Genomic DNA, 57,671 nt, shown 5'->3' with positions numbered 1-57,671 from the left:
CATCCGGGCCACCTTCGCCGCCCTGTCCGACGAGACCGGCGTGGCCGTCGACGCCGATCTGGTCGTCTCCCGGCTCGGACCGCCGCTGGAGAGCGAGCTCGCCCACTGGTTCCCCGCTGCGGACGTGTCCGCCATCGCCGCCCGCTACCGGGAGCTGTCCGCTGTGCACGCGGTCCCCGCGTCGGTCCCGATGCCGGACGCGCGCGCCGCGGTGGACGCGGTACGCCGGCTCGCCGGTCGCGTCGTCGTCGTCACCGCCAAGAGCACCCCGCTCGCCCGGGCGAGTCTGAAACGTATCGGCATCGCCGCCGACGCGGTCGAGGGCGCCCTGTTCGCCCGGACGAAGGGGGCCGCCCTGCTCACCCATCGGGTGGACGTCTTCGTCGGGGATCACGTCGGCGACATGATCGGCGCGCGGGAGGGCGGCGCGCTCGCGGTGGGCGTGGCCACGGGCCCCTGCTCGGCGGAGGAGCTGCGCACGGCCGGTGCGGACGTCGTCCTGGCCCGGCTCGGCGAGTTCCCACCCTGGCTGCTGGGCGAGGACACCCGGCGACGTTGACCGCCGCTCAGCCGCTCAGTCGATCGGGAGGTGCGGGTTGGTCCGGTAGAGGTCCGGATCGGCCTCCTCGGGGATCCGGGAGCGGACGGCGACGAGCACCCCGGCCAGCGCGACGGCGAACCCGATGGTCAGCCCGCCGCCGGCCACGGCGTTCAGCCACGTCGGCAGGTTCCTGACCCCGAAGAAGAACGGGATCACCGCGACCGCCGTGGCGAGCAGGCCGATCCCGAACAGCACGCACCCGGCCGCGACGAGCCGGTCCGCGCGGCCCGCCGCCGGCTCGTCCCGGGGTCCGACCTGCTCGGTCGGTGGCGACGTCAGCGGCACAGCCGCCAGCCTACGGGGCGCCGCCGGCGGGAGCCGCCCACGGCGGCGGCCACGGGAACCCGCGAGGGCTCCTCGGGGTGCCCGGCTCCGGGGCGGGCACCCCGCGGGCGGCGCTCAGACGACCGGCGCGCCCTCGCCCTGCTGGTGTGCGCCCCGCTCGACGTGCTCGCGGTAGTTCGCGGCTTCCTGGTCGGAAACCTCCAGACCCTCGGCCGCGCGGTTCGCCTCGGGATCGTCCGGGCCGCCGTCCGCGCCGAGCACGGCCTCGTCCCGAGCCCGGCTCCGCTCGGCCTCCTCGAAGTCCTCCGGGGTACGGAAGTCCTCGCGATCGGGATTCGCCATCGAAACGCCTCCTGCCATCGGGGGCCGGCCGTCCAGCTCGGACGGTCGGCCCAGGGTCAGGACCTGGCATGCCCGGGGTGCACCCCGGATAACACCGGGAAGGGGATCGTCACTGGTGAGGTCCGGCCGACAGCCGATCGCGACCGAAGACCCCGCGCGTGGTGCGGTCGGCGGATAGCCTGGGATTCCCTCAGCTTTCGTCGCGTTGTCCTGTCGTTACACAGAACGAGGTCGCCCGTGCCCACCGGCAAAGTCAAGTGGTTCGACGTTGACAAGGGCTTCGGCTTTCTCAGCCGTGACGACGGCGGCGACGTCTTCGTCCACAAGGCCGCGCTACCGGCAGGGGTGGAGCGGCTCAAGCCGGGCGATCGGGTGGAGTTCGGCGTCGCGGCCGGGCGGCGCGGGGACCAGGCGCTGTCGGTCCGGCTGCTGGCCGCGCCCCCGTCGGTGGCGAAGGCGGCCGCGCAGGCGGCCCGCCGCAGCCCCGACGAGCTGCACAGCATGGTCGAAGACATGATCAAGGTGTTGGACGACGTCCAGCGCGATCTGCGCCGCGGTCGCTACCCGGACCGCCGGATCGCGCAGCGGGTGGCCAAGGTCGTGCACGCCGTCGCCAATGAGCTGGAGGCGTAGGAGGCGGCGGGGCGTCAGTCCTCACGGCTCCGTCGGCGGCAGGAAGCTCACCCGGCGGCCGCAACCGGTGCACACCGCCACCTGGGCGCCGGGTTCGTCGTCGGAGGCGACGAGATGGGTCAACGGGACCGGCCCCGCGCACCAGGGGCACAGCAGCCACGGTCCGTCGACGCCGGGCGGGCCACCGGTATCCATTCGCCCACGATGCCTCATCCCGCCGCGGGCGCGGGCCACTATCGCCACATCCACTATCCGCAAACGCCCGGAGTCCGCAAACATCCACAATCGCAACACATTGTCGGCCAACCGACCCGAACGACCGCCCGGGAGCCCGCGCGTGCCGAAGACGGCCCGCGGTGCGGCAGACTGCGAACGGAGACGACGCGACCCAGAAACACCGGCGAACCCCGACCGCCGCGTGCCGCCGGACGGGAACGAGCTGGTAGCGGGTCGGGTCCGGGCCGTGCGTGGGATCGGGAGCTGAGAGGCATTCGCGTGACAAGCAGTGGGCAGCGGTCGTGATCACATCCGTAGGGTGCTGACCGTGGTCGACGACGCCGGGGGCCCGAACCCCCGCCGCACCGATCCGGGCGACCCGCTCAACCCCCACGAGCCGCGGTCCATCGGTCCCTACGCCCTCATCAGCCGCCTGGGCGTCGGCGGGATGGGCACGGTCTACCTGGCCCGCAACACCACCGGGCGGCGGGTCGCCGTCAAGGTGATCCGGCCCGACCTCGCGGCCGACGAGGAGTTCCGCCGCCGGTTCCGGGCCGAGGTGGAGGCCGCCCGGCGGGTCGCCCCCTTCTGTACCGCCGAGGTGCTCGACGCCGATCCGAACGCGCCGGCACCCTACCTGGTCACCGAGTTCATCGACGGCGTCCGGCTGGACGAGCAGGTCGAGTCCGGTCCGCTGGCCTCCTCGACCCTGACCGGCCTGGCTGTCGGGGTGGCGACCGCCCTGACCGCCATCCACAGCGCGGGGCTCGTGCACCGTGACCTCAAACCGAGCAACGTCATGCTCTCGCTGTCCGGTCCCCGGGTGATCGACTTCGGCATCGCCCAGGCGTTGGAGGGCGCGAAGGCCAAGCCGACGGCGTGGGGGTTCGGCTCGGCCGGCTGGATGGCGCCCGAGCAGGTGCACGGCCAGCCGATCGGACCCGAGGCGGACGTGTTCGCGTGGGGCATCCTCATCGCCTACGCCGGCACCGGCCGGCACCCCTTCGGCGACGGCTCGGATATCGACCTCGGCATGCGCATCGTGGGCTCCGCCCCGGATCTGCGTGGCCTGCGGGAGCCGCTGGTCGGGCTGGTCAGCGCCGCCCTGGCGAAGCATCCCGACGACCGGCCGAGCGCCCGGGAGCTGCTGCTGCGGCTCGTCGCGCAGCCGCCGGCCCGCGGTGGCCCCGCCATCGGGCCGGCGATAGGCCAGGTCGAGGAGCTGCTCAACCGCACCGGCGAGGTGCCCCGCCCGGCGCCGACGCGGGTGGGCCCGGTGACCTCGGCCCCCGCCCGCCGCCCGCCCCGGGACGGCGCCCCCGCGGTGAGGCCCGACGTGGCCGGCCCACCGGGCCGCGCGCCCGCCGCAGACCGGGCCCCGGGCGCCCACGGGCCCAGCCCGACGCCGGCGATGGGTGGCCCGCCGAACGGCGGCCGGCCGCGGGGCGCCCCCTACCCGGCGACCGCCGGCCCCCCCGGTGGTCGCGGGCCGGGAGCCGCGCCAGGCGCTCCACCGGACGGGCGCCAGCCGGGCGGGCGGCCGCGCGGGTCGGCGCCGGGCACGCCCGCGGCCCGGTGGGCCGGTCCTGGCGGTCAGCGAGCACCCGGTCAGGCCCCGGGACCCGGGCCGCAGCCGGCGCGGATGGCCGAGCCGAGCCGCACGCCGGAGCCGACCCGGACGCCCGGCCCGCCGCGAATGTCGGAAACGCCGCGAATGTCGGAACCACCCCGGTCCTCGGAGTCGGCACGGATGGCGGGGCCGGCCCGGATCGCGGGGCCGGCACGGATGTCGGAGCCGGCACGGATGTCGGAGCCGGCACGGATGTCGGAGCCGGCACGAGTGCCGGGTCCCACGCCGATGCCCGGCGCCGCAGACACCCCCTATCCGCCCTATCCGCAGTCCCGGCCCCGGCGCGGACCGGACCGCCGGCAGCTCGCACTGATCATCGGAATCGTCGTGGCGGCGCTGATCGCCATCGTGGTCGTGGTCAGCCTGCCGAGCCGCAACGGCGGCAGGACTGACTCTGGCCGGCCGCCTGGCTCCGCCGGGACGGTGGCGGGCGGTGCGTCGGTCACCCCGAGTCCCACCGCGGGGCTTGGCCTGCCGGCGACGGACGGCCGGCTGGAGTTCGTCGTGGCGGGCGTCGACTGCTCGAAGACCCGGCTAGGCGACGGGATCCTCGCACTGCGCGCGGACGGCAGGTTCTGCCTGGCCCGGGTGACGGTGCGCAACACCGGTGACACCTCCGCGGCGTTGGACAACACCACCGAGCTGCTCTGGGACGATCACGGCGACCGTCACGAGGCGAACTTCCTCGCCCGCTTCAAGCTGGACGAGAACCTGTGGGACTCCATCAACCCCGGCGAGACCAAGCGCGGCACCCTGGTCTTCGACGTCCCCCGCGATGCGCAGCCGCAGGAACTCGAGCTCCACGAGAGTTCGCAGAGCGCCGGGGCCCACATCCCGGTCCGCTGACGGCGGCCGGCCGCCGTCAGTCGACGCTCGGCGGCGTCTCCCCGGCGCCCGCCAGCGCCGCGTAGGCCGGCACCGGCACCGGCAGCTCGCCGTTGCGGGAATCCGGCCTGAAGCCGGCCAGGATGATCTCCAGGGAGCGCCGCCAGGACCCCGGCGCGACTCGCTCGGTGAGGTCCACGACCAGCCGTAGCGACCGCATCAGGACCAGCAGGTCCGCCAGCACCACGTCGCTGCGGACCGTGCCCGCCCGCTGGGCCGCGGCGAGCATCGCCGCCACCGACGGGACGACCTCGGCGATCATGCGCTCCGCGGTGCGCCCGCTCCACAGCCGCTGCGCCAGGAAGGCTCCATGGCAGGGGTCGGCCGCCAGCACCCGTACCACGAAGCAATGCAGCGCGCTTGCCGGTGGTTCCGTCGCGGCCACCTCCACGGCGAGTTCGCGGATGTCGTCGACGGTCGACCGCAGAATCGCCTCGATGAGCGCGTCCTTGTTCGGAAAACGTCGGTAGAGGGTGCCCATGCCGACTCCGGCGCGGCGGGCGATCTCCTCGACGCCGACGTCGTTTCCGCGCTCGACGAACAGCTCCCGGGCGGCGGTGAGGATGCGGGCACGGTTCAGTTCGGCGTCGCGGCGTAAGGGCCGGGATGGCACAGCCGAGGATCGCGGCGACGCGGACGGGACGGCAACCACGTGCTACCCGCGGGGATGGGACGGCATCGGGGCGGCGACCTGCGCCAGCAGTCTGAGCATGGCAGCACACTGTAGGGGATTGACTGGCTACGTTGCGATGTTTCGCGCTAAGAACTGCCCTTTCCGGGTTGTACCAACCACCAGGACACCACGATCGACCGCTAACGTGACTCTCTGCCCGGACGGGCGTCAAGCGGGCGGAGGCGTTCTTCCCGCGGACCCGGGGCGTCGAGGTGGGCGGGGCGTCGAGGTGGGGAGTCAGGTGCGGACAAGCGCTGTCGGTGCGGTCCCGCGCCGCCGGGTCGGGCGGGCGGCATCGGTTGGACGGGCAGGATCGGTTGGACGGGCAGGATCGGCCGGGCGGATCAGGTACGGCGGGCTCGTGTTGCTGCTCGCGGTGGCCACCGCGCTGGTCGCCTGCGACAGCCGCGGCGACCAGACCGGCGCGGCGGATCCGGGCGCGGCGAGCGCGGCAGGCGCCGCAGGCGCGACCTCCCGGGGCGCCGCGGGCTCGGCGCTCGCGCTGCTCGCCACCCTGCCGGTCCGCGCCGAGGACAACTCGCCGAAGTACCAGCGCGACGAGTTCGGCACCCCCTGGTCCGACGTCGACCACAACGGCTGCGACACCCGCAACGACATCCTGCGCCGAGACCTGCGCAGCACCACCGTGCGGCGGTCCGACGGCTGCACGGTGCTGACCGGCGAGCTCACCGATCCGTACACGACCCGGATCATCCGTTTCGACCGCTCCCGCAACGCCTCCGCCGTGCAGATCGACCATGTCGTGCCGCTGGCCGACGCCTGGCGGACCGGCGCACTGAACTGGACCGATGCACAGCGCCTGCAGTTCGCGAACGACCCGGAGAACCTGCTCGCGGTGGACGGCCCGACGAACCAGCGCAAGAGCGACCACGATGCGGCCGAATGGCTGCCGCCCAGCCCTGGCGAGCAGTGCCCGTACATCGCCCGCCAGGTGGGGCTGAAGTCCCGCTATCACCTGTGGGTGGTGGCGGCGGAGGCCCAGGCGATGCGGGCGGTGCTCCAGAAGTGCTCCGCCCAGCCGGCGCTCGGCACCACCGCGGCGCACTGACCGCCACGATCAGCCGTCCACTTCACGACAGTCGCCCGCCTGACCCCACCCCCCGAGGGTGCACTCAGTGGTGTGGCCGCAGGGGCGTCCCAGGGGCGTGAGTGGTTGCTGTGCGACTGGGAATGGCTGCTTTGGGCCAGTTTCTCGGTGCCGGGGCAGCCTGGACGGGGTGGTCGCCTCGGGGTGGCAAAGTTCGCCCCCCACCCCGCCCCCCTCACCCACCCACCCACCCGACAGGCCACCGTGGGGGGCTCGGGGGGGCTCGGCCCCCCCGGCAAAATAAAGGAAGCCCCTACCGGCGCAGCATGCTCCGGTAGGGGCTGACGTGGGCGAGGGGGGAGTTGAACCCCCACGTCCGCTAGGACACACGGACCTGAACCGTGCGCGTCTGCCATTCCGCCACTCGCCCGAGTGGGACTATCTCTTAACCAGGGGACACGCTATCACGCCGGAGATGTCCACTGCGCCGGGGGGTCGCCCACCGCGGTGGACCTGTCAAGCGGCCGAGCCGTGGGGCGTCCGCGCCCGGGGGCATACGATCTCACAGACCGGGAGAAGGGAGGTCGAGCATGGGCGTGCTACAACGCTTCGAACGGCGCCTGGGCGGCCTCGTCGAGGGTGCGTTCGCCAAGGTGTTCAAGGGCGGGGTCGAGCCCGTGGAGATCGCCAGCGCGCTGGCCCGGGAGACCGACGACCGGCGGGCGGTCAGTTCCAACCGCGTGCTGGTGCCCAACGAGTTCGCGGTGGAGCTCGCCACCGGCGACTTCGCCCGGCTCTCCCCATATGACCGGGCGCTGTGCGACGAGCTGGCCGAGATGGTCCGCGAGCATGCGGCCGAGCAGCGGTACACCTTCGTCGGCCCGGTCTCCGTCCGGATGTCCGAGGCGGCCGACCTCGACGTCGGCGTCTTCCGGATCCGCAGCAGCGTGGCGGCGGCGGACCCGGGGGTCGTCAGCGGGCGCCGCGGCCGTCCGCGCCCGAGTGCGCCCGGCACCCCCCATCTACTGATCACGACGAAGGCCCCGGGTGGGACGGGTGGCGGCGGGGAGCGGGAGTACCCGCTGGACGCCGAGACCACCGTCATCGGGCGCAGCGTCGAGTGCGACATCCGGCTGAACGACACCGGGGTGTCCCGGCGGCACGGGGAGATCCGCCGGCTGCCGGACGGGCAGTTCCTTTACGTCGACGCCGGCTCGACGAACGGCAGCCTCGTCAACGGCCGCGCGGCCACCCAGGTCAAGCTCGTCAGCGGGGATCGGATCGAGCTCGGCACCGCGACCATCGTCTTCCACCGTGAGGACGGCCGGGGCAGCGCCGCGGGCCGGTCGCCCTCCCGGGCCACCCCTCCGCCGGAGCGGGTCGGGCATCGGACGACGGCCCCGCCGGACCGGCGCTCCACGCCCCCGCCGGACGACCCGTACCGGCGTGGCTCGCCCCCGCGCGGCGGCCAGCCCTACCCGACGGATCCCTACCGGGAGCGCCCCGCCCGGGCAGGCAGCGACCCCGGCTACCGCGGCCACGGCCCGGGCTCGGATGTCGGCCGGGCCCGTGACCAGGCTCGTCCGGCCCGCCGCGAACCCGGCCCCCGGGACCCGGGCCGCGACGCCGGGCCGGAGCGCGCGGTGCCGGAGCGCGCGGTGCCGGAGCGCGGCGGGCGCGACCCGTATCGCCGCGATCCGCGGGACCGCCGCGACGACGGTCCCCGCCGGCCGGACCCTTACGGGGAGGACGCCACCGACCGCTACCGCGAGCCGGCCCGACCCGCCCGCGGCGCGGCGGGGCCCGACAGCGGCCTCGAACCGCTGGACGACGTGTACGACGCGCAGACGTACCTGCCGGGCCAGCTCGACCCCCCGGCGGGCGGCGACGGTGGGCGCGGGCGGTCGCGGTCGGATCGGGGCTGGTAGCGGCCGATGGATCCGACCGAGCCCAGCGAACTCGTCCTGCTGATCGTCAAGATCGGCTTTCTTGCCCTGCTGTGGGGATTCGTCCTGGTCGCCGTGCGCGCCGTCCGGCTGGACATGTTCGGCCCGACGAAGCGCCAGCAGCGGCGCGAGCCACCCCCGATGGCACGGCCGACACCCCCCCGGACTCCACCTCAACCAGCACGCAAGCCACAGTCTCCGAGCAAACTCGTGGTAACCAAGGGGCACTTGGCAGGCACAACGATTCCCCTAGGATCGTCACCTGTCACCATCGGACGGGCACAGGACTCGACTCTGGTCCTCGAGGATGACTTCGCATCAGGTCGGCATGCGAGACTCGTGCCCCACGACGGACAGTGGTTCGTCGAGGACCTCGGCTCGACCAATGGCACATTCCTCAACCGTTCGAAGGTGACCAGTCCCATGCCGGTACCTCTCGGCGCGCCGGTCAGGATCGGGAAGACGGTCCTGGAGCTCCACCGGTGAGCCTCAGGCTTCACTTCGCCGTTCGCTCGGATGTCGGGCACGTACGGGAAGGAAACGAAGACTCCGCCTACGCCGGGCAGCGCCTGCTGGCGGTGGCCGACGGCATGGGCGGGCACGCCGCGGGCGAGGTCGCCAGCTCCATGGTGATCTCCCGGCTGGCCGACCTCGACGACGACATCGACAGCGACGACCTCGTGACAGAGCTGAACGAGGCCGTCCGCGACGCCAACCGTCAGTTGCGCGAGATGTCGCTGGAGAACAGCGCCCTGGACGGCATGGGCACCACGGTGACCGCGGTGCTCTCCTCCGGAGACATGCTCGGGGTGCTGCATGTCGGGGACTCGCGGGCCTACCTGCTGCGCGAGGGCATCCTCAGCCAGGTCACCCACGATCACACGCTGGTACAGGACCTCGTCGACCAGGGCCGGATCACCCCCGAGCAGGCGAACACGCACCCCCAGCGCTCCCTGCTGATGCGTGCGCTGGACGGCCGCGAGGTCGAGCCCGATCTGTCGGTGCGCCAGGCTCGGGACGGGGATCGCTACCTGCTGTGCACCGACGGCCTGTCGGGGGTGGTCAGCGAGGAGACGATCCTGGAGACGCTGCTGCTGCCCACCCCGCAGGACGCGGTGGACCAGCTCGTCGATCTGGCGCTCAAGGGCGGCGGTCCGGACAACATCACGGTCGTCGTCGCCGACATCTCCGAGGACCGTGGAGAGAGCCGGCCCTACCCGCTGGTCGCCGGTGCCGCGGCGGAGAAGCGGGTGGTGCCCGGGGCCGCGTCCGCGCGCAGCGGGCCCGACCCGCGCTACCCGGACGCCGAATCCGCGGCGGCCAAGGCGGCCCGGATCGGCCGGTCGGGTTTCCACCGCCGGGACCGCCAGGAGCAGGCCAGCGACCGCGGCGACGGCGAGAGCGACGATGCGGACGGGGAGGGGGACGCCCGACGCCGCTCGGGTCGGCGGATCCTGTTCGTCTCCACCGTCGTGTTCGTCCTCGTCGTCGCGGGGGCCGCGGCGGGGTGGACCTACGTGCGCGGCCAGTACTACGTCGGCGTCGACGAGAACGGGCGGGTGGCCCTGTTCCAGGGGGTGAAGGGCAGCATCGCCGGCGTCCATCTCTCGTCGAAGGTCTCGCACGGCCCGCTGCTGTCCGAGTTCACCCCGGCCGATCAGGACGATGTGCGCCGCGGCATCCCGGCCAACAGCCGGGACGAGGGGAAGCAGATCATCGCCCGGCTGCACACGCCGAGCCCGACGCGGCCGGCGGTCACCGCGGCGCCCAGTCCGTCCCCGACCAACCGTCCCAAGTCCCCGTCGCTGGACCCCGCCGGTCTGGTGCCTGCGGCGTGCCAAACCGCGATCCCCGTCGGCGTCGCCGTTCCAGGCTGCCCGAGCACGCCCGTACCCACCACGTCACCGTGACCTCAGGCCAGCGATGACCCGCCCGCCGATACCCCTTCCTCCGCTGCGCAGGCCGAGGTCGGCGGACCTCACCGCGACGTTCGCCGGCCTGCCGCTGCCACAGGGCACCGACCTGCCGCCGTACCGCCGCCGTGAGCTCGTCCTGCTGGTCTTCGCCGGGGTGCTGGCGACCAGCGCGCTGGCCGCACTGACCTTCGCCGACATCGGCGAGCTCTCGCTCGGCATCTTCTCGATCGGCCTGGGCTTCTTCTGCCTGTGGGCGCTGGCGCACCTCGCGGTCCGCCGGTTCGCGCCGGCCGCCGATCCGGTGCTACTGCCGGTCGTCGTCGCCCTCAACGGCCTCGGCCTGGTCATGATCTATCGACTGGACCTGGCCAAGAGCCAGGCGGCCAAGCAGGCCGGCACCCACATCCCGCCCAGCGCCGCGCAGGTGCAGCTCGTCTGGACGCTGCTGGCGGTCATCGTCTTCGTCCTGGTGCTGGCGCTGGTGCGCGACCATCGCAACCTTGCCCGCTATGCCTACACGGCCGGACTGGTCGGCATCGTCGGCCTGCTGCTGCCCATCGTGCCGGGCATCGGCACCTCCATCAACGGCGCCCGGCTCTGGTTGCGGGTCGGGCCGTTCTCGTTCCAGCCCAGCGAGGTCTCGAAGATCATCATTCTGATCTTCTTCGCCGGCTACCTGGAGAACAAGCGGGACGTGCTGTCCCTGGCGTCGCGGTCCGTGCTCGGGGTGAAGCTGCCGCGCGCCCGCGACCTCGGACCGGTCCTGATGGCGTGGCTGGCGAGCCTCGGCATCCTGGTCGTGCAGAACGACCTCGGCTCCTCACTGCTGTTCTTCGGCATGTTCATGGTCGTGCTCTACGTGGCCACCGAGCGGGCGTCGTGGTTCCTGATCGGGTTCGTGCTGTTCATGATCGGTGCCGTGCTCGCGCACAGCATGTTCAGCCACGTCCAGGTCCGCGTCGACGGCTGGTTGCACGCCTTCGACGGCGACAACCCGTCGAGCACCTCCTACCAGCTCGTGCAGGGTCTGTACGGCTTTGCGGCCGGCGGGATGACCGGCACCGGCCTCGGCGAGGGCCATCCGCAGAAGGTGCCGTTCGCCAACACCGACTTCATCATGGCCAGCCTCGGCGAGGAGCTGGGACTCACCGGGGTGATGGCCATCCTGACGATGTACGCGCTGATCGTGCTGCGTGGCATGCGCGCCGCCCTCGGGGCGAAGGACCCCTTCGGCAAGCTGCTGGCGACCGGGCTGTCGTTCACCCTGGCGCTCCAGGTGTTCGTGCAGGTCGGCGGGGTGATGCGACTCATCCCACTGACCGGGCTCACCCTGCCGTTCGTCTCCTATGGTGGGTCGTCCATCGTGGCCAACGCCGCGATCATCGCGTTGCTGTTGCGGGTCAGCGACAGCGCACGCCGTGCGCCCGAGCCGGCGTCGGACGCCCCGCTGTTCGATCCGGGCGCGGTCGCCGACAGCCCCACCCAGGTGGTGAAGACGACATGAACCGCCCGGTGCGCAAGGTCGCCGTCGCCTGTCTGGTCCTGTTCGCCGCGCTGCTGGTGAACGCCAACTGGCTGCAGGTCGGCGAGGCCAGTGACCTCAAGACCCAACCGACCAACGGCCGCCAGATCACCGAACGGCTCGAACGCGAACGCGGGACGATCCTGGCGGGAGACGTGGAGATCGCCCGGTCGACTCCGTCGAACGACCAGTACAAGTTCCAGCGGCAGTACCCGGCCGGGACGCTCTACTCCGACATCACGGGCTACTACACGCTGTTCACCGCCGCCGGGCTGGAGCGCTCCCAGGACGTGTTCCTCTCCGGCGACGACGACCGGCTGCTGGCCAGCCGGGTGACCGGGCTTTTCACCAACAAGCAGCGCCGCGGCGGCTCCGTGGTCACCACGATCCTGCCCGCGGTCCAGCAGGCCGCCGCGCAGGCGCTGGGCAACCGTAAGGGCGCCGTGGTCGCGTTGGACCCGTCCACCGGCGCCATCCTGGCGATGGTGACCAGCCCGTCCTACGACCCGAGCCCGCTGGCCAGCCACACCGAGAAGACGGCGACGGGCGCCTACGGGGTGCTCTCCGGCGACCCGGCCCAGCCGCTGCTGAACCGGGCGACGCAGCAGACCTATCCACCGGGTTCGACGTTCAAGCTCATCACCGCCGCGGCGGCGCTGTCGCACGGCCGCCACCCGGACGACCGCGTGCCGGCGCCCGACGAGCTCGCGTTGCCGCTGAGCACGGTGCGGCTGCCGAACTTCGGCGGCGAGCGGTGCGGCGACGGTGAGACCGATACCCTCACCCACGCGCTGACAATCTCCTGTAACACCGCCTTCGCGCAGCTCGGCATCAATCTCGGCGCCGAGACGCTGCGCCAGCAGGCCGAGGCGTTCGGCCTGAACTCGACCTTCCCCGACTTCCCGTTGCAGCAGGCCCGCAGCGTGTTCCCGACCAAGCTCGACGGCGCGCAGACGGCGCAGTCGGCGATCGGCCAGTACAACGTCCGGGTCACGCCCCTACAGATGGCGGAGGTGGTCGCGGCGATCGCCAACGGTGGCACCGAGATGAAGCCCTACCTCGTCTCCGAGCTGCGCGGCCCGGACAAGAAGACGATCAGCCGGACCGATCCCAAGGAACTCGGCAAGCCGGTGAGCAGCGACGTCGCCGCCGAACTCACGACCATGATGGAGAGCGTGGTGACGTCGGGAACGGGCCGCAAGGCGCGCATCGACGGCGTCTCCGTCGCAGGGAAGACCGGAACCGCGGAACACGGCACGGGCGAGCTGCCGCACGCCTGGTTCGTCGGGTTCGCCCCGTCAGACGCGCCGAAGGTGGCGGTCGCCGTCATCGTCGAGGACGGCGGGGGTGAGGTCGGCACCGGTGGTGCCATTGCCGCCCCCGTCGCGAAACAGGTCATGCAGGCCGCATTGGACACACCATGAACAACTCGCCGGGTAACCCCACCTCACCGTCGCAGCCGTTCGCGGGCGCCGCCTCGCCGAACACCGTCCTGGACAACCGCTACCGGCTCGACGGCCGGATCGCCGCGGGCGGCATGGGCGAGGTCTGGCGGGGCCTCGACCAGACCCTCGGCCGCCCCGTCGCGGTGAAACTGCTGCGCCCGGAGTACGCCAGCGACGAGTCGTTCCTGGTGCGCTTCCGCGGCGAGGCCCGCCACGCCGCCCGGCTGTCGCACCCCGGGGTCGCCTCGGTCTACGACTATGGCGAGGTCGCCACCGCGGACGACTACCCCACCGCCTACCTGGTGATGGAGCTGGTGGAGGGCGAGCCGCTGTCGGCCGCGCTGCACCGGGAGAAGCGGCTGTCGCCCGAACGGATGCTGGACATCCTCGGCCAGGCCGCCGACGCGCTGCAGGCCGCCCACGCCCTCGGCGTCGTCCACCGCGACGTCAAGCCCGGCAACCTGCTGCTGCGCCCGGACGGCGCGGTCAAGGTCACCGACTTCGGCATCGCCCGCGCGGTGGACGCCGCCCCGCTGACCGCCACCGGCATCATGATGGGCACGGCGTACTACGTCTCACCCGAGCAGGCGTCGGGGCGACCGGTGACGCCGGCCAGCGACGTCTACTCCCTCGGCGTCGTCGCGTACGAGTGCCTCGCCGGCCGGCGGCCCTTCGACGACCGCAACCCGATCGTCGTGGTCATGGCCCACCAGCAGGACACCCCGCCCCCGCTACCCGCCGACATCCCCTACCAGGTGCGAGCCCTGGTCGAGTCGGCCATGGCCAAGGACCCGGCGCGCCGGCCCAGTTCCGCGGGCGCGTTCGCCCGTTCCGCCGCGGGCATCCGGCGCAGCCTGTGGAGCCCGGACACCGGTCGCTGGCCGGGTCCGGGCGACACGCCGGACGCGACCGCGCGCCACCCCGGCCCAGGCCCGGGCCTGCCCCCCTCGGGGCCCGCCGGCCGCCGGCCCACCTCCCGCAACCGGCCGCCCTCCTGGGTCACTCCCCCACCGTCGACCATGGGGCGGACCAGCGGGCCGGGCCGGACCGGCGCCGGGTCGGACCACACCCAGGCCGTGCCCGGCGGTCCGGCCGGCCCCCCGCACGGCGCCGCCGAGCTGCCCGCGACGGCGATGCACAGCCCGTCGTTCGGTCCCGACACGGGATACCCCGGCTATCGCGGCGAGCAGACCGCCTACGGTGCCGAGACCGCCTACGGGGAGCAGGGCTACGGGGAGCAGGGCTATCGGGCGGGCGACCGCGGCGACAGCCGCGACCCGGGCACGCTCTACCGACCGGGTCCCCCGTCGTGGTCCCGCCCACCGGGCGGCCCGGCAGGCCCCGGCGAGCCGGACGCGGCCCGGCCAGGGCGGGCGGCCCGGCGCCGATCCGGTCCGGCGGCCCGGCGGCCGATGCCACTACCGGTCCTGATCATTCTTTTGGTCCTGACGGTCGCCATCACCGCCTTCGTGACCAACAAGCTGTTCTCCAGCAAGGGCTCCGAATCGAACTCGGCGGCCACACCACCAGGTGTGGTGTACGCGCACGCATTCGGTGATGAAATCGTCAGCGGCAACGCCGGGTCGGCGCTCTCCGACGCGGGAGGGGCGACGGCAGGGGAGTATTGGTGACCGACGCGACGGAGATGTACACGCCCGACGCGGCGCCGCAGCTCATCGGTGGCCGCTACGAGCTGGGCGCAGGCATCGGCTACGGCGGGATGGCCGAGGTCTTCCGCGGCCGCGACATCCGACTCGGGCGCGAGGTCGCGATCAAGACGCTGCGTTCGGACCTCGCCCGCGACCCCACCTTCCTCGCCCGGTTCCGGCGCGAGGCGCAGTCCTCGGCCGCCCTGAACCATCCGGCGATCGTCTCGGTGTACGACACCGGCGAGGACGTCATCAACGGCAACCACATCCCGTACATCGTCATGGAGTTCATCGAGGGCCGGACTCTGCGCGACGCGCTGCAGGCCGAGGGCCGGTTCACCGAGCGCCGCGCCATGGAGATCACCTCCGACGTCTGCGCCGCGCTGGACTACAGCCACCGGATGGGGATCATCCACCGGGACATCAAGCCGGCGAACGTGATGCTCAGCCCGGACGGTTCGGTCAAGGTGATGGACTTCGGCATCGCCCGCGCCACCACCGCGACGTCCTCGACGATGACGGCGACGGCGGCCGTGATCGGCACCGCCCAGTACCTGTCCCCGGAGCAGGCCCGCGGCGCCCGCGTCGACGCCCGCAGCGACGTCTACACCACCGGGGTGCTGCTCTACGAGCTGCTCACCGGCTCCCCGCCGTTCCGCGGGGACAACCCGGTGGCGGTCGCCTACCAGCACGTCCGGGAGGATCCGGACCCGCCGTCCGCACACGACCGCGACATCTCCCCCGAGGCCGACGCGATCGTGCTGAAGGCGATGGAGAAGGACCCGGACGACCGCTACCTCACCGCGGGTGAGATGCGCGACGATCTGGAACGGGCGTTGGCGGGACGCCGGGTGCAGGCCATGATGGGAGGTGGTGGCGCCAGCGGTGCCGCCACCACCCTCGGCCCCGCCGCCACCGCCGGCACCGCGCTGCTCGGCCGGGGCGACCGGGCGGGCTACCCGACCCGGGACCGCTACCCCGACGACCGCTACGGCGACGAGGCGACCTCCTACCGCGACGATTCCTACGACGACGGCCGGTTCGGCACCGGTCCGTTCGACCGGTACGACGTCACCGGCGCCATCGATCGCCGGGCGGTGCCGGACCAGCAGCGGTCCCAGACGTTGAAGTACGTCCTCGCCGGCCTGAGCATCGTCGTCGTGTTCGTTGCGGTGGTCCTGCTCGCGACCACCTTCCTCGGCGGCGGCGACGGCAACCAGGCGGCCAAGTCGTTCACCGTACCGAGCGGCCTCACCGGCCAGAACGAGCAGCAGGCCAAGGCCCGGCTCCAGAGCGCCGGTTTCACCGGGCGCGTGGAGATCACCTCAGTCGATGCGCCGGACATGGCCGGCCGGGTCACCAAGGTCGACCCGGCCGAGGGCAAGCAGGTCGACATCAACGGCGTGATCACGCTGTCGATCGGCAAGGCCGCCGGCGACGTCACAATCCCGGCCGACCTCGTCGGCAAGTCGCAGGCGACCGCGGAGGCGGAGCTGCGCGGGCTCGGCCTGGTGCCGAGCTCGGTGCCCTACGCGAACGCGACCAGCCACAAGCCCGGCACTGTCGACAGCACCGACCCGCAGGTGGGCTCCGCCGTCAGGCCCGGCGCCACCGTCACCCTGAACGTGGTCAGCTCCAACGTCAACGTGCCCGACGTGCGCAACCGCTCCTACGAGAACGCCGTCGCCGAGCTCGGCCGCTACGGCCTGCAGGCGACCCAGCAGTCGGTGGCGAACAACAACGTGGCCCCCGGCACCGTGGTCGACCAGCAGCCCTCCGGAGGGAACGTCCCGCGGGGATCGACGGTCCAGCTCTCGGTCGCCGCGCAGATCCAGACCACCCCGCCGCCGAGCCCCACCCAGACCCCGCCGACCGACCAGCAGCCGACCGAGCAGCCGGACACCACCAGCCCGAGCCCGGCGGCCACCCAGACCCAGCCGAACCCGACCCCGAGCCGCACAGGCCTGCTCGGCCTGTCCGCCGGCAACGGCGGGGCGGCCAACCGCGGCGGGGGCGCCGCAGGCACCGGCGCCGGCCCGGGTGGCGGCGCGGCGCAGAACGGGAACGGGTGAGCTCGATGATCGAACTCGCCCCGAACTCGCCGGAGGTGGCGTGCTGATGCGGATCCTGGTGGTCGACAACTACGACTCGTTCGTCTTCAACCTCGTCCAGTACCTCGGCCAGCTCGACACCGAGTGCGTGGTGCGCCGCAACGACGAGATCACGCCGGCGGAACTCGGCGACCTCGGCGTCGACGGCGTGCTGCTGTCCCCGGGGCCGGGCACGCCCGAGGCGGCCGGAGTGAGCATCCCGATGGTGCGCGAGTGCGCCCGGCGCGGCACCCCCCTGCTCGGGGTGTGCCTGGGGCACCAGGCGATCGGCGTCGCGTTCGGGGCGACGGTCGACCGCGCGCCGGAGCTGCTGCACGGCAAGACCTCCCAGGTCCACCACGACCGCGTCGGCGTCCTCGCGGACCTGCCGTCGCCGTTCATCGCGACCCGCTACCACTCGCTCGCCGTGGAGGAGAGCACCCTGCCGGCCGAGATCGAGGTGACCGGCCGGACCGACAGCGGCGTGGTGATGTCGCTGCGCCACCGCGAGCTGCCGCTCGAGGGCGTGCAGTTCCACCCCGAGTCGGTGCTGACCCAGGGCGGCCACCTGATCCTCGCCCGCTGGCTCGATCAGTGCGGCGACGGTGGCGCCGCACGCCGGCTGGCACCCGAGCTGTCCGCCGAGGTGGAGACGCTGCGGGCTGCCGCCTTCGCCTGAGCCGGCCGGTAGGTCGCCGTGTGCGGGTGTGGGTTCCGCGGAACCTCGCTGTCGGGTCCCGGTCCCGGTCCGGGTCCGGGTCCGGGCCGGGGTCCGGCATCGGCGCCGGGCCGGTTCGGGTTCCGCCGAACACCGTGACCGTCTTTCGGTGTGCCGGCTCGTCTGTCGGCTTGTGTCAGCTCGTCTGTCGGCTTTGGTTTCACGCCGAGGTTTTGGGTCCGTGGTTGCGGGGTGGGCGGCCCCACCCCAGTTGATCTTGGTCGGGTTCCTGTCGGTGGTGGGTGGGACGATGCTCGGGTCCGATGACCGACGACACCCCTGGCCCGGTGATCATGATGAGTGCGGTTCCCGCGTTCCCTCTGCCCCCCGCTGCGTCTGCTTCGTCTGCCGTGTCTGCCCTGGTGGGGGTGGATGTGGAGACTGCTTCGTTGGGGGAGGTGGAGGAGGTGGTGTGCCGATGGGCGGGGCGGATCGCGGCGGCGACGTGTGGCTGGTTGGTGGCGTTGGCCGCGTTCGATCGGCGTGAGGGCTGGTCGGGGATCGGGATGGGATCGTGCGCGCACTGGTTGGCGTGGCGGTGTGGTCTTGGTCTGCGCACGGCCCGGGAGTACGTGGCGACCGCGCGTGCGTTGGAGGGTCTGCCGGCGATTCGGGCGGCGTTCGCGGCGGGGACGTTGTCGTATTCGAAGGTGCGGGCGGTGACCCGGGTCGCGGACGCGTCGACGGAGCAGGTGTGGTTGTCGCATGCCCGGTTCTGCACCGCGGGGCAGGTGGAACGGCTGGTGCGGTCCTACCGGCAGGCCCGAGGGGATCAGAAGGTGCGGCGGGCCTCGCGGCGGTTGTCGTGGCGGTTCGACGACGACGGCATGCTCTGCCTGCAGGCGGTCCTGTCCGCAGACGAGGGCGCCCAGCTGATCGCCGCCCTGGACGCGGCCCGGGCCAGTCTCGACGACACCACCCCCCTCGGCTCCACCGAGGCCACGACCGGCGACGCAGGGTCGGACGACGCAGGGTCGGGTGATGCCGGGTCGGGCGAGCTGCCCGCTGATGGGGAGAGTGTGGTGACCGCGCGGGATCGCCAACGCGACGCCGACGCGCTGATCGCGTTGGCCGACGGTTTCCTCGACCGGTCCGCTCCCGGTCTGACGACCCCTGGTCACACCCTCACCGTGCACCTGACCACCCGCCCCACCGGCGACACTCCGACCGCCGACGCCTCCCCGGCTGTGGGCCCGCAGGACAGCGCTGCGGTCGGCGACGGAGGCTCGGGCGACGCGACGGCGGAGGGCGTCGCGGGGCTGCTGGGGGTGCCGCGGATCGGGATCGGGGCCTGGGCGCAGATCGACGGCGGGATCGGGTTGCCGCCGCAGGTCGTGGAACGCCTCGGCTGCGACGGGCTGATCCGCGCGCTGCTCACCGACCCCGAGGGCAACCCCCTGCACCTCGGCCGCCGGCAGCGCCAGCCCGGCCCGCGGCTGCGCGACGCCGTCTACGCCCGTGACCAGGGCCGCTGCCAGTACCCCGGCTGCGGACACACCCGCTGGTTGCAGATTCACCACCTGTCGTGGTGGATCCGCGGGGGTGACACCGACATCGACCGGCTGCTCCTGCTCTGCTCCGCGCATCACCGCGCCATCCACGAGGACAACATCAGCCTCCGCCGGACCGACGACGGCACCGTCACCGCACACCCCTCCGACGGCCGCACCCTCACACCCGCCCCACCCGTCCTGGCCGGACCCGACCCCGCCGGCATCCTCGCCCGCGCCACCCGCCACATCGACCCCGCCGCCATCCACACCCGCGACGGCGGCCGACTCAGCTACGACGACTCCCTCCACGCCATCCTCAGCCGCACGGTCCGATAACCCACACTCTGATAACCGGCACGTCGAACCGGCACGTCGAACCGGCTCAGTCCGCCCGGCCCGCCGAGTTGCCCGGGCGGGCGAGGGTCAACGACCCGTCGTAGGCGGGCATCCTGACGTCCGCGACCTCGTCGACGCGGTAGCCCAGCCGGTAGGCGGCGACGTACTGCTGGTAGATCGCGATCTGCGGGCTGTCACGAAGCGCCGCGTGCAGGGCGGCGGCGCCGCCGATCGCGGTGATCCGGAACGGCGGTGAGAAGACCTCCCCATGCAACAGCAGCGTGTTGCCCACGCACCGGACGGCCGTCAGGGCGGTGACCCGCCGATCCATAATCGTCATCGCCTCGGCACCGCCGGCCCAGAGCGCGTTCACGACCGCCTGCACGTCCTGCTGGTGCACGACCAGGTCGTCCGGCCCCGGAGCAGGGATCCCCGCCGGATACGGACCGCGGCGGTTCTCGCGCGGCGCGTCGTCGAGCTGCACGGTCAGCGCCGGCCCGTGCACCGGCGCCAGCCCGGCGGCCTCCGCCAGTCCCGCGGCCGGCCCCTCGCCGGCTCGCAGCGACCTGCCCGGCTCCATCGTCGAGTCGGTCGCGGTCGAGTCGGTCGCGGTCGAGTCGGTCGCGACGGCTGCCACGGGCCGACGGGATTCCTCGGCCACCGCGTCGCGCCGCGCGGCGACCCGCTCCGACTCGTTCCCCACGACCTCGGCGATGCCGCCGGGCCCCAAGGCGACCGCGGCCGGGGAGTCACGCAGTCCGTCCGGATCGGCGAAGGGTCCGGCGCTGGCGGCGGCTGTCCCGGCCAGCAGGCCGAGGCAGCACACCAGCCCGATCGCCGTCAGCCGCCGAGCTCGCCGGCGCTCCGCCCGCCCGCCGACCATTCGCCCGACCCCGACCGCCCGACCTGCGCGGAACACCCGGCTCACGCTCGCCATTCGACGCCCGCTGCACGCCCAACCCACCATGGCGTCGGCCTCTCCGACGCGCCGGGCGGGCGGCGCGTCCGCATGTCGGCGGATCGTCGGTCGGCGGCGCACGGACACGCCACCAGTGGCCCGGCCAGGCGATCCGTCCGCCGCGTCGGTGGTATCGCCTCTTGCCGCAGGCTACGCGGCCGGCGACACCCGCGATGCCACGTCGCGGCGATCGCCGGGCTCCGGTCGCCGGGAGAGAATCCCGCACGTCGGTACGCAGCCGGTGTGTCCACAGTCCCGCCGTCTAACCTGTTGCCCGCCGTCTAACCTGCTGCCCGCCGTTTACCTGCTGCCCGCCGTCTAACCTGTTGCCCAGCGCGGGACCGCCACCCGCCGAACCGGGAGGGCGGCGGCGGTCGCCGCTCGTCCACGCACGGCCAGCCGAGGAGTCCCGCAGTGCCCGAGTCACGACGTCGCAAGCCGAAGAAGCCGACGCCGAGCGTCAACGCCAACCAGACCCGCCGCAGCAGGCCGCCGTCACCGCCCTGGTTCGGCGGGCTCATCCTGGCCTTCTTCCTCATCGGGATCGCCTACCTGCTCGTGTACTACTTCTCCAACGGCGGCGTGCTGGGAATGGAGGGGTTGGGCGGCTGGAACATCCTCATTGGGTTCGGCTTTGTCGTCATCGGTCTCGCCGTGTCGACCCAGTGGCGCTAGCCGGATATCTGTCGAGCCGGCGGTCGTTCCGGCCGGTGCCCCGGACTCGCTCGGCCGGACTTCCAGCGGTGTCATTTATCCACAACCGTTGTCCACAAGTGTGGATATCCACCCCCGCACGTCACTGACGAAAAGCGACCGCATGCGTACCGATCGTCAACTCATCGCCGGAACGTCCCCCTTCGAGGCAACCATCGGGTTCTCCCGGGCTGTCCGGGTCGGTGACCGGGTGTTCGTCAGTGGTACGGGCCCCGTCTGGCCGGACGGAACGGTGGCCGCGGACGCGCAGGCGCAGGCGCAGGCCCGGCGCTGCTTCGAGCTCATCGGCGCCGCGCTGACGCAGGCCGGGGCGAGCCTGCACGACGTCACCCGCACCCGCATGTTCCTCACCGGCGCGCAGCACGCCGCGGCGGTGGGCGCGGTCCACCGGGAGCTGTTCGCGGCGATCCGTCCGGCCGCCACCATGGTCGTGGTCGCCGGCCTGCTCGACCAGCGTTGGGTCGTCGAGGTGGAAGCCGAGGCGACAATCGGGATTGGGTAGGGCTTCGGTTGTGTCAGCGGGCGAGGACCGCGGCACGCAGCCGGGACACGGTGCCCTCGGCGTCGTCGGCGTCGTCGGCACCGATGATCAGCCGACGGAACTCCCCGCCCGGCCGGACCTCGACGACGACCGCCGGCCGCCCCCGGTAGACGGCGGCGAAGGCCTTGCCGTCCCGGGAGCGCCACGTGCCGAGGGCGATCACGCGCGGGATTCCGGTTCCCGGCAGCCGCCAGCCGCAGAGCTCGGTGAACGGTTCCGGTGCCGGGCGGACGTCGAGGATTTCGTCGAGGGACACAGAGACATCGCCGCGTAGCGCGCCGAGCCGCTCCAACCCGCTCATGACGACCTCGACCCGCTTGTCCTTGACTTCCAGGCTTGCCACGCCCCCACGTTAGTGCCACAACCACCATCGACGCCGCGAATACGGCCGAGGCTCAGGTGGCCGAGACTCAGGTGGATGGGGACGGGCGGGCGTACGCCTCGGCGTCCTCGGCCCGGATCACGTACATCACGGCGTTGATCAACGCGAGGTGGGTGAACGCCTGCGGGAAGTTCCCGAGGTGGCGGCCGCTGTTCGGATCGATCTCCTCCGCGTAGAGGTCCAGCGGGCTGGCCAGGCTCAGCAGCCGCTCGCAGAGCTGGCGGGCCCGGGCCAGCTCGCCGATCTCGACCAGTGCCGACACCAGCCAGAACGAACAGATCAGGAAGGCGCCCTCCTCCCCGGCGACGCCGTCGTCGGTCTCCCCGGTGCGGTAGCGCAGCACCAGGCCGTCCTCGGTCAGCTCGTCGGCGATCGCGAGCACGGTCGCCTTCACGCGTTCGTCCGACGCGGGCAGGAATCCCAGCAGCGGGATCAGCAGCAGCGAGGCGTCCAGCGCCTTCGACCCGTAGTACTGGGTGAACACGCCGCGGTGGTCGACGCCGGAGTCACAGACCTCCGCGTGGATCTCCTCGGCAATCGCCTTCCACCGCACGGCTGTCTTCGCGTCGCCGCGCATCTGCGCAAGCCGGCGGCCGCGGTCCAGCGCCACCCAGCACATCATCTTCGACACGGTGAAGTGCTGCGGCGCCCCGCGAACCTCCCACATCCCGCGGTCGGGCTCCTGCCAGTGCGCCGCGGCGGCCTCGACGAGACGCACCAGCACCGGCCACAACCGCTCGGAGAGATAGTCGCGTGACTTGGTGTGCAGGTAGACCGAGTCCAGCACGACACCCCACACGTCGTGCTGGCGTTGCAGCGCGGCGGCGTTGCCGACCCGGACCGGCGAGGCCCCCTCGTAGCCGGAAAGGTGACCGAGGATCTCCTCGTCGATCCTCGGTTCACCGCCGACCCGGTACATCACCTGGATGTCCTCCTCGTGCTCCGCGACGTCGGCGATGAACGAGAAGAAGTCGTTGGCCTCGTAGTCCAGGCCCAGGGTGTACAGGCCCCACAGCGCGAAGGTGGAGTCCCGCAGCCAGCTGTACCGGTAGTCCCAGTTCCGCTCGCCGCGTGGCGTCTCCGGCAGCGAGGTGGTGGCTGCGGCCAGCAGTGCGCCGGTCGGCGCGTAGGTCAGCCCCTTCAGGGCCAGGGCGCTGCGCTGCAGGTGACGCCGCCAGGGATGGTCGGGGAACATCCCGCGCGAGAGCCACTGCCGCCAGAACTCGGTCGTGCGGTCCACCGCGCCACAGGCCTGCAGGTAGGTGTCCGGCAGCAGCGGCTCCTCAGGGCGCCAGGTCAGGGCGACGAACGCCGTGTCGCCCTCCCGCAGGGAGGTGCGGGCCAGGGCGCGCCGACCATCGAAGCCCAGCCGGAGGTCGGTGCGCAGCCGCAGGGTGATGTTGCTTCCGCTGTTGGAGATCACCCCGGAGGAGTAGTCGTCCTCCTCGTACTCCCAGGACTCCGCCTGGCGGCCGTAGTCGAAGTTCGGCTCGCAGACGAGGCTGAGGTCGACCGAGCCGTGCTCGCAGCGGGCGAGGCGCAGCAGCACGTGGTCGGCGTCCCAGTCGCTGGGGGTCCGCCGGTGGGTGTTGGAACGCTTGTGGGTGCGATGCCAGCGGCCGACGACCAGGCAGTCGGTGACGATGAGCCAGCCGTTCGGCGTCTGCCAGGTCGTCTCCAGAATGTTCGTCCCGGGCAGGTAGCGGCGCCCGGCCGGGATCTGCGTGCGGTCGGGGCCGAACCGGAAGCCACCCGCCGAGCGGTCCAGCACCGAGCCGAAGACGCTGGGCGCGTCCGGCCGCGGCACGCACATCCACTCGACGTTCCCGCTGGGGGCCACCAGGCACGTCGTCTCGCAGTCGGACAGGAATCCGTACTCGGCGATCGGCGGGAACGGACTGCCCCCGCTGCGTCGCACCGGCGAATGTGCCACCCGTACCCCCTGATCACGATCTGCCACGGCATCTCTCACGCCATCGCCACCTCACCGAGGTCAATACAATGAGTGTTGATGAGATAGCGAATAGTAGCCGCTACTCAGCATGGTGCAAGCACCTCGGCCACCTGGCAACTCGGCGCCGATCTCCATCGCCCGCGCCGACCGCGGCCGCCTGGGCGGGATGTGGTTGCGTGGTGGCGTGACCACGCAACCCACCGGGTCCGGGGAACCGCCCGGCGCCGACCATCCGCCGACGTCCGCCGCATGGTCGCCGCCGCTGTGGCGGGTCGGGCTCTACGCCCTCGCCGGCACGGCGGCGGCGCTGGTGGCCGCCGTCGGTCCGCTGGCGCAGCGGGTCGGCTCGCTCGACGCCGCCGGCCGGCTGCTCGTCGGGGTACTCGCCGCCGGCCTGTGGGTGCTGACGCTGCGCGACCTGCTCGCCCGGCCGACCCTGCGGGTCTCCCCCGCCGGGCTCGACCTCGTCGATGGCCTGCGCCGCCGGCACCTGCCCTGGGCGGCGGTGCTCCGGGTGCGCGCCGGTACCCTCACCCACAATCGGCGCGCGGTGCACCTGCGCACCCTCGAGGTGGAGACGATCGACGGCCCGATCCTGCTCACCCGCCGCCAGCTCGGCACCGATCCCGGCCCGGTCGCCGAGCACGTCGAGGAGATCCGACTCCGGCTGGGCTGACCAGCCACGGCCGAGGCGGGCTGGCCGAGGCGGGCTAGATCAGCGTCGAGGACTTGACGGCCGCCGCGACAAACAGCAGCGCGATCATCCCGACGACGCCGCCCGCCTGCACCCACGCCCGCCGCGGGGGTACGTAGGCGTAGATCAGGCCGACGATCACACCGGCCGCGAGCCCGCCGAGGTGGCCCCACTTGTCGATACTGCTGAACGAGAAGGTGATCAGCAGGTTGATCCCGAGCACGATGAGGATCTGCCGCGAATCGACCCGCAGCCGACGGGCGATGACGTAGTAGGCCGCGAAGAAGGCGAAGATCGCGGTGGACGCGCCGACCGAGGCCGTGGACAGTCCGCCGAGCAGGTAACTCAGTGTGTTCCCGCCGACCGCGCCGGCCACGAACAGGCCCAGGTAGCGGACCCGGCCGAGGATCGCCTCGAGCTGGAAGCCCAGCAGGTACAGCGCGTACATGTTGAACAGGATGTGCAGCACGCCCGCGTGCAGGAAGGCCGCGGTGAGCAACCGGTAGTACTGGTCGTCCGCCGCGATCCGGAAGCCGATCATCGCGAAGTCGTCGGTGAACCGGTTGCTGGTGTCGCCGCCGGCGAGCCCCGGCGCCCCCTGAAGGATGTACGCGACCACGCACAGCCCGATGAGGATCTGGGTGACCAGCCCCTGCCGGGCGAGCTGCGCCCGGCCGCCGAGGGTCGTACGCGGCTCGCGCTCGCGCGGGGCGATCCGCCCGCCCTCCGGACGTCCCTCCTCCGGGCAGTGGAACCCGACCGCCGCCGGCCGCATGCAGTCGGGGCAGATCGGCCGGCCGCAGCGCTGGCAGGAGACGTAGGTCTCCCGATCCGGATGGCGGTAGCAGTGCGGAATCGACGACCCCTGCGGACCTTGCGCGGGCGAGGGACCCGGTGCGGGCGAGGGACCCGGTGCGGGCGAGGGACCCGGTGCGGGCGAGGGACCCGGTGCGGGCGCGCCGGGTGGCGGGATCCAGCCCGGGTGGCCGGCCGGCGGGCCGATGGCGGGCCGCCAGCCCGCCCCGGCCGGGCCGGAGCCCGCGTCGCCCGCGGGTCCGCCCGGCTCCGGCGGCGGCTGGGTCATCGCCCGACCCCATGAGTGCGGCTGGATCGCACCCGCCGCGCCCCCGCGCACGACCGGCCGGCCGGCGGCACGTCCGGTGTTCTCATGGTCGTACTCCCCCGGAGTCGGGCCCGGCCGGACCGGTCAGGCCGGCCGACGGTCGATGACGATCTCCTGGATCACGATGTCGGACTTCGGGCGGTCCTGCGCGGCGGTCGGCGCCTTGGCGATCGCGTCGACGACGTCGGTGCCCCGGGTGACCTCACCGAAGATCGTGTGCTTGCGGTTGAGCCAGTCGGTGGGCGCGACGGTGACGAAGAACTGCGAGCCGTTCGTGCCTGGCCCGGCGTTCGCCATCGCGAGCAGGTAGGGCTTGCTGAACGTCAGGTCGGGGTGGAACTCGTCGGCGAACTGGTAGCCCGGGCCCCCGCGGCCGGAGCCCAGCGGGTCCCCGCCCTGGATCATGAAGTTCGGGATGACCCGGTGGAAGATCGTGCCGCTGTACAGCGGGGTTCCGGTCTTCTTGGCGCCGCTCGCCGGGTCCGTCCAGTCCTGCGTCCCGGTCGCCAGCCCGACGAAGTTGCGGACGGTCTTGGGAGCGTGATCGGGGAACAGACGGATCTCGATATCCCCCTGAGTCGTCCGCAGCGTCGCGTACAGCTCCTCGGCCATGAGCCTCTCTTCTCTTCAGGTCTGGGTCGATGTCCGGTCAGACGGCGCCCGAGCCGGACCCGATCGTATGCGCCGGGCGCAGCCGACGTTCCGCACCGCCCGCATCGGCATGCACCGCGTGACGGGCCTCTGCACAGCCCAGGCATGTCACGCAGGTCGGCGTGACACGCCTGCGGGGGGCCGGCGCGTTGGAGAGGGCCGCCAACGGGGTACGGCACACTGCACAGATCTTGACCGCCCGCGACCCCCCGCCACGATCTCGGCTCCAGGGAAGGACGCCATGAGCACCACCATCAAGGACCGTATTTCGCACGTCACCGAAACCGCGCCGGTCAGCGGGCTCTCCGACGCGGCGAAGCACGCCGCCGACCGGGCCGGTACGGTCGCCCACCGCGCGGCGAGCATCGCCGGGGAGACCGCCGGCACCGCCGCGTCGGCCACCCGGGAGGCCGGGGTGACCGTGGCCCACCGGATCTCCGACGTCTCCGGCTCCGCGACCCGCGGCGGGACGGCCGTCCCGCGCGTCGCGAGCAAGGCTGCCGGCAAGGCCGCGGGGAAGGCCGTCGCCGTCTCCGGGCGGGCCGGCCGGCGGATCGAGAAGGCCCGCTCCCAGGCCGAGCTGTCCGCCGAGCGGGCCCGCGCCGCCGCCGAGCTGCGCTCGGAGCGGCAGCGTTCACGCAAGGCCGTGGCCAACGAGGCGAAGGCCCGCGTCCAGGCCGACAAGGCCCAGGAAATCCTGGAGAAGCGGCTGGCCAAGGCCGAGGGCAAGCTCGCCCGGGTGCACCGCCGGCGCCGCCGCGGCCTGCTGACGCTCGTCCTGGCCGGAGCCGGTGCGGCGGGCGCCGTCGCGGTGCGCCGTTACCTGGCCCAGCAGGACAACCCGACGGTCACCGCGGAGCCGGCGCCGATCGGCGGCACGACCGGCTCGGTCGCGGCCACCGATCGGGCGAGCGGCCGCGCCCCCTTCGACGACCGCCTGGCGAGCTCGACGAACAGCCTCGAGGAGATGCCGGGCGTGGACACGACGTTCGGCGAGCCCAGCCGGCCCCGCTGAGGCACGCGGCGGCGGCATCCGGCCGGCGGGGTTCGAGTCCGCCACGCGCCGGTTCCGCCGCCGGCGTCCGCCCCTGGTCACCGGCCCGGCCGTGTGTCCGTCCGGCCGGCCGCCCGGGGCGGGCGCGGGCGAGCCGGCGACCGGTCAACGGCGCGGCGCGGCGACCGGATCGCCGATGCGGTACGCGCCCGGGGCGTTCACCGGCACGGCCGGGCGGGCCGGCGGGCGGGGATCGACCCGCCGGTAGGGCTGGCCCAGCGTCGGACGGGGGTCCGCTTCCCCCTTGTTCGGCCAGAATGACATGGCCCGTTCGGCCTGCGCGGTGATCGTCAGCGACGGGTTCGCCCCGAGATTCGCCGAGATCGCCGCGCCGTCGACCACGTGCAGGCCCTCGTGCCCGAAGACCCGCTGGTAGGGATCGATCACCCCGCTGGACGGGTCCGCGCCGATCGGCGCGCCGCCGAGGATGTGCGCGGTCATCGGGATATCGGCGATCTCGCCGACGGAGCCGCCGGGGTAGCCGCCGATCCGGGCCGCGATCCGGCGGACGGCGTCGTTGCCCGCCGGGATCCACGACGGGTTCGGATCTCCGTGGCCCTGCCGGCTCGTCAGCCAACGTAGGCCGAACGGGCCGCGCCGCAGGGACACGGTCAGCGAGTTGTCGCGCGACTGCATCACCAAAGCGATCATGGTCCGCTCGGACCAGCGCCAGGGCAGCCCCATGGCCACCGCGTGGTGCGGGCGGACCAGCAGCTCCCGCAGGTACTTCAGCCAGCGCGGCACCCGACCCCCGCCATCCGTCATCGCCGCGCTGATCAGGGCCATCAGGTTGCTGCCCCGGCCGTAGCGGACCGGTTCGACGTGGGTCTGCGCGTCCGGGTAGAACGACGACGTGATCGCCACTCCGCGGGCGACCCGGCGGTCCGGGCGGAACCGCGTCGCGCCGAGGATCGACTCGGAGTTCGTCCGGGTGAGCTCGCCGAGCCGGGGCGACAGGGCGGGCAGGTCGCCGCGCTCACGCGCCGAGAGCAGCAGACGCTGGGTCCCCAGGGTGCCGGCGGCGAGCACGACCTGCCCCGCGGTCAGCGTCCGCCGCCCGCGCCGGGGCACCCCCGGCGTCCGGACCGTGTCGACCTCGTACCCGCCGTCGGACCGCGGGCGGATGGCCGTGACCGTGGTGTCGGGCAGGACCCGCGCGCCGGCCCGCTCGGCGAGGAACAGGTAGTTGCGGTCCAGCGTGTTCTTCGCGCCGCGGCGGCAGCCGGTCATGCACTCGCCGCATTCGATGCAGCCCGTGCGGCCGGGCCCGACCCCGCCGAAGTAGGGGTCGGGTACCCGGACTCCCGGCTCCTGCCGGCCGCCGCGGCCGAAGAAGACCCCGACCCGTGCCGGCGCGAAGCTCGGACCGACGCCCATCTCGTCCGCGACCGCGTGGAACACCTCGTCGGCGTAGGTCGTCGTCGGGTTCGCGGTCACCCCGAGCATCCGCTCGGCCTGCTCGAAGAACGGGGCCAGCTCGGCGCGCCAGTCCGTGATGCCGCGCCACTGCGGGTCGGTGTAGAAGGCGTCGAGCGGCCGGTACAGGGTGTTCGCGTAGACGACCGATCCGCCGCCGACCGCCGTCCCGGACAGCACGATGACCCGACCCAGCCAGGTGATCTTCTGGATGCCGTGGCACCCCAGCCGCGGCAGCCACAGGAACCGGCGGATGTGCCAGTTGTTACGCGGCAGCGTCCGCGGGCTGAACCGGCGACCCGCCTCGATGACGAGGACCCGGTAGCCCTTCTCCGCGAGGCGCAACGCGCTGACGCTGCCGCCGAAGCCGCTGCCGACCACGATCACATCCGCGTCGAGACCATCGCCGGATCCGCGTTCCGCCATGCTGTCACCTGCCGCCGTCGACGCCGGCCTCCCATGATGACCCACCGACCGGCCCGCGCAACACCGCGCCGAATCCGGTCAGGCCGCGCCGTCCGCCGCCTGCTGCCGTTCCCGCAGCCGGGCCTCCCGCGCCGCCTGGGCGGCTCGCTCGATCGCCTCAAGGGGAGGCCGCGGGATCTCCACCGGCGGTGCCTCGGTCTTCGCGGCCGCGGAGCGTTTCGGCTCGGCCGCGGCCGGCCGGCCGACGCCGCGACCCGCCCCACCCGTGCGGTTGAACCGACCCTTGGGGGACGGGGCTGACGGCGACTTCAACTGGTCGGCCCGGCGCTCCCGGCAGGAGCGGCACTCACAGTCGGTCGAGGCCCGCGGCAGCCGGTCAAGGCGCCAGGACAGATTGTCGATCTCGTCGCCGTCCCCGACCAGCACCCCGGTCTGGATGATGTGGACAAGGTGCAGGGCCAGCGTGACCGGATCCCAGTTGTCCTCGTCGAAGATGATCTGCAGCTTGCCGAAGATCTCCAGGAAGTCGGAGGTCGGGCGGCGCATCGCGTTCGCCAGCACGTTGATCACCTGGGTCGCGGCGAGAGTCATCGGCGCGGGCGGCGGCGGGGGCAGCGGAACCGTGGGCGCCGGGGCCTCGCCCGACGTGGCCTCGTCCGCCACCTCCTCGTCCGCGGCCTCTTCGTGCACGTGCGCGGCCTCTTCGTGCGCGGCCTCTCGCCGAATTTCGTCCGCGGTCGCTTCGTCCACCAGGGGCCGCGCGGCGGGCGCCTGGTGCGCCGTGGCCTGATCCGTAGGCTCCGCAGCGGCGGGCTCGGCGGAGATCAGGTCGGTCACGGCGGTGGCGGTGGGCGCGGTGGGCGCGTCCGTCGGCTGGTACGGATGGTCCTCGCGGTGCCAGTCCTCGGGACGCTGATGGGGCTCGGGACGCTGATGGGGCTCGGGACGCTGGGCGGCCTCGGGAACGACGGGGCCACGATCGCGCGAGGGCACGAGGTCGACGACGAAGCCGCCGGCCCGGTCCTGCGCCTCGCTGCCCACGGTTGCCATCTCGCGCTCGCGGGTGCGGCGCCGCGCGGCGCCCTTCGGGTGGGAGCCGGCACGGCTACGGCGCCCGCGGCGGCGGCCCGACTCGCGCGAGGATTCCTGGGTGCTGGCGGCCTCGGCGCGCGTCTCGTCGGTCGACTCGACGGGCGGCTCGACCAGGCGGACGAGACCGGCCCGGACCATCGAGTCGGGGATGCTCAGGGCGAACCGGGTTGTCCGGCCGGCGGCCGGCCGCGCCACGGTGGTCAGCCAACCCTGCCGGCGCAGCAGGGAAACCTGCCGCTGGACGTGGGTCCGGCTGTAGCCGGTCTCCTCCCGCAGGGTGATCAGCCCGGGGCCGCTCACGGCCGCACCGGCGGGGAGGAACTCCGGCGCCTCGGCGATGTGGCACGCCAGGGTGCACGCGACGAGTTTCGCCGCGGAGGGCATGGATGCGCGTAACACGGCCCGTTGCCATCCGCTGCGGTCCGCGATCAGAGTTCCCGGCTCCTGCACCGCCTGAACCGAAACCAGAGCACCGGGGATGGTGAGCTGGATCGTGTCCGGCGGCACAAGCCTCCTTCCCTCGGCTGGGTCACTCGATGCTGGCGGACTGCCCGGACCCGATGTGGTCACGGCCGGCTGTCCGGGGATCAGCCCCACCGGAACGGGCTCGGTGGGACGAGAGCGGGTCGACGTCTGTTCAGGCACCGTACTCCGCACCGGGTCAAGCGGCTCCCGTGGAGGGCCACCACGGTCACATGAAGAGGACATGACTCCATCACCGCCGTTGGGTAGTCGTGGTGTGACAGAAACATCAAACATCGCCCGACTGCTTCCAAGCAAAAAGATGGCGACGCGGCCACGAAAGGGCCACACTGGGGCATCCAAATGGCGAGTTCGAGCAGCCGAAAAATTCGGCAAATCAAGCCGCCGATGACAACCGGTCATCGATTTGATCGGTTTCTTTCGGCCGCGCCCCGGCTTTCCGACGAGAGAGCAGGGGTGACCGTGGGCACGAGGCCTTCGGTGCCACACCCAGGCCCCGCGACACGCCCGACTCCGGTTCGCCCCGCCGCCCGGGATCCGCCCGGCGGCACCTCGCGCCGGCCGCCCGTCCCGGGCCGCCCCCCGGACCACCGCGCGTCGCGCGCGCAGACGACCGGATCTGGCCGGGCGCGGCGCCCGACGTCGAATCAGCCCTCTCATCGGCCATCCCCGGCCTGCCGGGGATGGCCATTCACCAGCGGCCCTCCGGCCGCGCTCCCGACGCCGCCACGAGCCGGACGGGCCGGCCGCGGCCCCAGGCGCCCCGAGGACGCAGCGGCGGCGGCGAGGCGGTGGCAGTGCCGGCGGCGGGAATGCCAGACACCTGAGCGACGCATCCCCGCAACCGCCGAGGCCGTGGCGAACCAGCCGTCCCGTTGGCGGCCGGCAGGGCCGATAAAGCCCCACCCGCCGGCGAATCAGTGAGCGGCAGGCCGACATTCTTTCGAGCAAGACGTCATATCTTTGCGCGACCTTGCCGGGACGATTCCGGCGTCCTTTCCTCACGCGTCCAGTGCCCGCCCCCGACCGGGGCCCGGCGCGACAACCACCGACCGACGGCATCGGCCGGGGCCGGCCGGCACATCAATGCCGGGAATGCGGGACAGGGCACGGCCGGCAACATCTCGTCGCGCCCGGTGACGAATGCCGCCCGGCGGCGCCGTGATTCCCGCGCGACCGGATTGAAAGGATCTCCGGGTGCTATAGATCATTGCCGGATCGCGGCCAACCGAGGCGGTTGTGGATCAGGCGCTGCCACGCTTGCCCAACCACACCTCATGATCTGCCGACTTTCCCGCCGGCAGGTGGGACCGAAAAGTCACGGGTAGCGCACGCACGGCCACAACCCACGGTGGGACCACTACAGTGGGCCGCCGTCCGGCCGCTTCCGGCTTGGACCCTCCGGACGGTCGGGAAACCGAAGCCAGGAACATCGAACCCATCTGTCAGGCTATGGAGACACCACGCCACGGGCCCCGGTAGCTCTGGCCGGGGGTCGGGCCGGGGATCGGGCCGGAGCAGTCCGCCTTGCGTCGCGGGCCGCCGGTCAGGCCCGCTCGCCGAGGGTTCCCCACCGGCGGGNGGGGNATTTNGACCGTGCTTCCGCGGACGCGGCGCCACTCGGGCGGCGAAGGAGGCGGCGGATGGCCGACATCGTGGTCGGGGTCGATGGCTCACCGGGCTCCCACGTGGCGTTGTGCTGGGCACTCGACGAGGCCGAGCGGCACGGCTGCGGGCTGCGGGCCGTCGTCGGGATCGGACACGGCGGCCCACCCCGGCCGGAGGAGAGCGACGGCCTGGCCGAGCGGGCGGCCCACGTGCTGCACGAGACCGTCGCCGCCACGGTCCCGGCCGGCTCCGCGGTGCACGTCGCCGAGGAGGTCGTCGATCAGCCCGGGGCGGAGGCACTGCTCACCGTGGGGCACGACGCCCGCATGATCGTGGTCGGGGCCCGCGGGCGGGGCGTGCTGCACCGGCTGCGGGTCGGCTCGGTCAGCGCCTCGGTGGCCGTGCACTCGCCGGCACCGGTGGTGATCGCCCGCGGCGGCGACCCGGCCCAGACCTGCGGCCGACCGGCGCGAGCGGTGGCCGTGGGCGTGGACGGCTCCCCGAACTCGCTCGCCGCCCTGGCCTGGGCCGCCCAGGAGGCCTACCGGCGCGGGGTTGCGCTGATCGCCGTGCACGCCTGGCTCGCGGCCATCCCGCTGCCCTTCGCCGAGGCACCCGGGGAGATCACTCAGGCGCTGGAGGAACAGGCCCAGGCCGCGCTCGACGAGGCAGTCGCCACGGTGCGCGACGCCCTGCCCGCCGGGCTGGAGCTACGACGCCGGGTGGTGCCGGACTCGCCAACCCAGGCGCTGCTCGCCGCCGGCCGGGAATGCGACCTCGTCGTCGTCGGTGCCCGCGGCCATGGCGGATTCGCCGAGCTGCTGCTGGGTTCGGTCAGCCATCAGTGCATGATCCACTGCCCGACCCCCGTCGCGATCATCCGCAGACGGTAGCCGGCCGTCACCGGGTGGGCCCGTGCACGACCGTGTGCACGTCCGCCACGACCTGCGACCAGGCATACCACCGCACGTTGTCCGTGCCCGGCGCGGGATCCCAGGGATTGCGCAGCAGCACGCGTCCCCGCGCGGCATCCACCGCCAGCGCCGGGTACGCGTGGGCGGCGACGAGGCCGCCGGGCCGGGTCCGGCTCCGGGTCGCGAGCACGACAACCTCGCCTCGGCCGAGCAGGGCCACGAGATCCGCGACACTCGTCTCGCGGGCGGCTCGCCGGCTCACCGACCGTCCGGTGAGGGTCCCCAGGGCGACCGAGGCGCTGCCGAACCCGATCGCGGGGTACCCGCCGTGCAGGCGGGCGTACGCCTTCTCGTAGAGCGCCGGCCAGAGCTCGGGCTGACCCGCGGCGTTGTCGCCGTCCATCGCGATCTCCTGGACCGCCTCACCACGCCCGCCCCCGCCGCCGGGGGGAGCGGGTGCGGACACTCGGCTCGCGGGCAGCGTCGCGGTCACCGTCACGCCGACCGGTGCGCCCGAACCCGGGTGGAGGGTGACCGTGACGGTGCCGTTGGGGTTGCGCCGCAGCCGTTCGGCGAGCAGGGCGGGGTCCTGCCGCGCGAGGCCGATCAGCGCCGCGGCGAGGTAGCAGTCGGCGACGGCGCCCTGCCCGACGTCACCGGGTTCGGCGCCGTCGCGCACGATGGCGTCTCCGGAGCGGTCCACACCGACGACCGGTCCCGACCGCTCGCCGCCGGCGGGCGGCGGCGCGGCGGGNTCGAGCCATGGCAGGGCCCGCACCAGCTCACCGAGCAGGTCGGGCGGCGCCCCGGCGAGCAGATCGTCGGCGAGGCCCGCGAGTTCGGCTGCGGCGAGCACCGCTCCCGGCTTCGGCGTGCCGGCCAGCCGCGCGGCCATCGCGGCGAGGACGGTCAACGGCCCGCCTCGCAGCAACCCGATCACTCCCGCGCGGATCGGACCCGGCAGGTCCGCCAGCCGCGCCCGGATCGCCCGCAGCCGCTCGACGCCGGGAGTGTCCGGGATGGACCTGGACCCGGAATCGAACAGGGCCAGCAGTCCCGCCGCCACTGCCAGGGCCGTCGGCGACGCGGGCCGGCCGCCGGGCGTCCGGCCCGGCCGCTCGGATGGATCGCCCGGCCCGACGCGGCGCAGGGTGATCGGCGCGGCGGCGAAGCGGGCCATCCGCAGCTCGATGTCGGCTGCGGCGGCGGGGGCCTCGACGGCCACGAGCCGCAGCCCGCGCCCGGCCGGTCCGCCCGGCCCGGCGGCGCCCATCCGTGTCAGGGTGCGGTCGGCCTCGCCGACGGCGACGGCCACCACGCGGCCGAGCGCCGCCGCCCGGTCCGCGGCGGCGCGCAGGCGCGCGGCGAGGGCGCCCAGCAGGACCGGATCGAAGCGAACCGCCGCGCCGCCGATTCCCCCGACCGCCACCTCGGCCGGCCCGATCGGCACGGTCGGCCCGATCGGCACGGTCGGCCCGATCGGCACGGTCGGCCCAGCCGGCACAATCGGCACCCGCGACGAGGTCGGTCCGGGTGAGATGGCCGCAGCGGGCCAGGGGCCTGGGGTGGGCAGCGCCCAGCCGGCCGCGAGCCGGTCGAGCAGCGCGGCGCGGGCCCGCAGCGCCTCGGCATCCGCATCGAGAGCCGCCTGCCAGACCAGGACGCGGCCGTCGAGCCGGGCGCGCAGGGGCGAGCCAGCGCCACCCGTGGTCCGGACCCCGGCCAGCACCGCAGCCACCCCGGTGGCGGCCCGGCGCAGCGCGGCGGCGTGCCGGCACAGGTCGTCGACGGTACCGGCCGACGCCACGGCGCCGCCCGTCGGAGCAGGTCCCTCGCGCATCCGCCCGTCCGTCCGGCTCGGTCCATCCCGATGATCAAAGGGTAACCCGACCGATCCGGCATCGCCGCGCCGGCCGCGAGGCCGCGACCGAGGGCACCGCGCCGCGCTAAAGTTTGATCATTTAGCCGCGAGTGCCATGCGATCACGTGACCGCAGCGCCGAGCTTCCGGGAGGGCGTCCGTGACCGAGGCCGTCGTTGTTGCCGCCGCCCGCTCGCCGATCGGGCGGGCCTTCAAGGGCACGCTGCGGAAGCTTCGGGCCGACGACCTCGCCGCGACGATCATCCTTGCCGCGCTCGACCAGGTGCCGATGCTCGACCCCCACGAGATCGATGATCTGATCGTCGGCTGCGGGCTGCCCGGCGGGGAGCAGGGGCACAACATCGGCCGGGTCGTCGCGGTCAGCCTCGGCCTCGACGGCGTGCCGGGCACGACCGTCTCCCGGTACTGCGCGTCGTCTCTGCAGGCGATCCGGATGGCGATGCACGCCGTCCGCGCCGGGGAGGGGGACGTGTTCGTCGCCGCCGGGGTCGAGGTCGTCAGCGGCTTCGTCAAGGGCAACAGCGACAGCCTGCCCGACACCCAGAATCCCAGCTACGCCGGCGCCCAGGCGCGCACCGCGGCGCGGGCCGGCGCCGGCTCCCCGGCGTGGACGGACCCCCGCCGCAACGGCGAGCTACCGGACGTCTACATGGCGATGGGCCAGACGGCGGAGAACGTCGCCCGGCTCACCGGCGTGGGCCGCGCGGAGCAGGACGAGTACGCCTGCCGGTCACAGAACCTCGCCGAGCAGGCCATCGCCGCCGGTTTCTACAAGCGGGAGCTCACCCCGGTCCGGCTCCCCGACGGCACGGTCGTCGACGCCGACGACGGCCCCCGGCCGGGCACGACCATCGAGGCGCTCGCCGCCCTGCCGCCGGTCTTCCGGCCCGATGGCACGGTGACCGCGGGCAACGCCTGTCCGCTCAACGACGGCGCGGCGGCGGTCGTCGTGATGAGCGACACCCGGGCCCGTGAACTGGGCGTCACCCCGCTGGCCCGGATCGTCTCCACCGGGGTGAGCGCGCTGTCGCCCGAGATCATGGGGCTGGCGCCGGTCGAGGCGTCCCGGCAGGCGCTCGCCCGGGCCAGGATGACGATCGACGACGTGGACCTCGTCGAACTCAACGAGGCGTTCGCCGCACAGGTCATCCCGACCTACCGCGAACTCGGCGTCGACCTGTCGAAGCTGAACGTGCACGGCGGCGCGATCGCGCTGGGGCACCCGTTCGGCATGACCGGCGCGAGGATACTGACCACCCTGATCAACGGGCTGCGCACCACCGACGCGACCATCGGGCTGGAGACGATGTGCATCGGCGGGGGTCAGGGCATGGCGCTCGTCCTGGAACGGCTGTCCTGACTCCTGCTGTCCCGCACTCCTCAGGTGCCGGCCGCTCCTTCAGGCGCGGCCACTCCTTCGGTGTCTCCACCGGCATCTCCGCCGGCATCTCCGCCGGCATCGTCGGCGTCCTCGGCCGCGGCCCGCTGCGGCGGGGCGGCCCGTGGCGCAACCCCGTCGGGCGGGTCGGGAGCGCGGGCGACGGTCGCGCCGGCGTCGACGTCGGCCGAGGGGCCCTTCCTGGCCTGCGGCACCGCGGACGCGGGCCGACCGGCGGCCCCTGGACGATCCTGGATGATCGCCCCGGGTGGCGGTCCGCCCGCCAACGCCACCGGTGCGCCCGTCCCCGGTGCGCAGGCCATCGCGGCGGCGGGCAGGGCCCGGACCGGCAGGCGGAAGGCGATGGCCCACAGCCGCAGCCGGGCCTGGACCTCCGGCCGAGTGAGCTGGACCGCGGCGACGACCAGGCCGCCACCGATGATGCCGTCGAGCCAGTAGTGGTTCGCCGTGATGACCACGACGACGGTCGTGATGATCGGATGCAGGACGGCGAGCCACCGGGCTCGGACGCGCAGGATGGTGATCACCCCCCACGCCTCCAGGATGGACCACCCGATGTGCAGGCTCGGCATCGCCGCGTACTGGTTGGCGACGGTGTCGTGCGGCCCGTAGGGCGACGGCCCGAACACCGCCCCGGTGTCGACGAGATTCACTCCGGGCACCAGCCGCGGCAGGAATCGGGGGGGCGCCAGCGGGTAGGCGATGTGAATCAGCAACGCGACGCCGGTCGACGCCATGATGACCGTCCGCACCCGGCGCCAGGCCGGCCGCTGAAAGATCAGCACCCAAAGCAGAAAGATGATCGCCGCGGGGAAGTGCACCGCAATGTAGAAGCGGTTCGCGAACTCCAGCAGGTGGCTGGAGTGGAGCGCGAGGGACTGAATGGATGACTCGTTCGGCAGGTCGAACAGGCGCTCGATGTGCCAGACGCGCTTCGCGTGGTGCAGGGCCACGAGCTCCCGGCCGTCGGCGAAGTGCCGGCCGAGCCCGTAGAGCCAGTACAACGAGCCCAGCAGAACGACCTGACCCACGATGAAGGCGCTGCTGCGCAGCGCCCCAGCCGCCCGACCAGGTCGGTCACCCCGACCGGAGCCTCGGGCCAGCGTGGCCGGCCGGACCGGCCCGCCCATCAGGGTCTGGCCCGTCGTGCTCACCATGAGCAGCTCCGAACCATCTCCGCCTCCCCATCACGACACTTCCCGTTAACCCATCCATCGTTCCTACCGACCGATCGGTAAGGAGGGCCGGGAAAAAGATGTGAGATAGGGCTCAGTCCCCGGAACTCTTCTCGACGTCTCACGCTGGGTCGCATAGCGGTTCCGACCGTGAGACCGGCGGCGGACGAGTGATCGCCTCCCACAGCAGCCTTACCCGCAGATTAACGACGGGGAACCCACGACCTACGATTTCACCGCGGGTAGGACGTAGCCTGCGTGACCGCCCTGCTTCCGGACATCGGCCGGCGTAGGACGAACGATCCGGCGACGGCGGCGGGGGTGGCCGGATTGGGGACCCCAGGCCTCCAGCGGTGCCCGTGACGCGCGCCGCGCGGCTGCGCCGGACTCGACCGCGGGACCGGCGGGGATTGGTGGGGACCGGCCGGGCTCGCCCGCGACTTCGGCGACCTTTCGGACTTCGGGCCGGCCGGGCCCCCGCGGCTGTGTTACGCAGATAGCGCAGGTGCATGCCATCGGTCACCACAACGGCAGGGAGGTTGACCGCCATGATGTCCGCATCCGTCGGAGACAGGTTCGTCGTCCACGGCCGCACCGTGGGCAGTCCGGAACGGCACGGCGTCGTGATCGAGATACGCGGCGCCGACGGCGGTCCGCCGTACGTCGTTCGATGGGACGACGGGCACGAGGGGCTGTTCTTCCCGAGCTGCGACTCGCTCGTCGAGCTCCACGTCGCCCGAGAGACCGCCCGAGTCTGACCACCGGCGTCGGCGGTCGGCCCGGCCCGCGCCGGCCGACCGCCGACGATCACGCCACGCGGCCGCCGTGCACTGGCACCATCGGGCGACGCACGGGGGAGGTGCGGGGTCGCCCCCCGGCCCGCCCATTCCTACGGCCACCTTCAGGCCGAACGAGGGTCACCGGGATTGCCTTGCGTCTATGAGGCGTCGAGACCTCCGCCGCCGATTACGCAATGTGCCCCCTCGGTTTCATTCAGAATGTGCACAAAAGATCAATGCCCGAGCTACACCACTCGGATGTGATCTGCGCTATACACCGAGGGGTGTAGCCCTCGGACCGACCGGTCACTTTGCGTTGATCCGGAGGCCAACGAAGACTCCGGAGCGTGCCCGATGCCGCCAAGCACCATGCCAGCCGATGATCCGACGAGCCCTCCTGACCCGACCGACCGCACGAGCTCGTCCGACGCGGATCCCGGCGCCCCTTCCTCGCGAAGGCCGACCGGTCCACGGGCGCGCGGGCCCGCCGACCCGCCGGATGGCCCGGGCGGGCGCTGGCGGGCACTCGTCGCACGCAACGGCCGGCGTTCCGGTGTCGTCGCCGTCGTTACCCTGCTCGTCACGCTCGTCCTCGGGTACGGACTGAACCGGCTGGAGTTCACCACCGGCCAGGACAACTACCTCAACAGCGATTCGCAGGTGGCCCGGGACAACGTCGACTACCAGTCGTTGTTTGGCGGGCAGGCGATGCTCACCCTGTTCACGATCGAGCGCGGCGCCGACGCCGATGACCTGTTCACCCCGCACAACATCAAGCAGTTCCGGGACCTGCAGGCCGAACTCGACGCGGACCCGCGCGTCCAGTCGACGATCACCCCGCTGACCGCGCTGGAGTTCACCGACAACCTGGTGCGCAGCAAGAACGGCAACGTCCTCGACAGCCCGGCCGCCAAGATCCTGCTGGGCGCCCAGAGCCGCGACCCGGATCCGGGCTCCGCGCAGCGCCGCCTCGCCGACTCGCTGGCCACGCTGAAGCGGATGCAGGCGATCCCCGAGGCGCAGCGCACGGTCGACAACCCGGCCTGGGTGGATTTCCTGCTCCACGACAACACCGGCGCGATCCGCAAGTCGCTGCGGCCGTTCTTCCCGACCCCGTCGACCGCCCAGATGGTCACCCGGTTGGAGGGCAATGCCTCGCTGGACGCCGAGGGTGAGGGTGCGCGGATCGTCGAGCGGGCCACCTCCGGCCTGCGGTTCGACCACGCGACGGCGATGACCACCGGCGCCGCCGTGCTGCTCCGGGACATCAACAACTACCTCCGCGGCGGCTTCCTCACCCTGGGCGCCATCTCGCTGGCCCTGATGGCGGGGCTGCTGGTCGTCGCGTTCGCGGTGCGCTGGCGGCTGCTGCCGCTCGGCGTCGTCGGGGTCGGGCTCATCTGGGCCTTCGGTCTCGCGGGGTACATCGGCGTGCCGCTGTCCGTCGTGACCATCGCCGGCCTGCCCGTCCTGCTCGGCGTCGGCATCGACTTCGCCGTGCAGTTCCACAGCCGGGTCGAGGAGGAAGCCCAGCTCGACCGGGCCGGCAACCCCGTGATGGCGGCCCTGGCCGGGCTGCTGCCCGCGCTCGCGCTGGCCACCGTCGCCGCCGTGCTTGCCTTCCTGGCCCTGGAGTTCAGCCAGGTACCGATGATCCGGGACTTCGGCACGCTGCTCGCGCTCGGGCTGCCGGTCATCGTCGTCGCGACGGTGCTGCTGCTCACCGCGTCGCTGACCATGCGGGAACGGCGCCGCCCCACGCCGCCGAAGGACTACACCCACGGCCCGCTCGGCCGCACCGTCATCCGGCTGGGCGCCCTGCCGCGGATCACCGCGATCCCACTCGTCGTGGCCGCCGTGGCGATCTTCATCGGCGGGATCTTCGCGGATGGCCGGCTGACGATCCAGACGGACCCCGAGAAGTGGGTCGACCAGCAGAGCCAGGTGATCAAGAACATCAACACGCTGCGGGCGAGCACCGGCTCGGCCAGTGAGCTCGGCATCTTCGTCCAGTCGGGCGACGTGTTCGACGACGCGACGGCGGGCTTCGTCGGCAGATTCGCCAACGCACAGCTCGCGGCCCACCCCGACGACCTGCTGGACGCCTCCAGCCTGGTCACGACGATCAGCTTCATGATGGAGGTGCCGAACACGACCGTCGTGATGCCGACCGGCGCGGACATCCGGCTCGCCTACCAGGTGGCGCCGCCCGACGTCCAGCGCGCCATGGTCAACCGCGAGCATCACGCGCTGAACCTCGTCTTCCGGACCGGTTCGGGGTCGCTGGAGCGCCAGGCCGGCGTCGTCGACGACATCCGCGACCATGTCCGCCCAGCGGCCGGCATCAGCGCCACCCCGTCAGGGCTCGCCGTCGTCGGCACCGGTCTGCTGGACAACTTCGCCAGGAACCGGGTCGAGCTGACGTACTACGCCCTGGCCGCGGTGTTCGTCCTGCTCGTGCTGTACAACCGGAGCCTCGTGCGGGCGGTGCTGTCAGTGGTGCCGGTGCTGATCGCGGTGGGACTCAGCTCGATCATCGCCATGCTGATCGGGGTCGACCTGAGCCCGCTCACGGCGGTCAGCGGCCCGCTGATCATCGCGTTGTGCACGGAGTTCACGACCCTGCTCGTGCTACGCCACCTGGAGGAACGCCGCCGGGGCCTGGGGCCGCTCGAGGCGGTCGAGGCGGCTGCGGCCCGTACCGGGCGGGCCTTCCTCGTCTCCGCGTTGGCCGCCGTGATCGGCGTCGCCGTGCTGGCGTTCAGCTCGCTGCCGCTGCTGCGGGACTTCGGCCTGCTCGTCGCCCTGAACGTGGCCGTCGCCCTGCTGTCCGCACTGGTCGTCCTGCCTCCGCTGCTGGTCTGGGCCGACGAGCGGGGTTGGGTGCACCGCCGCGGCGGCGGTGGCGCGGTCGCGGTTGCGGTCTTGGAGCCTGGGCTGTCGGACAAAAGACTCATAAGCGGACAGGCGGCTACAGGACAGACCCGCGAGGCCCGATCGTCCGGCACACCGCGCGGCGGCGGGGACGCGGCCGGCGCCGGGGGCTCGGGGCCGGGCGCGCCAAGGGCCGCGCCGGCACCGGGTGTCCGACCAGCTCAGCGGGCATCACGGCGAGGGTGAGGCGAAACCCGGGCCGGGCTACCCCGCCGTGAGGGCGTGACTGGACGGCCGCGCCGCCCGGCTGGCCCGGGTCTTCGTTCCTCTGCCCGCATGTGGCACGCTCAGGAAACGTGTTCCCGGGCCGGCGCATCACGGCCACCGCCGCCGCTGGCGGGTGGTTCCCGGGACTCCGCACCCGCCACCCAGGCTCGGCAGCCGCCCGAGCGTCGAAGGAGAAGGCATGAGTTTCGACTTCAAGGTCGCGGATCTCGCGTTGGCCGAGTTCGGCCGCAAGGAGATCCGTCTTGCCGAGCACGAGATGCCCGGCCTGATGGCCACCCGGGCGGAGTACGCGGCCAGCCAGCCGTTGCGGGGCGCCCGCATCATGGGCTCCCTGCACATGACGATCCAGACCGCGGTCCTCATCGAGACCCTGGTGGCGCTCGGCGCCGACGTCCGCTGGGTCTCCTGCAACATCTTCTCCACCCAGGACCACGCGGCCGCCGCGATCGTCGTCGGGCCGAACGGCACCAAGGACGACCCGCAGGGCGTGCCGGTCTTCGCCTGGAAGGGCGAGACCCTCGAGGAGTACTGGTGGTGCACCGACCAGGCACTGGCCTGGCCGGACGGCGGCGCGCCGAACATGATCCTCGACGACGGCGGCGACGCGACCCTGCTCGTCCACAAGGGCGCGCAGTTCGAGACGGCCGGCGCGGTCCCGGCGACCGACCCCTCGGACAGCGAGGAGTACGCGATCGTCCTGGAGACGCTGCGCCGCACCATTGCCGAGAAGCCCGGTCGCTGGACCGAGACGGCGCAGAACATCAAGGGCGTCACCGAGGAGACCACCACCGGCGTGCACCGTCTCTACGAGATGGCCAAGGCCGGCACGCTCGCCTTCCCGGCGATCAACGTCAACGACTCGGTGACGAAGTCGAAGTTCGACAACAAGTACGGCTGTCGGCACTCGGTCATCGACGGCCTCAACCGCGCGACCGACGTGCTCATCGGCGGGAAGGTCGCCGTGGTCTGCGGCTACGGCGACGTCGGCAAGGGCTGCGCGGACGCGCTGCGCGGCCAGGGCGCCCGGGTCATCGTCACCGAGATCGACCCGATCTGCGCGCTGCAGGCCGCGATGGACGGCTTCCAGGTGACCGTGCTCGAGGACGTCGTCGGGATCGCCGACATCTTCGTCTCCACCACCGGCAACTTCAACATCATCACCGCCGAGCACATGGCCGCGATGAAGCACCAGGCGATCGTGTCGAACATCGGACACTTCGACAACGAGATCGACATGGCCGGCCTGACGAAGACCGTCGGCATCGAAAAGATCAACATCAAGCCGCAGGTCGACGAGTGGGTGTTCCCGGACGGCCACTCGATCATCGTGCTCGCCGAGGGCCGGCTGATGAACCTCGGCTGCGCGACCGGTCACCCGAGCTTCGTGATGTCGAACAGCTTCACCAACCAGGTGATCGCGCAGATCGAGCTGTTCACCAAGACCGAGAGCTACCCGGTCGGCGTCTACGTGCTGCCCAAGCACCTCGACGAGAAGGTCGCCCGGCTCCACCTCGACGCGCTCGGCGTGAAGCTCACCGAGCTGACCAAGCAGCAGGCGGACTACATCGGCGTGCCCGTCGAGGGTCCGTACAAGGCCGACCACTACCGCTACTAGTACCGGCGGCCATCCCTGCCGGGGGCCCTCTCCACCGGGAGAAGATCAGGGCCCCCGCCGGGATGCGGCCGTCAGCGCTGGAAGGACGACCAGCAGACCGACGTCCACGCCGGGTCGCTGGTGTCGCCCAGGTCGTACCAGCCGTCCGGCAGGTAGGTCCCCCAGGTCACCGGCGGCCCGTCGGCGCCGCTGCCGCCGCCGGCGGCGGCGGGGCGCGGCACACCGAAGGTCGCCTCGCCGCCCGGGCAGCCCTGATGCTCGAAGCGGAACGTGGGCTCGCCCGCGTCGACCCCGCGGCCAGCCTCGGTCCGGCACAGCAGCGCCGTCGCCGGCCGCCAGAACGTCGCGATGTGGGCGTAGTAGCCGGCCTCGAGCCAGGTCGCGCCGGTCGCCGGCGCCCCGTCCGACGCGGGCACGCTGACCTCGCTGACCTGGCCGGACGGGCAGCTCGCCCAGACCACGCCGCCGGCGCGGGCGGCCCCGGCGTCGGCCACGGCGAACAGCCCGGTCAGGGCGATCGTGGCGCCGGCCGCCGCGAGGGTCGTTCGGGCCGGCCGGGATCCGCGCAGGCATCGGCCCCGCCGGCGCGCGGTGGGCCGGGCCGGTGGGTGGTCGTCGCCGGGAGCGGGAGGGCCCCCCGCGGGGGCGGGCATCGGCTGCCCGGCCCGCCGTCGCGAGGCTGCGGCATACGGCATTGAATGCCTCCTTGTCGACCCCGGCCGCGAACGACCGTCGGACGAGCCGTCTGCGCGGGATCGGAACACCCGTTCCACCATTTGGTCCGGGATTCCCGTAAATAAAACAGCACGCGCCCGTCAGGATAGCGAGAGTTGGCGGGACGTTGGGATTTCGTTCGCCCCCGGCAGCGGGCGATGGAACTCGATTTCGGTCGTCGCCGAGAGGTCGTGCAGGTCGCGGCTGTGCCCGGTCGCCCGATAGCCCAGCCGCCGGTACAACCGGTGAGCGTCGGTGAACCTCGTGTCCGTCCACAGCCGCATCTGCCGCGCCTCCCACCGCCGGGCCTCCCGTTCGGCGCGGCGCACCAGGGCCGAACCGAGTCCTCGGCGGCGGACGAGGGCCGACACGTACAGCGTCTTCAGCTCGGCCGCCGCCGCAAGATTCGCCATCGGTCGGGCCCACACCGCCACGCTGGCCAGCAGCCCGCCGGCCGGTCCCGCCGCCCCGATCGGATCGGCGGGGTCCGCCTGGACCACCCACAGGGCCCGAGCGGGCTCCCCCGCGCCGGCCGCATGGGCCGACCCGGGGGCCCGCAGCCATGGCTCCTCGGCGTCCACGTCGAGGACGCAGCCCGGGTACTCCGCCCAGGCGGTCGCGATCAGGTCCTGGAGGGCGGCGGCGTCGGAGTCCCGCGCCCGCCGCAGGCCGGGAAGCAGCTCGCGGCGCATCCACACGTGTTCGATGCCCGCCTCGACGTCGGGTTCGCCGATCGACCGGTACCCCTGGCGGGTGTAGAAGTCCGCCACCCTCGTCTGGGCGTGCAGCTCCACGGCCGGCAGTCCGCGCTCCCCTGCCCGTCCCTCCAGGGCCGCGGTGACCAGCCGACCCAGGCCCCGGCCGCGCCAGGCGGCGGAGACGGCGACCCGCCCGATGACCCCCGCCGGCTCCGCGTCCGGCTCGCGGGGCCCCGGATCGAGCAGGCGAGCCGTGGCCACCGCCCGACCGTCGCCATCGAGCACGACGGCGTGGTCCGCGGTGGCGTCGAGGCCGTCGTACTCCAGCTCCGGCGGCACGCCCTGCTCTCGGACGAAGACCTCGTACCGCAGGTCGAGCGCGGTGCGCGGGGGCGTCCCCGCGACCACGGTGACGGCGGCGTCGCCGGAGCGCCCGCTCACCGCCACTGGTCCGATCGGGGGAGACACAGGCCGGATCCGGACATAGGCCGGCAGTCTAGGCGCCGGGCCGGCCGACGGCCGGCAGATGAGTCCGGACCCGAGCCCCCGAACGAGGCGATCCGGCGCCGGATGCCGCCGGTGCGTGGGCGCGGAGGTTTCCGGGGGCGGTACGTCCGGGCATCCTGCCCGACACGGACCGACAACACCAGACCCGGCATCGCGACCATCTCGGCGCTCCGAGTAGAAAGCAGGACTGTACCGGTCGGGACCGGCCATCCTTGGTCGACACCGACTATCAACCGCACGAAGAGGAAGCGGCCCGGAATCGTGATTTTCCAGACGGGGACCTGTCGTGACGACGTGTGCGCACGGGAGGGCCGCTGACGATGGCGCCGACCCTCTACCCCCCCGCCCGACTGCGGCCGGTGCGGAACACGTCCGGCACGATGATCCAGCCGACCCGCGGACTCATCGCGCACGTCCAGGTCGGCACCGGCTCGCTGTTCGGCTGGTTCGACAACGCCGCCAGCCAGGTCAGCTCCCATCTCTGGCTGTCCAGGAACGGCGACTTCGAGCAGTATGTTCCGTTCGATCAGCGGGCCTGGGCGCAGGCGGCCGGGAATCCGTACTGGATCTCCTGCGAATGCGAAGGTTACGACACCGAGGACTACACACCGGCACAAATCACCAGACTGGCCGAGCTGTTTGGCTGGGGGATGCGGGAGTTCGGCTGGAAAGGGGAGATCGCCGACTCGCCGAACGGATATGGCCTCGGCACCCACCGGATGGGCGGGCAGGCATGGGGCGGGCACACCTGCCCCGGCGACCGCCGAGCGGCACGCCGCAGCGACATCCTCGCGCTCGCGCTCGGTAACGGTCGCGGTGTGTCGTCCGACCCCCGCGACCGGTACGCCGGCCGGCCGACGCTGCGCGAGGGCGCCCGCGGCGCGGACGTCGTGGAGCTCCAGAACGCGCTGAACATCATCTTCGGCCACGAGGCGCCGACCGGCGATCCCAACCGGATCAATCCGGATGGCGAGTACGGGCCACGCACCACCGCGCGGGTGGCCTCACTGCAGCGCTACGCCTCCCCGTGGTTCGGCCGCATCCCCGATGACGGCATCTGCGGAGCGAACACCTGGCGCAAGATCGGCTACGTCCTCACCGGGATGAACCGTGCCGTCTGACGCCGTCTGACGCCGTCCCGCCCGGCCCGCCCGGCGCATCCCCGTTGCGACGTCAGCCAGCCCGGCTGGCGAGCTCCGCGCCGGCCGCGCGCAGCCAGCGCAACGGCTCGGCCATCGCCGCCTGCGCACCGCCCGCCAACCGGGCCAGGGCGACCTCGGCGATGGCCCCCTCCGGACGGGGGGCATCCACCTGGCCCGCGGCCAGGAGCACCGGCACACCCGCCGCCCGGGCCAGGGCCAGCACCCCGCCCACCACCTTGCCTGCCAGGGACGTCCGGTCGAACCGGCCCTCGCCGGTCACCACCCACCCGGCCCCGGCGAGGGCGGCCGGCAGCCCGGCCGCCTCGGTGATTGTCTGGACACCCGGCACCAGGTCGGCGCCCCAGGCCGCGGCGAGGCCGTAGGCGGTGCCGCCGGCCGCGCCCGCCCCCGGGGCCGTCGGTTCACCGCCGAGCACCTCGGCCAGCCGCCGCAGCCCGGCCGCGAGCAGGTCGACGTCGGTGGGGCCCGCCCCCTTCTGCGGCCCGAACACCTCTGCCGCGCCCGCGGGGCCCAGCAGGGGGGCGTCCACGTCGACCAGACAGCGCACCCCCCCGGACGGCGGGGGCCGCAGGCCTGCCAGCTCCACCCGGGCCAACCCCGTCAGGGCACCCCCACCCGGTGGCAGCACCGCCCCACGCGCGTCGAGGAAGCGAGCCCCCAGGGCGGCGAGGGCACCGGTACCGCCGTCGGTGGAGGCCGAACCGCCCAGCGCGACCAGGATTCGTTGGGCCCCGCCGGCCAGGGCGGCCCGCAGCGCCTCACCGAGGCCGATGGTCTGCGCCCGCAGCGGGTCCGGAGCCAGCATGAGCGGCAGGCCACTCGCCCGCGCGAGTTCGACCACGGCCACGTCGCCCGGCAGCGCCAGCCATTCGGCGTCGTGCGGGCGCCCGTCCGGGCCGGTCACGCGCACCGGGTGGCGCACCGAGTCGGGCACGGCGGCGGCGAAGACGTCGAGGGTGCCCTCGCCGCCGTCGGCGATCGGCAGCGTCACGATCTCGTCGCGCGGCCGGCGCGAGCGCCAGCCGTCCCCGAGCGCCGCGGCGACCTCCGTCGCGGTCGCCGAACCCTTGAACGAGTCGGGGGCGATGACCACCCGCCGCGGCCGGTCACCCGCCGCCGATCCGGTTCCGACCACCGGGCGCACCGCGCCGTCCTCGTCTGCCCGGCTCAGCCGGCGGCCGGAGTGGTCAGCGGAGCCGGTGTCGCGAGCCAGGCATCGATGGCGGCCAGGGCCGCCGCCCGCACCGGCTCCGGGGCCGCGCCGGCGAGCACCGAGCTACGCGCGCAGGCCGCCAGCTCCTCGTCGGACAGGCCGAGCTCGCGGCGGCACAGCTCGTATTCCTCCAGGCAGGTGGGCCCGAACAGCAGCGGGTCGTCGGCGTTGATGGAGCAGCGCACCCCGGCGCGCAGCAGCGCCGGCAGCGGGTGCTCGGCCATGGACGGCACGACCGACAGCAGCAGGTTGGAGGTGGGACAGACGTCCAGGCACGTGCCCCGGTCGAGCAGGTCGTCGACGAGTGCCGGGTCCTCGATCGCCCGGATGCCGTGCTGCAGGCGGTCGGCGCCGAGGGCCTCGACGGCGCCGCGCACCGACTCCGGACCGTCGAGCTCGCCGGCGTGCGGGGTCGACAGCAGCCCGCCCTCCCGGGCTACCCGGAACGCCGCCACGAACGGCTCCGGTGGCCAGCCGTTCTCGTCGTTGTGCAGCCCGAGACCGACGACGCCCCGGTCGGCGTGGCGCAGTGCGGTGCGGGCCACCTCCACCGCCTGTTCGGGGGAGTCGTAGACGCGGTCCACCGCGGCCATCCAGCGGACCGTCACCCCGTTCCGCGCGCCCGCCTCCTCCGATCGGGCCAGCACGGTCTCCCAGGCGGCCTCGGCGCTGCCGAAGACACCCAGGTGGGCATACGGCCAGAAGCTGGGCTCGAGGTACACGACGCCCTCGTCGGCCGCGTCGCTGACCATCTCGTCGACGAGTCGCTCGAAGTCCGCCGGGCGGCGGAAGACCGGCAGGATCCCGCCGATCACGTCGCTGAAGCCGCCGAACTCCGTGAATCCCCCGGTCCGGGGGGTCGGAATGCCCGCGGCGGCGGCCAGATCGGCGAGCGTCGACGGCCGCATTCCCAGCTCGAAGTGCAGGTGCAGATGCCCCTTGGGCAGGCAGCGGAGGTCCCGCATCGACGTTCTTCCTCCTCGCGGCACGGCTTCACGCCCTCGCGGCACGGTTTGACGCCGTCCCCGGCGTCCGGACTATCACATGCCGGCGGGGTCGGTGGATCGAAACCTATGCCGGCCCCGCGGGACCGTGTCCGGTTGGTGGAGGCTTGTTACCTCCCTGTCACCTCCCGGCCTGCGGACGGCGCCGGGCGACGTGCAGAGGGGAGGAAGGGAAGCGGCGCGGCCGGCCCGATGTCGGACCGGCCGCGCCGCTCGTCGTGCTCCGTTCAGCCGCGCTTACCAGCCGCCGGCGGGGCTCCCCGGGGTCCGGTTCTGGGCGCCGGAGGCCGGGCCACCGGCCGCGCCGCCCGAACCGGGGGTGTACGGCGCGCCACCGGTGCCGGGAGCGCCCGAAGCACCACCCGAGCCGGGAGCACCACCCGAGCCGGGAGCGCCCGTCGAACCGCCCGAGCCGGGGAAGCCCGACGAACCGGCCGAGCCGGGGGTGCCCGGAGCGCCGAAGGACGTGTCACCCGGCGTCCGGCCCACACGGGGGTCACCCGCGTTGCCGGCGGGCCCGGCGGCGTCGGGCCGGGGCACCTCGCCGCGCCAGCCGCCGGTCTCGCTCTGGTTGTGCTCGATGAACGACTTGAACCGCTTGAGGTCGGCCTTGACCCGCCGGTCGTCCGCCCCGATGGCGGCGCCCGCCTTCTCTGCGAACCCCTCGGGCTGCCAGTCCATCTGGACCGTCACCCGGGTCTCGTCGTCCGCGAGCCGGTGGAAGGTCACCACGCCGGCGTGCGAGGCGCCCTCGGTGCTCTTCCACGCCACCCGCTCGTCGGGTAGCTGCTCGGTGATCGTGGCGTCGAACTCTCGCTCCTGCCCGCCGACCTTCACCTTCCAGTGGGTGTGGGTGTTGTCGAGCTGCGCGATGGACTCGACACCGTCCATGAAGTTCGGGAAGGACTCGAACTGCGTCCACTGGTTGTAGGCGGTGCGAATCGGGACGTGGACCTCGATCGATTCCTGTACCGTGCTCGCCATGTTTCCTCCCGGCTGACTTCGGTGTCGGATGCAACGCTCATCCCCAGCCGCCAGCCCCTAACACACCTGCGCGCAGGACAGTGGGGACGGAGCACCGCGACTGCGCGGGACATGAGCACGCTGGGCCGGTGAGGCGGCGCCGCCGGCTCAGCCGAGCGATCGAAGCGCGGCCCGCGTCGACGCTCGCCGGGCCGCGGCCATCGCGACCGCGGCCTCCGCGAAGCCGCGGATGACCGGGTGCGGGCGGCTGGCATCCGAGCCGAGCTCGGGCTGGAACAGCGTCGCCAGGAAGAAGGGATGGCCGGGCAGCTCGAGAACGCGGACGTCGCCGGACTCGTCCACCCCGCTGAACCGCAGGCCGTGGGCGAGCAGCAGGCCGACGTGGTCCGGGTTGATCCCGTATGAGCAGTAGTACCGCTCGACCGTGCGGTCAGCGCCGATGACCCGTTCGGCGAGGGAGTCGCGGGTGATCCGGACGGCGCCCTCGTGACCGTTCAGGGCGCAGGCGATCGGCACGATCAGCGGGTGGGGCGCGTCGGGGTCGACCTCGGCGTGCGCGGCGTCGGCGAAGCCGCACACCGAGCGGGCGAACTCCAGCACGACGTGCTGGAGGCCGCCGCAGGTCCCGAGGAAGGGAATGCCCCGCTCCCGGGCCGTGCGGACCGCCGCGAGCGCGCCCGCCTCGCTGGCATACGGGCTGCCGGGCACGAGCCAGATACCGTCGAATCCGTCGAGCGGCCCCGCGGCCATCACCTCGTCGGTCGGGATCCAGTAGGCGTCCACCGGCAGGCCGTCTCGCCGGCGCAGCGCGTCGAGCAGGTCGGGGATGCGGCCATGCGCAGCGATCTCGGCGCTGCGGTCGCCGACCAGCGCTACGCGCGCGTGAGGTGCTGAGGGCGTCACGGGTGCTGAGGGCGTCACGGGTGCTGAGGGCGTCACGGGTGCTGAGGGCGTCACGGGTGCTGAGGGCGCGACGGGTACTGAGGGCGCGACGGGTACTGAGGGCGCGACGGGTACGGCCGATGCGACGGGGGCGGACGGCGTCACGGCGGCGCTGGAGGTCATGCGTCGATCGTCGGTGTGCCCCCAAGTTCAGGTCCAACGATTATCGGTGTATCGGGCATAAGCAAGACTGATGCCGTGGATCCTCAACAGCTCCGCACGTTCGTCGGCGTCGCCACGGCGGGGTCGTTCTCGGCCGCCGCCCGCGAGCTGGGCTACACGCAGTCCGCCGTCTCGCAGCAGATCGCGGCGCTGGAGGCCGACCTCGGCGTCGCGCTGCTGCACCGCCGGCCCGTCGGCGTCACGGAGGCCGGCGCCCGCCTGCTGGAGCATGCCGGCCCCCTGCTGCTGCGCCTGGCCGCCGCGCGCACCGACGTCATGCGCACCGCCGGCGCGCCAAGCGAACGGCTGACGGTCGCCACCCATGCGCTGGCCGCCGACCGGCTCGCACCGGTCCTCGCCGACGTCCTGGCCAGCCGGCCCCGGCTGGACGTCCGCATTGTCGTCGCCGGCACCGCGACGGTGGCGAACGGCGTGGCCCGGGGCGAGTTCGATCTCGGCCTCGCCGTCGGGCTGGCCACCTCCGGCGACCCGTTGCGGCTACCCGATGTGGGGCCCGTTCGGGCGGTCGGGATCGCCGCGGATCCGGCCGCCGTGGTCCTCCCCCGCAGGCACCCGTTCGCCCGGCGCACCGGGCTGCGGTTGGCCGACCTCGTCGACGCCCGGTGGATCGACGCACCCGAGGTGGCGAACGCGGTGGCCGATCTTCGGGTCGTGACCGGGGAGCTGCGGTTCCGGGCACACCTGCGCTATGACGGCGCGGACGTCGCGGGCCTGCTGGCGCTGGTCGCCGCCGGCCACGGCCTCGGGATGCTTCCCCACCGCCTGCTCTCCCCCGGCCGCCTGCTCTCCCCCGGCCGGCTGCCCGGTCCGGCCGGCGGCGACGTCCCCGACACGCACGTCCCCGACACGGACGCCCCCGACACGGACGACTGCGACACGCACGGCGGTGACGACGGCTCGGGTACCGTCCGGGCGGACCCGATCGGCGTGCCGCTGCTCGGGCCCGCCCCGGAGTTCCGCACTGAGCAGCTCTGGACCGGGCAACCCGGACCTGCGGTTCTGGCGCTGTCCCGGGCGCTCGACGGGTGACGGCCGGGCTCGGACCGCAGCAAGTCCGGCGCTGGTCCAGCGCGCCGAGCCGAGCGGGGGGTAGGCTGGAGGTGTTGCTTGTTTCTCGGTGCGTGACCTACGCGGGAGAACGGCACGACCGGACCACGGAACCGATCGGGGTCTGGTGCGAGGCCGGTACGCGAAGGACGCCTACCGGGAGCGCGGCAAGGAGAAAGTATCGTGGCGCAGGGTACCGTCAAGTGGTTCAACGCGGAGAAGGGCTTCGGATTCATCTCCGTCGACGGTGGCGGCCCGGACGTGTTCGTCCACTACTCCTCGATCGTGGCGGACGGCTACAAGTCCCTGGATGAGGGCCAGAGCGTCCAGTTCGAGATCGTGCAGGGCCAGAAGGGACCGCAGGCGGACAACGTGACTCCCGCCTAAGGTCGCACCACCCCCAGCTTTGCGTTCGGCGCGTGGCTCCACCCCAGGAGCCACGCGCCGAAACTGCGTTGTGGGCCGGGTCTCATCCGGTGATACTTCGCCGATGTCCTCCTTCTCGCAGTTCGACCTGCGCGGATACCCGACCGTGGACGTCCGGACCGGCTACGAACAGTGGTCAGCCAGCTATGAGCGGACGGTCGAGGACTTCATGGACCTCGCGCTGCTGGACCGACTTCGCCAGCCGGCGTGGGCACAGGCCGCGCGGGCGGCGGACCTGGGCTGCGGCACCGGCCGCACCGGCGCCTGGCTGCGCGCCCGCGGGGTCGCGGCCGTCGACGGCGTGGACCTGACGCCGGGAATGCTGGCGCTCGCCGCGCAGCGAGGCGCGCACGACCGGCTGATCGAGGCGGACGCGACCGCGACCGGCCTGCCCTCGGCCAGCTACGACCTCATCGTGGCCTGCCTGATGGATGAGCACCTGCCCGGGCTTGTCCCGCTCTACGCCGAGGCGGCCCGACTGGCCCGGCCCGGCGGCCTGTTCGTCCTCGTCGCCTTCCACCCGCACTTCATCATGACCTCCGGCATGCCGACCCACTACGCCGATGGCAGCGGCGCGCAGCGGGCGATCATCACCCATGTCCACCTGGTCAGCGACCAGATCGAGGCGGGTCTGGGCACGGGCTGGGCGCTGGCGGAGATGCGGGAGAACGTCGTCGACGACTCCTGGCTCGCCGCCAAGCCCAAGTGGGGACGTTTCCGCGGGCACCCGTTCGCCCTCGCCCTGGTGTGGCACCGGGACCCGGAGTAGTGCCGGGACCTGGAGTAGTGCCGGGACCTGGGGTGGCGCCGGGGCTCAGCGCTCAGCGGCGAGGCAGGCGGACGACCGTGATGAAGAAGTCGTCGATGAAGCGCACGTCGTCGACGAACCGATCGAAGTCGACCGACTTCGTGACGTAAGCGTTGGCGTACAGGTTGTAGCTGCGCAGGATGTCCTCGGCCGCGTCCGACGTCGTGAGCACCACGACGGGGATGCGGCGCAGTTCCGCATCGGCCTTGATCTCCGCCAGCACCTCGATGCCGTTGCGGCGGGGCAGGTTGAGGTCGAGCAGGACCAGGTCCGCGGTGGGGACGTCGGTGAACGGCGCCTCGCGCCGCAGGAAGGCCATAGCCTCGATGCCGTCGTTCACGACGTGCAACCGGCCGTTGATCCGATCGTCGGCGAACGCCTCGCGGGTCATGAGGACGTCCCCCGGGTCGTCCTCGACCAGCAGCACGTCGAACGAGTTGACGGGCAGACTCGTCGTCATCTTGCACCTCAGGATGTGTGGCCGACCCGCGACGCGGTCAGCCGGCGGTGAAGGCGGGGGCGTACGGCGGTCCCGAGGGATCGGGCTGCCGTCGGGCGGGCGGGTCACGGGCAGGAGCGACAGCCGCGGTCGATGCGCGCACCGCGGGATGGGGCGTCGGTCGGCAACCTCGTCGAGAGCAACCGAAGGAGAGCCGTCGACCGGAAGCCCGAACACGGGCTCCGAATTGCGGGTTGTCTGACGGTACGCCCATTGAGATGACCTGTCGCCCACCATGTCAGCGACAACCCCGTCGCTGTGCGCCCATCGAAGGCGGTCGCCACCGGCGATGTGATGAATATCATGACCGACCACCCCGGTCGGGGCATGGCTCCGGCACTCCCGGTGGAGGGTAGCGGCTCTGCCGCCCGACGAGACGTAGCCTCGGTATGCGGGCACGACTCGTTCCCGAGCGGCCCCGACCAGAACCCGCAGACGAAGCCGACGCCCGGCCCGGCGCGGAACCCCGCCGAGCACCAGTTGGTCCCGCGGACGGCTCGCAGCCCCTGGAGGTCAGCACGGACGCCACGGCCGGCTCCGCGCTGGGCGACCCCGCCGGAGCCGACCAGCAGAACGGCACCAACCAGCAGAACACCACCAGCCGGGCGGACACCGCCAGTCGGGCGGACATCGGCGGGCGGGCGGACATCGGCGGGCGGGCGGACATCGGCGGGCGGGCGGACATCGGCGGGCGGGCGGACATCGGCGGGCGGGCGGACATCGCGGTGCTGGTGACGGAGTTCTACCGGCGGGCGTTCGCCGATCCGCAGCTCGGCCCCGTCTTCGTCGATGTCGCGCGGCTCGACCTGCCCGCGCACCTGCCGGTGATCTGCGACTTCTGGCAGGCGGTGATCTTCCGGGCCGGCACCTACCGGCGCAACGCCTTCGGGGTGCACGCCGAGCTGCACGCCCGTGTCCCGCTCACGCCGGAGCTGTTCGCCCGCTGGCTGGAGCTGTGGACGGCCACCGTCGACGATCTGCACAGCGGTCCCCACGCGGACCGCGCCAAGCTCCAGGCCAGCCGGATCGCCGATTCGATGGGCCGCCGCCTCGCCGACGTCCCGACTGCGTCCGGGACGGCCGCCCCCGCCGGCTCCCCCGCCGTCACGGCCTCCGTCACGGCCTCCGGTCGTCGTCGTAGGCCGTCCGAGCCCGGCTGATCTCGACCGCCGACGCCTCGAACAGGTCCGCGAGGGCGCGCAACTGCCCCGCGACCCGGCCGCCCAGTGGGGTCAGCGAGTACTCGACCCGCGCCGGGATCGTGCTGACCACCTCGCGGATCACCAGTCCGTCGCGCTCCAGGACCTGCAGCGTCCTGGAGAGCATCTTCTCGCTGACGCCCTCGACGCGGCGACGCAGCGCATTGAACCGGTAGCTACCCTCGCCCAGCGCGAGCATGGCGAGCATCCCCCATTTGGACCCCACGTCCTCCAGCGCCGCCCGCGAGCTGCATCCCCGGGCGAAGACGTCGCTGATGAGCTCGTCGCTGGGCCCGATCTCCCCGGGACACGGCTCGCCCACCGCCATATCACGCTCGGAAGACATGGTCACAAGCCTACGATCCGCCTGAGGACTAGCGCTGTCTGATAGTTAGTACTTACCAAAGGAAACCGCAACCGACAGGGAGAACAGCCATGACCACCATCGCCGTCACCGGCGCGACGGGACACCTCGGCCGGCTCGTCGTCGAGGAGCTCCTCGAGTCCGGGATCGAGCCGTCCACGATCGTCGCGGTCGTACGGACGCCCGCCCGCGCCGCCGATCTCGCCGAACGGGGTGTACAGGTCCGGGCGGGCGACTACTCGGACCCGGCGAGCCTGCCTGCCGCCCTGGCGGGGGTCGACACCCTGCTGCTCGTCTCGGGCAGCGAGCTCGGTCAGCGCGTCGCCCAGCACACCGCCGTGATCGAGGCGGCGAAGGCGGCCGGCGTCGGGTGGATCGTCTACACCAGCGCGCCGCGGGCCGACGTCACCGATCTGTCCCTGGCCGCCGAGCACAAGGCCACCGAGGAGGTGCTCGCGGCCGCGGGCGTGCCGTTCACGGTGCTGCGCATCAACTGGTACCACGAGAACTACACCGCCCAGCTCGGCCAGTACCTGGGCCAGGGATTCATCCTGGGTGCCGCGGGCGACGGCCGGATCAGGGGCGCCTCCCGGGCCGACTTCGCCGCGGGCATCGCGAAGGTCCTGACGAGCTCGGGGCACGAGAACGCGATCTACGAGTTCGGCGGCACGCCGTTCACCCTCGCCGAGCTGGCCGCGACGGTCACCGAGGTCACCGGCATCACCGTCACCTACCGCGACGTCACGGTGGAGGAGCTCGCCGCCACGCTGGGCCAGGTCGGGCTCGACGAGGCGACGGCGGCCCTGTTCGCCGGCATCGACGGGTCGATCCGCGGCGGTGCGCTCGACGTCGACGCGGATGACCTGCAGCGGCTGCTGGGCCGGCCGACCACCAGCCTGGCCGACTCCGTGCGCGCCGCCAAGGTCTGACTCCGCCGCGACCCGCCGGCGCTGCCGGGGGTCCGACTGCTTGTCCAGAGGGATGAATCGGGCGCGGAACCCTCTGGATAGGCAGGGAGCCCGGCCAGGCGGCCAGGCGGCCAGGCGGCCAGGCGGCCAGGAAAAACCTATCCTTAAGTTTTTCCCGGGTCCTGGGATCTTCCTATCGACGACCGCCGAGTACGAGTCGACTTGTTTACTCTCCCTTTACAGCCGTCCTCGCCAATCGGCCCGGCCTCCTGTTACGCTTTCCTGGAAGCCGCAAGTAAGGCCGAACCGTAGAATCGGGCCGGTTCCGGTGGTACGGATTCCGTGGTCGACGACGGAGCCCACCATCGATCCGCGGGTCACCGCAGGCCTGGCCCGCCTTCAACACTCGACCCGTCCCGGCGACCGGCAAAGAAGGCACTCATGACGTTTGTCGTCACGTCCGCCTGCATTGATGTGAAGGATACCGCCTGCCTGGGCGAATGTCCTGTCGACTGCATCTACGAGGGCGCGCGGAAGCTGTACATCAATCCGAACGAGTGCATCGACTGCGGAGCGTGCGAGTCGGCCTGTCCGGTCGATGCGATCATGAGTGTCAGGCTGGTACCGCAGGCGGAAGCCGAGTTCGTGGTGGACGAGGCCCGCTTCTTCACCACCATCCTGCCTGGGCGGGATGCACCCGTCGGCGATCCGGGCGGCGCGGGAAGGATCGGCCCGATCAGGGTCGACACCCCCTTCGTCGCGGGGTACGGACGCTGACGGCACAAGCCGCCGGCGAAGGCTGACGCGGCCACGGCGTCAGCGGGACCGCCGGCCACGGCCGGTGCTCAGGACCACCCCCGTCCGGGCACCGGCCTTTCAACGTCACATCATGCCGCCGGTCGGCCGCAGCGAAGCGGCCGACCGGCGGTATTTTCATGAGACGCCGCCGGCAGACAATGCCGTGAACGGCGCCGATTTCCCACTCCAGCCTTTCCCACTCCAGCCTTTCCCGCGGCTGCCCGCCCAGACCGGTTCCCCCATGCGGGGTCGGCCGACGCGGTATTCCCGCGCGGCATTCTGGGACGGTCGATCCGGTCGTGCCACCATCGGGCCCCGCACGCACCGGGCTGGAGACCGCCGAGGGCACACAAAAGGCTGGGCCACACCAGAGGCTGGGCCACACCAAAGGCTAGGCCACACCAAAGGCTAGTAGACCGTCGCCACTAATGTTTGGGGTATAGGTGGCGGAGTTTGGTGCGGGCGTCGGCGGTGGTGAAGTGCCAGTGGACTTGGCGCTGGTCGGNGTTGACGGCTGTCTGCCAGGCGGCGAGTTCGGTGTTGAGCACGTCGAGGTCGTCGATGCGGCGGTCGAGGCATTGGCGGGTCAGTGCGGCCAGTTCGATCTCGGCGATGTTGAGCCAGGAGCCGTGTTTGGGGGTGTGGTGGATCTCGAGGCGCCCGGCGAGAGCGAACGCGACGGCGGGGTCGAAGGCCTCGTAGAGCGAGGCGATGCCGTGGGTATTGAGGTTGTCCATGACCAGCACCACCCGCTCGGCGTGGGGG

The 57,671-nt window shown here is 72.8% G+C and carries 51 protein-coding genes and 1 tRNA gene (1 of these 52 running past the window's edge); 29 read left to right on the top strand and 23 right to left on the bottom strand.

The annotated features are described in order from the left end of the window. A protein-coding gene (locus FF36_RS17005) for an HAD family hydrolase (RefSeq protein WP_044886072.1) crosses the window boundary here: on the top strand, window positions 1-559 show its 3' portion. Its footprint begins 74 nt before the window's first position; the window shows 559 of its 633 coding nt (coding positions 75-633); the start codon falls outside the window, past its left edge; its stop codon occupies window positions 557-559. 15 nt (window positions 560-574) lie between these two features. On the opposite strand, the gene FF36_RS17000 is transcribed toward FF36_RS17005, so the two are convergent. Further along, window positions 575-886, bottom strand: a complete 312-nt coding sequence (locus FF36_RS17000; protein WP_044886104.1) for a hypothetical protein — start codon at window positions 884-886, stop codon at window positions 575-577. Between the two features lie 114 nt (window positions 887-1,000). Next, window positions 1,001-1,228 carry a hypothetical protein gene (locus tag FF36_RS16995; protein ID WP_044886071.1) on the bottom strand — a complete coding sequence of 76 codons (228 nt, stop codon included), beginning with the start codon at window positions 1,226-1,228 and terminating at the stop codon, window positions 1,001-1,003. A gap of 237 nt (window positions 1,229-1,465) precedes the next feature. Here FF36_RS16995 and FF36_RS16990 point away from each other — a divergent pair, with 237 nt between their 5' ends. Continuing rightward, window positions 1,466-1,861 carry a cold-shock protein gene (locus tag FF36_RS16990; RefSeq protein WP_044886070.1) on the top strand — a complete coding sequence of 132 codons (396 nt, stop codon included), beginning with the start codon at window positions 1,466-1,468 and terminating at the stop codon, window positions 1,859-1,861. A 21-nt stretch (window positions 1,862-1,882) separates the two neighbouring features. On the opposite strand, the gene FF36_RS35990 is transcribed toward FF36_RS16990, so the two are convergent. Beyond that, complete coding sequence (locus tag FF36_RS35990) at window positions 1,883-2,056, bottom strand: hypothetical protein (RefSeq protein ID WP_173402717.1); 174 nt, start codon at window positions 2,054-2,056, stop codon at window positions 1,883-1,885. A gap of 349 nt (window positions 2,057-2,405) precedes the next feature. Here FF36_RS35990 and FF36_RS16985 point away from each other — a divergent pair, with 349 nt between their 5' ends. After that, complete coding sequence (locus FF36_RS16985; RefSeq protein ID WP_242422570.1) at window positions 2,406-4,553, top strand: protein kinase domain-containing protein; 2,148 nt, start codon at window positions 2,406-2,408, stop codon at window positions 4,551-4,553. A gap of 16 nt (window positions 4,554-4,569) precedes the next feature. Here the strand turns inward: FF36_RS16985 and FF36_RS16980 are convergent, their stop codons facing one another. Continuing rightward, window positions 4,570-5,205: a TetR/AcrR family transcriptional regulator gene (locus FF36_RS16980; protein ID WP_082121982.1), complete on the bottom strand. Its 636-nt coding sequence runs from the start codon at window positions 5,203-5,205 to the stop codon at window positions 4,570-4,572. 289 nt (window positions 5,206-5,494) lie between these two features. Between FF36_RS16980 and FF36_RS16975 the strand changes: the two genes are divergently transcribed. Further along, complete coding sequence (locus tag FF36_RS16975) at window positions 5,495-6,334, top strand: HNH endonuclease family protein (RefSeq protein WP_044886068.1); 840 nt, start codon at window positions 5,495-5,497, stop codon at window positions 6,332-6,334. Between the two features lie 326 nt (window positions 6,335-6,660). Here FF36_RS16975 and FF36_RS16970 read toward each other — a convergent pair. Beyond that, window positions 6,661-6,743: transfer RNA gene (locus tag FF36_RS16970), tRNA-Leu, on the bottom strand. 160 nt (window positions 6,744-6,903) lie between these two features. On the opposite strand from FF36_RS16970, the gene FF36_RS16965 reads away from it, so the two are divergent. From FF36_RS16965 to FF36_RS16925, 9 genes are all read left to right on the top strand, one after another. Then, window positions 6,904-8,241 (top strand): DUF3662 and FHA domain-containing protein, encoded by a 1,338-nt coding sequence (locus FF36_RS16965; RefSeq protein WP_044886067.1) that lies wholly within the window; start codon window positions 6,904-6,906, stop codon window positions 8,239-8,241. Window positions 8,242-8,247: 6 nt separating this feature from the next. Beyond that, on the top strand, window positions 8,248-8,745 hold the full coding sequence (locus FF36_RS16960) for an FHA domain-containing protein FhaB/FipA (protein WP_011607786.1): 498 nt from the start codon (window positions 8,248-8,250) through the stop codon (window positions 8,743-8,745). Continuing rightward, window positions 8,742-10,169, top strand: a complete 1,428-nt coding sequence (locus tag FF36_RS16955) for a Stp1/IreP family PP2C-type Ser/Thr phosphatase (protein WP_044886066.1) — start codon at window positions 8,742-8,744, stop codon at window positions 10,167-10,169. The genes FF36_RS16960 and FF36_RS16955 overlap by 4 nt, the downstream gene beginning before the upstream one ends. A 13-nt stretch (window positions 10,170-10,182) precedes the next feature. Beyond that, window positions 10,183-11,679, top strand: a complete 1,497-nt coding sequence (locus FF36_RS16950) for an FtsW/RodA/SpoVE family cell cycle protein (protein WP_044886065.1) — start codon at window positions 10,183-10,185, stop codon at window positions 11,677-11,679. Then, on the top strand, window positions 11,676-13,121 hold the full coding sequence (locus tag FF36_RS16945) for a peptidoglycan D,D-transpeptidase FtsI family protein (RefSeq protein WP_044886064.1): 1,446 nt from the start codon (window positions 11,676-11,678) through the stop codon (window positions 13,119-13,121). Before FF36_RS16950 ends, FF36_RS16945 begins: the two co-directional genes overlap by 4 nt. Next, on the top strand, window positions 13,118-14,773 hold the full coding sequence (locus tag FF36_RS16940; RefSeq protein WP_044886063.1) for a serine/threonine-protein kinase: 1,656 nt from the start codon (window positions 13,118-13,120) through the stop codon (window positions 14,771-14,773). Before FF36_RS16945 ends, FF36_RS16940 begins: the two co-directional genes overlap by 4 nt. Further along, on the top strand, window positions 14,770-16,863 hold the full coding sequence (gene pknB, locus FF36_RS16935) for a Stk1 family PASTA domain-containing Ser/Thr kinase (protein ID WP_052681182.1): 2,094 nt from the start codon (window positions 14,770-14,772) through the stop codon (window positions 16,861-16,863). The genes FF36_RS16940 and pknB overlap by 4 nt, the downstream gene beginning before the upstream one ends. Before the next feature lie 46 nt (window positions 16,864-16,909). Further along, a complete protein-coding gene (locus tag FF36_RS16930; protein WP_044886101.1) occupies window positions 16,910-17,560 on the top strand; it encodes an aminodeoxychorismate/anthranilate synthase component II in 651 nt (216 codons plus the stop codon). A 428-nt stretch (window positions 17,561-17,988) separates the two neighbouring features. Continuing rightward, window positions 17,989-19,428, top strand: a complete 1,440-nt coding sequence (locus FF36_RS16925; protein ID WP_370657200.1) for an HNH endonuclease — start codon at window positions 17,989-17,991, stop codon at window positions 19,426-19,428. A 46-nt stretch (window positions 19,429-19,474) separates the two neighbouring features. Here FF36_RS16925 and FF36_RS16920 read toward each other — a convergent pair whose 3' ends face one another. Continuing rightward, window positions 19,475-20,347, bottom strand: a complete 873-nt coding sequence (locus FF36_RS16920; RefSeq protein ID WP_422615097.1) for a DUF881 domain-containing protein — start codon at window positions 20,345-20,347, stop codon at window positions 19,475-19,477. A 453-nt stretch (window positions 20,348-20,800) separates the two neighbouring features. Between FF36_RS16920 and FF36_RS16915 the strand changes: the two genes are divergently transcribed. After that, window positions 20,801-21,061, top strand: a complete 261-nt coding sequence (locus tag FF36_RS16915; RefSeq protein ID WP_044886061.1) for a cell division protein CrgA — start codon at window positions 20,801-20,803, stop codon at window positions 21,059-21,061. A 142-nt stretch (window positions 21,062-21,203) separates the two neighbouring features. Next, window positions 21,204-21,602, top strand: a complete 399-nt coding sequence (locus FF36_RS16910; protein WP_044886060.1) for a RidA family protein — start codon at window positions 21,204-21,206, stop codon at window positions 21,600-21,602. A gap of 13 nt (window positions 21,603-21,615) precedes the next feature. Here FF36_RS16910 and FF36_RS16905 read toward each other — a convergent pair whose 3' ends face one another. Continuing rightward, entirely contained in the window at window positions 21,616-21,984 is a 369-nt protein-coding gene (locus FF36_RS16905; protein WP_044886059.1) for a hypothetical protein, read from the bottom strand. A gap of 67 nt (window positions 21,985-22,051) precedes the next feature. Next, window positions 22,052-23,956: a glycoside hydrolase family 15 protein gene (locus tag FF36_RS16900; protein WP_044886058.1), complete on the bottom strand. Its 1,905-nt coding sequence runs from the start codon at window positions 23,954-23,956 to the stop codon at window positions 22,052-22,054. 205 nt (window positions 23,957-24,161) lie between these two features. Here FF36_RS16900 and FF36_RS16895 point away from each other — a divergent pair, with 205 nt between their 5' ends. Next, complete coding sequence (locus FF36_RS16895) at window positions 24,162-24,653, top strand: PH domain-containing protein (RefSeq protein ID WP_044886057.1); 492 nt, start codon at window positions 24,162-24,164, stop codon at window positions 24,651-24,653. A gap of 34 nt (window positions 24,654-24,687) precedes the next feature. Here the strand turns inward: FF36_RS16895 and FF36_RS16890 are convergent, their stop codons facing one another. Both FF36_RS16890 and FF36_RS16885 read right to left on the bottom strand, forming a co-directional pair. Continuing rightward, window positions 24,688-25,755 carry a rhomboid family intramembrane serine protease gene (locus FF36_RS16890; RefSeq protein WP_236705299.1) on the bottom strand — a complete coding sequence of 356 codons (1,068 nt, stop codon included), beginning with the start codon at window positions 25,753-25,755 and terminating at the stop codon, window positions 24,688-24,690. Window positions 25,756-25,878: 123 nt separating this feature from the next. After that, entirely contained in the window at window positions 25,879-26,406 is a 528-nt protein-coding gene (locus tag FF36_RS16885) for a peptidylprolyl isomerase (protein ID WP_044886055.1), read from the bottom strand. Window positions 26,407-26,686: 280 nt separating this feature from the next. Here FF36_RS16885 and FF36_RS16880 point away from each other — a divergent pair, with 280 nt between their 5' ends. Further along, entirely contained in the window at window positions 26,687-27,460 is a 774-nt protein-coding gene (locus FF36_RS16880; RefSeq protein ID WP_044886054.1) for a hypothetical protein, read from the top strand. 144 nt (window positions 27,461-27,604) lie between these two features. Here FF36_RS16880 and FF36_RS16875 read toward each other — a convergent pair whose 3' ends face one another. Together FF36_RS16875 and FF36_RS16870 are read right to left on the bottom strand one after the other, a co-directional pair. Then, window positions 27,605-29,341, bottom strand: coding sequence for an FAD-dependent oxidoreductase (locus FF36_RS16875; RefSeq protein ID WP_044886053.1), 1,737 nt, complete (start codon window positions 29,339-29,341; stop codon window positions 27,605-27,607). 78 nt (window positions 29,342-29,419) lie between these two features. Beyond that, window positions 29,420-30,940: a hypothetical protein gene (locus FF36_RS16870; protein WP_044886052.1), complete on the bottom strand. Its 1,521-nt coding sequence runs from the start codon at window positions 30,938-30,940 to the stop codon at window positions 29,420-29,422. A gap of 1,619 nt (window positions 30,941-32,559) precedes the next feature. Between FF36_RS16870 and FF36_RS16865 the strand changes: the two genes are divergently transcribed. After that, on the top strand, window positions 32,560-33,417 hold the full coding sequence (locus FF36_RS16865) for a universal stress protein (protein WP_044886051.1): 858 nt from the start codon (window positions 32,560-32,562) through the stop codon (window positions 33,415-33,417). 7 nt (window positions 33,418-33,424) lie between these two features. Here FF36_RS16865 and FF36_RS38225 read toward each other — a convergent pair whose 3' ends face one another. Further along, window positions 33,425-34,117: a C2 family cysteine protease gene (locus FF36_RS38225; RefSeq protein ID WP_242422575.1), complete on the bottom strand. Its 693-nt coding sequence runs from the start codon at window positions 34,115-34,117 to the stop codon at window positions 33,425-33,427. A gap of 1,341 nt (window positions 34,118-35,458) precedes the next feature. Between FF36_RS38225 and FF36_RS16855 the strand changes: the two genes are divergently transcribed. Continuing rightward, on the top strand, window positions 35,459-36,679 hold the full coding sequence (locus FF36_RS16855; RefSeq protein WP_044886049.1) for an acetyl-CoA C-acetyltransferase: 1,221 nt from the start codon (window positions 35,459-35,461) through the stop codon (window positions 36,677-36,679). A 20-nt stretch (window positions 36,680-36,699) separates the two neighbouring features. Here FF36_RS16855 and FF36_RS16850 read toward each other — a convergent pair whose 3' ends face one another. Continuing rightward, a complete protein-coding gene (locus tag FF36_RS16850; RefSeq protein ID WP_044886048.1) occupies window positions 36,700-37,875 on the bottom strand; it encodes a phosphatase PAP2 family protein in 1,176 nt (391 codons plus the stop codon). Between the two features lie 569 nt (window positions 37,876-38,444). Between FF36_RS16850 and FF36_RS16845 the strand changes: the two genes are divergently transcribed. The 3 genes from FF36_RS16845 to ahcY all read left to right on the top strand — a co-directional run bounded on the left by FF36_RS16845 (window position 38,445) and on the right by ahcY (window position 43,449). After that, window positions 38,445-38,651 carry a DUF1918 domain-containing protein gene (locus FF36_RS16845; protein WP_044886099.1) on the top strand — a complete coding sequence of 69 codons (207 nt, stop codon included), beginning with the start codon at window positions 38,445-38,447 and terminating at the stop codon, window positions 38,649-38,651. A 375-nt stretch (window positions 38,652-39,026) separates the two neighbouring features. Further along, window positions 39,027-41,792 carry an efflux RND transporter permease subunit gene (locus FF36_RS16840; RefSeq protein WP_044886047.1) on the top strand — a complete coding sequence of 922 codons (2,766 nt, stop codon included), beginning with the start codon at window positions 39,027-39,029 and terminating at the stop codon, window positions 41,790-41,792. A 220-nt stretch (window positions 41,793-42,012) separates the two neighbouring features. Further along, complete coding sequence (gene ahcY / locus FF36_RS16835) at window positions 42,013-43,449, top strand: adenosylhomocysteinase (protein ID WP_044886046.1); 1,437 nt, start codon at window positions 42,013-42,015, stop codon at window positions 43,447-43,449. 71 nt (window positions 43,450-43,520) lie between these two features. Here the strand turns inward: ahcY and FF36_RS16830 are convergent, their stop codons facing one another. Together FF36_RS16830 and FF36_RS16825 are read right to left on the bottom strand one after the other, a co-directional pair. Continuing rightward, on the bottom strand, window positions 43,521-44,144 hold the full coding sequence (locus FF36_RS16830) for a hypothetical protein (RefSeq protein ID WP_044886045.1): 624 nt from the start codon (window positions 44,142-44,144) through the stop codon (window positions 43,521-43,523). A 120-nt stretch (window positions 44,145-44,264) separates the two neighbouring features. After that, a complete protein-coding gene (locus FF36_RS16825) occupies window positions 44,265-45,302 on the bottom strand; it encodes a GNAT family N-acetyltransferase (RefSeq protein WP_236705306.1) in 1,038 nt (345 codons plus the stop codon). A 386-nt stretch (window positions 45,303-45,688) separates the two neighbouring features. Here FF36_RS16825 and FF36_RS16820 point away from each other — a divergent pair, with 386 nt between their 5' ends. Further along, entirely contained in the window at window positions 45,689-46,489 is an 801-nt protein-coding gene (locus tag FF36_RS16820; RefSeq protein ID WP_044886044.1) for a peptidoglycan recognition protein family protein, read from the top strand. A gap of 52 nt (window positions 46,490-46,541) precedes the next feature. Here the strand turns inward: FF36_RS16820 and FF36_RS16815 are convergent, their stop codons facing one another. From FF36_RS16815 to FF36_RS16800, 4 genes are all read right to left on the bottom strand, one after another. Next, on the bottom strand, window positions 46,542-47,675 hold the full coding sequence (locus FF36_RS16815) for a glycerate kinase (protein WP_044886043.1): 1,134 nt from the start codon (window positions 47,673-47,675) through the stop codon (window positions 46,542-46,544). Window positions 47,676-47,698: 23 nt separating this feature from the next. Next, on the bottom strand, window positions 47,699-48,709 hold the full coding sequence (add, locus tag FF36_RS16810; protein ID WP_044886042.1) for an adenosine deaminase: 1,011 nt from the start codon (window positions 48,707-48,709) through the stop codon (window positions 47,699-47,701). Window positions 48,710-48,985: 276 nt separating this feature from the next. Further along, window positions 48,986-49,732, bottom strand: coding sequence for an SRPBCC family protein (locus tag FF36_RS16805; protein WP_044886041.1), 747 nt, complete (start codon window positions 49,730-49,732; stop codon window positions 48,986-48,988). 147 nt (window positions 49,733-49,879) lie between these two features. Beyond that, a complete protein-coding gene (locus FF36_RS16800) occupies window positions 49,880-50,635 on the bottom strand; it encodes a CTP synthase C-terminal region-related (seleno)protein (RefSeq protein WP_055867719.1) in 756 nt (251 codons plus the stop codon). Between the two features lie 237 nt (window positions 50,636-50,872). Here FF36_RS16800 and FF36_RS16795 point away from each other — a divergent pair, with 237 nt between their 5' ends. The 3 genes from FF36_RS16795 (at window position 50,873) to FF36_RS16785 (ending at window position 53,099) form a co-directional block, all read left to right on the top strand. After that, window positions 50,873-51,886, top strand: a complete 1,014-nt coding sequence (locus FF36_RS16795) for a LysR family transcriptional regulator (RefSeq protein WP_044886039.1) — start codon at window positions 50,873-50,875, stop codon at window positions 51,884-51,886. 201 nt (window positions 51,887-52,087) lie between these two features. Continuing rightward, window positions 52,088-52,291, top strand: coding sequence for a cold-shock protein (locus FF36_RS16790; protein ID WP_009741546.1), 204 nt, complete (start codon window positions 52,088-52,090; stop codon window positions 52,289-52,291). Between the two features lie 103 nt (window positions 52,292-52,394). Next, window positions 52,395-53,099, top strand: coding sequence for a class I SAM-dependent DNA methyltransferase (locus FF36_RS16785; RefSeq protein WP_044886038.1), 705 nt, complete (start codon window positions 52,395-52,397; stop codon window positions 53,097-53,099). A gap of 52 nt (window positions 53,100-53,151) precedes the next feature. On the opposite strand, the gene FF36_RS16780 is transcribed toward FF36_RS16785, so the two are convergent. Continuing rightward, entirely contained in the window at window positions 53,152-53,598 is a 447-nt protein-coding gene (locus FF36_RS16780) for a response regulator (protein ID WP_044886037.1), read from the bottom strand. 428 nt (window positions 53,599-54,026) lie between these two features. On the opposite strand from FF36_RS16780, the gene FF36_RS38220 reads away from it, so the two are divergent. Further along, on the top strand, window positions 54,027-54,797 hold the full coding sequence (locus tag FF36_RS38220) for a group III truncated hemoglobin (RefSeq protein ID WP_242422569.1): 771 nt from the start codon (window positions 54,027-54,029) through the stop codon (window positions 54,795-54,797). Here the strand turns inward: FF36_RS38220 and FF36_RS16770 are convergent. Further along, complete coding sequence (locus FF36_RS16770; RefSeq protein ID WP_044886096.1) at window positions 54,754-55,164, bottom strand: winged helix-turn-helix transcriptional regulator; 411 nt, start codon at window positions 55,162-55,164, stop codon at window positions 54,754-54,756. The two genes, FF36_RS38220 and FF36_RS16770, sit on opposite strands and share 44 nt — an antisense overlap. Window positions 55,165-55,271: 107 nt before the next feature. On the opposite strand from FF36_RS16770, the gene FF36_RS16765 reads away from it, so the two are divergent. Continuing rightward, window positions 55,272-56,129 carry an SDR family oxidoreductase gene (locus tag FF36_RS16765; protein WP_044886036.1) on the top strand — a complete coding sequence of 286 codons (858 nt, stop codon included), beginning with the start codon at window positions 55,272-55,274 and terminating at the stop codon, window positions 56,127-56,129. Window positions 56,130-56,549: 420 nt separating this feature from the next. Continuing rightward, window positions 56,550-56,885, top strand: coding sequence for a ferredoxin (fdxA, locus tag FF36_RS16760; RefSeq protein WP_044886035.1), 336 nt, complete (start codon window positions 56,550-56,552; stop codon window positions 56,883-56,885). Between the two features lie 527 nt (window positions 56,886-57,412). Here the strand turns inward: fdxA and FF36_RS16755 are convergent. Then, on the bottom strand, window positions 57,413-57,671 hold a 259-nt coding region (locus FF36_RS16755), incomplete at both ends, for a transposase (RefSeq protein ID WP_242422568.1).

The sequence above is a fragment of the Frankia torreyi genome, from assembly GCF_000948395.1.
Classification (GTDB): Bacteria; Actinomycetota; Actinomycetes; order Frankiales; family Frankiaceae; genus Frankia; species Frankia torreyi.
Note: the sequence above shows the minus strand (reverse complement) of the source record. Positions and strands in the feature narration are given on the sequence as shown.

Bases quoted from the DNA above. Each gene is read 5' to 3' on its own strand.
- FF36_RS16780 (WP_044886037.1), bottom strand. From the start codon at position 53,598: ATGACGACGAGTCTGCCCGTCAACTCGTTCGACGTGCTGCTGGTCGAG.
- FF36_RS16960 (WP_011607786.1), top strand. From the start codon at position 8,248: ATGGATCCGACCGAGCCCAGCGAACTCGTCCTGCTGATCGTCAAGATC.
- FF36_RS35990 (WP_173402717.1), bottom strand. From the start codon at position 2,056: ATGGATACCGGTGGCCCGCCCGGCGTCGACGGACCGTGGCTGCTGTGC.
- FF36_RS38220 (WP_242422569.1), top strand. From the start codon at position 54,027: ATGCGGGCACGACTCGTTCCCGAGCGGCCCCGACCAGAACCCGCAGAC.
- FF36_RS16945 (WP_044886064.1), top strand. From the start codon at position 11,676: ATGAACCGCCCGGTGCGCAAGGTCGCCGTCGCCTGTCTGGTCCTGTTC.
- FF36_RS16840 (WP_044886047.1), top strand. From the start codon at position 39,027: ATGCCGCCAAGCACCATGCCAGCCGATGATCCGACGAGCCCTCCTGAC.
- add (WP_044886042.1), bottom strand. From the start codon at position 48,709: ATGCGGGACCTCCGCTGCCTGCCCAAGGGGCATCTGCACCTGCACTTC.
- fdxA (WP_044886035.1), top strand. From the start codon at position 56,550: ATGACGTTTGTCGTCACGTCCGCCTGCATTGATGTGAAGGATACCGCC.
- FF36_RS16820 (WP_044886044.1), top strand. From the start codon at position 45,689: ATGGCGCCGACCCTCTACCCCCCCGCCCGACTGCGGCCGGTGCGGAAC.
- FF36_RS16940 (WP_044886063.1), top strand. From the start codon at position 13,118: ATGAACAACTCGCCGGGTAACCCCACCTCACCGTCGCAGCCGTTCGCG.
- FF36_RS16910 (WP_044886060.1), top strand. From the start codon at position 21,204: ATGCGTACCGATCGTCAACTCATCGCCGGAACGTCCCCCTTCGAGGCA.
- FF36_RS16995 (WP_044886071.1), bottom strand. From the start codon at position 1,228: ATGGCGAATCCCGATCGCGAGGACTTCCGTACCCCGGAGGACTTCGAG.
- FF36_RS16930 (WP_044886101.1), top strand. From the start codon at position 16,910: ATGCGGATCCTGGTGGTCGACAACTACGACTCGTTCGTCTTCAACCTC.
- ahcY (WP_044886046.1), top strand. From the start codon at position 42,013: ATGAGTTTCGACTTCAAGGTCGCGGATCTCGCGTTGGCCGAGTTCGGC.
- FF36_RS16950 (WP_044886065.1), top strand. From the start codon at position 10,183: ATGACCCGCCCGCCGATACCCCTTCCTCCGCTGCGCAGGCCGAGGTCG.
- FF36_RS16965 (WP_044886067.1), top strand. From the start codon at position 6,904: ATGGGCGTGCTACAACGCTTCGAACGGCGCCTGGGCGGCCTCGTCGAG.
- FF36_RS16770 (WP_044886096.1), bottom strand. From the start codon at position 55,164: ATGGCGGTGGGCGAGCCGTGTCCCGGGGAGATCGGGCCCAGCGACGAG.
- FF36_RS16885 (WP_044886055.1), bottom strand. From the start codon at position 26,406: ATGGCCGAGGAGCTGTACGCGACGCTGCGGACGACTCAGGGGGATATC.
- FF36_RS16765 (WP_044886036.1), top strand. From the start codon at position 55,272: ATGACCACCATCGCCGTCACCGGCGCGACGGGACACCTCGGCCGGCTC.
- FF36_RS16880 (WP_044886054.1), top strand. From the start codon at position 26,687: ATGAGCACCACCATCAAGGACCGTATTTCGCACGTCACCGAAACCGCG.
- FF36_RS16785 (WP_044886038.1), top strand. From the start codon at position 52,395: ATGTCCTCCTTCTCGCAGTTCGACCTGCGCGGATACCCGACCGTGGAC.
- FF36_RS16865 (WP_044886051.1), top strand. From the start codon at position 32,560: ATGGCCGACATCGTGGTCGGGGTCGATGGCTCACCGGGCTCCCACGTG.
- FF36_RS16875 (WP_044886053.1), bottom strand. From the start codon at position 29,341: ATGGCGGAACGCGGATCCGGCGATGGTCTCGACGCGGATGTGATCGTG.
- FF36_RS16805 (WP_044886041.1), bottom strand. From the start codon at position 49,732: ATGGCGAGCACGGTACAGGAATCGATCGAGGTCCACGTCCCGATTCGC.
- FF36_RS16890 (WP_236705299.1), bottom strand. From the start codon at position 25,755: ATGACCCAGCCGCCGCCGGAGCCGGGCGGACCCGCGGGCGACGCGGGC.
- FF36_RS16830 (WP_044886045.1), bottom strand. From the start codon at position 44,144: ATGCCGTATGCCGCAGCCTCGCGACGGCGGGCCGGGCAGCCGATGCCC.
- FF36_RS16850 (WP_044886048.1), bottom strand. From the start codon at position 37,875: ATGGTGAGCACGACGGGCCAGACCCTGATGGGCGGGCCGGTCCGGCCG.
- FF36_RS16845 (WP_044886099.1), top strand. From the start codon at position 38,445: ATGTCCGCATCCGTCGGAGACAGGTTCGTCGTCCACGGCCGCACCGTG.